Genomic DNA, 42290 nt, shown 5'->3' with positions numbered 1-42290 from the left:
TTAAAGTGAGAGCGTCGGCTGCGGTTAAATTAAGATCGCCGTTAACAGCGCCACCAGATTGAATAGTAATGGCGCCATCATTAGTGTTAACAGCTAAGGTGCCCGTGCCATTGACATTAAGTGTTGTGCTCTCACCAAAGTCCAGGTCACCAGTCCCGGTCACATTTAAGACAAAGTTATCTGCTGCTGTTAAAGAGATGTCGCCATTTACGGCACCGGAGGCTTGTAAAGCAATACTGCCATCTGTTGTGTCCAGGGTAAAGTTAGTGGCAGCATTAACATCGATGTCTTGAGCTGAGGTTAAAGTAAGAGTATGGGCGCCATCGGAGAGCAGGTTAACACCAGCGCCAGATAGGGTAGCAGATGCGTCCGAGTCCATGGTAATGGCACCGGTCGCATCGACATCATAGGTGCCAGTAACTGTCGCTAAGTAATTAGCTGTAGTTGTGATGTTAAATGTGGTGCCATCAATAGTAATAGTATCGTTAGCGTTAATGTCGATGTTCCCAGATGAGGTAAAGTCCAGTTCCCCCGAAGCCAAGGTGCCACCATCTGTTGTTAAAGATATCTTCTGCCCGCCAAGTGAAACATTAGTGTCTGAGTCAACCGTGACAGTACCCGTACTATCTATGCCAGTGGTACCGGTTGTAGTGAGGGTGTAGTTCACACCATCCACAGTGATGTTACCAACGGCGTTGAAATCTAAATTACGGCCCGCGTTTAAGGTAAGGTCAGATGTTGCGCCACCAGCAGTTAAGGTAAAGGCACCATTTGTAGTTTGGGCAATATATGTACCGGTCCCTTAACTGTTAAGCCATAGTTACCCAGCGAAGTAATAGCGGTTGTGCCTTCAGTGTCGATGACTAAATTACCATTAACATCCATGGTAGTCAGGCCCGCAGAAGTGAGAGTCAGGGCATCGGCAGCTGTCAGGTTAAGATCGCCGTTAACTAATCCACCTGCTTGGATGGAAAGAGCACCATTGTTGGTATTTAAACTAAAAGTACCCGTGTTATTCACATCAAAAGTAATATTCTCGCCAAAATCAATATTGCCGGTACCGGTTACATTAAGAACGAAATCGTCGGCAGCAGTTAAATTCATATCACCATTTGTCGCACCACCGGCCTGAACAGTTACTGAACCATCAGCAGCACTCAAAGACATATTGGAAGTTGTATCTACTGTCAAAGTAGCGCTGTCCATATCAATGGCGCCGCCTGTATTTATAACATCCAAATGACTAACACCATCGCCTTGTATTGCTAAGATGCCACCATCAGAAGTCATGCTGATACCAGCACCACCAATTACCACATTGGAATCGGAGTCCATCGTAATGGCGCCAACTGCATCAACGCCATAACTACCACCAATGGTCGCTAAGTAATTAGCCGTAGTTGTGATGTTAAATGTGGTGCCATCAATAGAGATAGTATCGTTAGCGTTAATGTCGATGTTCCCGGATGAGGTAAAGTCCAGTTCCCCATCAGCCAGGGTGCCACCATCTGTTGTTAAAGATATCTTCTGCCCACCAAGATTAACATTAGTATCTGAATCCACAGTAACCGTGCCTGTACTATCTACACCAGTTGTACCAGTTGTAGTTAGCGTGTAGTTAACGCCATCCACAGTGATGTTACCAACTGCGTTCATATCGAGATTTCTGCCGGCGTTTAAGGTAAGGTCGGAAGTTGCGCCACCGGCTGAGATAGTTGTATTGCCAGCTGCTGCGCCAAAACTAGCAGCGCCGGTTGTTGCCAATGCTGTCAGAGAAGTTCCACCAGTTAAATTCAAAGCATTAGCTGAAATAACGTTGAGGTCAGCAGCGCCGGTGGTATTATACGTGGCCACCGTCAAATTAATACTGTCCGTAGTAATCGAGGTTGAACCACTGCCATCACCATCAGTTATTCTAATCGGATAATTAAAAGTAAAACGATCATTAATTTGATCCCAACCCAATATAGCATTGGGTGTCAGCGTTCCTCTTTCAAAAACCAAACTCATGGCTTCGTTATCGGCGGTAGCGTTATCCGTGTTCAAAACAAAATTTTCTGCCGTTGTTCCCAAAATACCACCAGGTGAAACTATGTTCGTTGTATAAACACTGCGCCAAATATGCGTCGCATCGCCCAAATCAAATATATTATTTTCCAATGGAATGATATGACCGGTACGGAAAAAGTCTGGCGCGGTAGTACCACTAACAATATTTTCTGTCGTCGTGGTGGTAATATCACCGGTTGCTTTTAAAGTAGTACCGGCAATGGTGTGATAATGATTACCACTGCCGCTTAACCGGTTAAAATAAGATAGTACTTGACCGCCGGCTTGACTGATATAAATATCATCCGTACTGGCAACGATCGTGCTATTACGCAGAGTGGTCTGTCCACTGGCGCCGGAATGATTCACGCCATAAGCAACGCTGGAAATATTTGTACGCTCAATAGTTGACGAGCCAGTACTGACCGCAATGCCAGTAGATACATTGCTGGTCCCGATGATAACTAGATCTTCTAACACTGTTGAGCTAGTCCCCAAGCTCACAACCGCCTTACCGGTAGTATCACCCTCAAGTTGCAGAGTCATACCTTTTAATGTGCTGTTAGAAGACCCAGTTATTACCGGGTTATCAGTTTGTTTAATAATAATACTATGGACGTCACCAATGGCCACCACATCAACATACTCTTTGAGTGTCACTGCTTCATTGTAAACGCCAGGGAATATTTTAATCACATAGGGGTTGGTAACCGTCGCGCTAGTAATGGCGTTCAGTGCTTCGGTAATGGTGTTGTAGTGAGCGGCTTGTCCTTTGGCTACATAGATAGTGTTAGCTGGTTCGCCTAAACGAGCAAATGTACCACTAGAGCTAACTTTGCTGCTATCAAAAATATCATTACCAGAATTAAGGGTGGCGCCCAGGGCAATATTAAAATTATTACTACCATTCAAAACATTGAAATAAGAATTGATCGTACCACCTTCCGCTAAAATATCATCCGTGGCTGAAGTAATAGCTGAATGTTCTAGAGTGGTTGTGCCATTACCGCTTTGCCAGATACCGCGCGCTAGTGCTGCGCCGCTCGCTAAAACATTACTGATTCGTGGTGAGCCCGTGGTGATATAAAAGCCATAACCGCTAGTACCGCCACTATAAACCAATTTAATCTGGTCAATTGTTGGTGAGGTGGCCGCAATATTAACCAGTGAACGAGCTGCTGTGGCCGCTGTTATTTCTAAAGTGAATCCCGACAGTTTGGCATTGCTCGCGGCGGTTACCACATCAGCATCAACTTGCGTAATTTTAGTAGTGAGTTCACCGCCAACACCAATCACATCAACATAAGGCAACAGGGTAATGGCCTCGTTATAGACTCCGGGTAATACTTCGATGATGTAGGGATTGGCCGCAGCAGCATCAGCTCGACGATTAATTTCCGCCAACGCTTCGGTGATACTATTAAAATCACCATTTTGTCCGGTACTTACTACCAAAGTGTTTTTAGCTTGACCTAAACGATTAAAGCGACCCGTAGAAACAATTTTGGTGCTATCCAAATAATCACTTTGGGAATTAATAACAGCGCCGCTGGCTACTTGCACGTTGTTACCACTGCCCTCCAGTCGGTTATAAAAAGAATTAATCGTACCAGCGTCAGCATACAAATCTGCGGTGGTGGTTGATAATTTATTATTCCAAATATTTACTTGCCCAGCACCCGTTAAAGAAATAGCCCGTGCTAAGCCACTGCTCGACATCTCGCCACCATCAACAGTTAAGGTGCCAGTAGTAATACTAGCGCCATAACCAGCGGTTGTGCCTTCGTAAAGCAGTTTATTGTTAATTAATAAAAAGTTCATACTACCAACGTCAACAAGGGAGCGGGCAGAAGCAGTAGTCCCCACTAGCTGCAAAGTACATCCCGCTACACTACTGACGTCGGCAGCAGTTATCAAATTAGTATCTGAACCATTTTTGATAATAGTATCACGCCAGTCTGAGGAATAGGCCTTAATGTCCACATAGCTTTTCATGACCAATGGCGAAGCTTCCGTATAAGTGCCGGGCATCACAACAATGAGTGTACGGCTAGCTTGGGTAGAAATAGTAGCGACATCACCTGTCAACCAACTGCCCGCAAAATTACTGGCGGGAATACTCAGCTTACCCGAAGTAGAAACAAAGTCGGTTCCCAAGGTACCAGTTCCTTCAACGCCAGAAACAGAACCAACTACTGAGTATTCCGTACCCGAGGTAAAGGTAATAGTATAATCTTCAACTAATCGGCTACTGCTAAAAGTAACATCCGACAGGCGACCATTAGCTGAAGTAATCGCCACTACCGAACTGACATTATCATGAATGCTGTTTAAAGCGTCTTTGATAGTTGTGAAGTCACCACCGCCCTTAGCTACCGTGATGACGTGGCTGTATGGTGTATGCAAATTCGTAGCGTTCAATTCGCCACTGATAACTACGTTGCCATTAAAAGTAGAATTAGCATTAATGGTTAATCGATCATTAGGCTCGCCATCACCAACGGTTAGTTTGTTATTAATCACTAGATCGGCAGCGGAAGATATATTGGAACTGAAAATGTTAGTAACGTTCTGCGTATTGTTCATAACGTGGTTCTCGAAGATATTACTGCCAGTCCAACGGTTATTGCTATCCAATCCGATTTGTTGAGCGTCCTTGCCATCTTTACCGGGCTGTCCATCTTTGCCATTCTTACCAGGTTGTCCGTCTTTGCCATCGCGGCCAGCCAATCCTGGTACGCGATTTAAGGTTAACGATAAATCTTTCAGCCATTGATCAAGTAGTCCTGGCTGAGTAGCTAGCGACTGAGTCAGCTGTTGCGAAGTAGCAGTATTGCCATCGGGGTTAACAAAATTTTCCAAATACGGTTCCAGCACCAAACGGTTGGCTGCTTTCTTGCTACCAAAGATAGTGGTTTTCAAATTACTTGCTAGGTAACGGGTTGTTTCCAGTTGCGAAGCTAACTTACTAAAACTATGCTGTGTCAAAATTTGCAGTCCCCGTTGCAAACGTTGGCCAGCTTGGGATAGATTATCTTGGGTAGTGGTAGAAAGATTACGAAAATCCCAAACCACTTTATTAGAACCGTAAATTAGATTTTGTTTCGCTACGCGAATCGTGGTACCAATAGTTCTTAGATCTTGTCCTACCGCACCAAAAATATTCCGCCAGAAAGAGGCTGCGGATAATTTGTTATTTTCATCAGAGTTTGCTGTCACGCCAGCTACGCGTGGACCGGTAGCGAATTGATTGGTCAGACTGTCTATTCTCGCGACACGAAATTGCATTGACTGCTGATAGCTATCAATCAAATCAGCAAAAGCAAAATTTAAATTATCCAGCGTCTGCGCAGCTAGTGCTAGGTTGTTCTTTTTTATCTTTTGATAAAATACAGCAACGTCATTACTGAGGGTATCGGTAGCTACTAATTGACTAAAGTCGAGACTTGCTTTGGCGACTACTGATCCTTCACCGGTCAGCTGTAGTAATTGCCAATAACTATTAATTTTATTTTTAGCTATTTCCCAAGCTTGCTGATTGACAACAGTACCGGTATTTTTTTGTTCCTGCTTTTTTTCCGCTACTGATCCTTGCCAGTTAGCGATCGTGCTGCGTAAATTATTTTTAGCGCCCGCCAAATCAATCACTGGTTTAAGAATCGGGTACTGAGCTAATTTCTCTTTGCTGGCTTTGCCCCAAGCTGTGACTGTCTGAGCCACAGCTTGAGTTTCTTTTTTGGCGGCTCGAACAAAACTGGAAAGATCTTCGCTGTAACTGGCGGCCGCCGCTGGTGTGATATACAGCGAAGAAGAAAGTAAAGTCAGAAGTGTAAAGCTGGCAATTGCCTTTCGCCAAGCTATTTTGCTAGTCAAAATTTTATAAAGATCAAAAAAACTACTTTGCGTTTTAGCCAAATGAGAAATCTCGTTTGTTTTAGCTAAACTGAAAGTAGTTCTTTGTAAGCTATGATTAAGCTGACTAATTTTATTTACAACCTCGGTATTGATCGCGTCATCAACTAAGCGATCGGCAAATAGCTCGTCTTTCTTATTGCCCTTGTAGCTAATGGCATTCTCAGCCACATAGCTGCTCAGTGAAGATCGGTGAATAAACCAGTTACGACCAATCTTTTTAGCGACTAATTTACCTTGTCGGCAGCGCAAAGACAAATACTCCTGCGAGTAGTTACAATATTTGCTGGCTTGGGCGAGTGATAAATAATTATCATCAATATCTCGCTCTACCGGGTCAACTTGTGACTGCGGGTTGTTTGGCATGGGGACTAGCTTTTACTTCTGCCTTATGAGGCGTATATCAAAGGGTAAGAATTATCCGCTGATATACACCGCATATTTGCGGTGCTATATACAGAGATATCGGATATTCTATCATGCTGCGAGGGCCTTTGAGCAATCAGAATATCCAATATCAATCTAATCATATTATAGCAAAAAACAGCCACCGTAGCAATATCGGTAAGAACCGATATCGATTAATTATTATTGGATAAAATAAAAAAATAGCAGAATCCCGCTATTTTCTTAATATCGGATCTATTTACTCTATCCGATAATTATATTAGAACAAACTTTATTAACATTTTCAACTATCGGCTACAATGAATCATGATACAGTTATCCACACCGATGATTATTTTTCCATTTTGTCTGGCGCCGATATACCCAAAGTTGCTAGCAGGTCAGCGAGTACTATTTGATAGCCTTTAACGATATTCAGTCTGTGACTGGCCACCTCATCGTTTTCCATAACCCGATAAGCTTGGTAGTATTGATGAAAACTTTTTGTCAGCTCTAAGAGGTAAGAGGTTATCAAATTCAACTGCCAAGTTACCCCTATCTCTTTAAGTAATTCTGGCCAGCGCAGTAGTAAATAAAGGCCCTCAGCTTCCGCATCGGACAAACTGGTTTTATTAATTTTCAGCTTCGCGGTTTTATGGATAATACTGCTAATGCGAGCATGGGCATATTGGACATAATAAACTGGGTTCTTCTCCGACTTGTCTTTGGCTAAATCAAGATTAAAATCAAAATGAGTATTGGCCGTATACATAACAAAAAACCAACGCACAACATCCAGTGGTAAAATCTTTAACAAATAATCCATCGTTACGTAAGTACCCTGCCGTTTGGACATCTTAAACTCTTTACCGCCGGATATTAGTCGCACTAATTGCATAATAATTACTTCCAGCTGAACTTGCGGTTGGATAACTTTCACGGCTGACTTCAGACGAGCCACATAGCCAGCGTGATCAGCGCCCCAGATATCAATCATGTTATTAAATCCCCGCTGCGCTTTATCCAGATGATAAGCGATATCAACCAAAAAATATGTTGGCCGCTCATCAGCGGTTAATAGTACTCGATCCTTATCATCACCAAACTTGGTACTGGCAAACCACCAAGCCTGCTCCGACTGATAAACATGACCACTCTTTTTTAACAAAGTTAATACTTTTTTAATCTGATCTTTTTGATGTAATTCTTGATACTCTGAGTAATAACGATCAAAAGCAATCTTCATGCCGGAACTAATTACTGGTTTGATTGATTGAGTAAATATATCTTCAGCCACCTTTTGTCCTAACTCCTCCGGTTTATTGAGATAGTTATCTAGTTTTAACTGCCGCTGCTGCAACCAATCCTTAATATACTCACCGTGATAATAGCTTTCATCATCAGGAATTTTCTTGGCCGCAGCCAATACTGACTTACCGAGAGTAACAATCTGGTTGCCGGCGTCGTTAATATAATACTCTCGACTAACAGTGTAGCCACATCGTTGCAGCACATTGGCCAGTACATCACCGCAAAAACCACCGCGGCCATTGGCTAGCGTCAAAGGACCTGTAGGATTAGCAGAAATAAATTCAATCATTACCTTTTCTTTTTTTGCTAACTTACTTTGGCCATATTTAGCTTTTTGCTTATTAATAGCTAACAATTCCTGCTCTAAATACCTAGTACTTAAGTGAAAGTTAAGAAACCCGGGTCCCGCAACCTCTACTTTACTAAACGTCGTTAGCACTTCCTGGTCTTTTAATAACTCGGTCTTTAGCTCCTGAGCTAATTCTTGCGGTGACTTCTTTAAGGAACGCGCCAAAATCATAGCAATATTACAACTGTAATGACCAAAGTTAATACTGCTGGGATAATTAATTTCTAATGACACATCTGGGGGCCATGATATTTTCTGCACTGCCCGCTGGATAATTATTTGAATTTTTTCTTTGGTAGTCATAAATGTTGATTAATTTTGGCTAAATGTTAGCTTTAGAATATAATAATTGCTCCTTCTGGTCAATTAGTTTCACTATATTGCTTAAACTTATTCATTTCTTATCCATTTCCCTGTTTCCCCCTCAATCAACGCCTGTCATTGCCTGTCCACTACCCTTTTGTCACTTCGATCCAGCCCTCCGTCCAGCCTTTCGCGAAAGGCTGGACAAGCGAAAGGCTGGAGAGAAGTCTCTCAGCTTGTCTGAGCGGTTAACGTTCTTTCTTTAGTAATGTCGTTTCCTACATCCACCGTCGTCTGTCATTGCGAATCCCGCTAAAGGCGGGTGAAGCAATCCAGAGCCCAAGCGTTAGCTTCAGCCACCCGCTGCGCCAAAGCGCTAGCGTGGTGAGAAGGCGGACAGAAAGACAATGCTTTGTTTGTCAGCGCTAGCTCAAATGTCCATTACAATACTCACCCCACTGTCACACCGGACTTGATCCAGTATCCAGAGCCCAGCACTAACTCAAACCCCGTCTGTCATTGCGAGCGAACAACGATCCGCCACCCGCTGCGCCAAAGCGCTAGCGTGGTGAGAAGGCAGACCCGCCTTTGGCGGGCAAACCCCTCCTGTCACCATATCCTTAACCCGATTCCCTGATCACCCGGTCTTATTTCTCTTATCACTCATTTAATTATATAATTACCGTATGCACGACTATCAAATCGCCACTAACAAAAAAGGATTGTTTAACTACAAGATTATTGATCACTGGGAAGCTGGTATTAAACTAACAGGCCCAGAGGTTAAATCCGTAAAAAATGGTCAGATTAATCTTACTGGTAGTTTTATTAGTTTAGAATATCATAATAATAAACCACAGTTAGTATTAAAGAGTTGTAAAATAAACGCTTATCAAAAAAGTGGTTACGCCCAAAGAAACTACAATCCAGAAAGAACCAGATCCTTGTTACTAAAACGTAAAGAACTATCTACTTTGGCGGGAAAATTATCAAGTCCCGGGTTGACAATAATACCTCTTTCTGTATATACTAAGCAAAGATTGATCAAAATTGAAATCGGCTTAGCACAAGGTTTAACCAAGTTTGATAAGCGAGATAAGATCAAAAAACGCGAGCTGGATCGCAATATTCAACGATCTATTGCCCGTTAATCACAAATTTTGTACTTTAAATTATTATTTAGTAACAGATATTAATACGGGGATGTTTTAATTCGCCGGTTAAATATCGAATTTCCGGAGCAATCGGTGTTTGGTCTAACACACCTAAATAAATAGCCAACAAATATAAATGCCAACAATATCTTGGCTAAGGTTAAATCAGCTTTTAACTTGATGCAACCGGCTTTCGTTGCTGCCTAATACTGGCCGCGACCGTTTCCCCTGATCGCTCATTGTTGGGGTTAGGAAGCGTCATGAAGATGAGTTGCTTTCATCCTTCTTTCCTCAAGGAGGCTGAACTAAGACAATTGAGGATCTTACAAAGGTATAAGTTGTTTGTTAATTTCCTTTGCGAGAAACAAACTAACAAACTATGATTGTAGCGCTAGAAATTCTCTATTAATCGCACGTGGGCGCACTACCCACCATCTCCACCAAAAAAAACAATGGCCAATTTTATCTTCTGGCGCCTAGATCAATAAAATTAAAGTTTGATATTTAATTATTAATTACAAAAAACATTAACACGTCAAAAAATCTACGGATTAATCGTGCTATCAAAAGCGATCCGATCTTTTTGATCGATCAACTAAACCAAATTCACAAATCCCTTGCTTTGAGTGAGGCTCAACAAATGGCTATTGCTGCGGGACTGGATTTGGTGGAGGTTAATCCCACTTCCCAGCCACCTGTTTGCAAAATACTTGATTATGGTCAGTATTTATACTCCATTAACAGACAACAACAAACAGCCAGGCAAAAATCCAAAAAAGTAGAGCTCAAAAACATTCGTCTAACCTTCAAAATAGGCAAAGGCGACATTTTAACCAGACAAAAACAAGCCACTAAGTTTATTGAACGCGGTGATATTGTCCGAGTCGAGCTTTTCTTACGGGGCCGTGAAAAAGAACATGGTGATCTAGCCAAAAAAATTGTTGAAGACTTTGTCGCTACTATGCCCATCGCTGTTAAAATCGATCAGCCAACATTACGCAAAGGACCGACTATTTCCACTCAATTCAGTAAAAAATAGCCTTTCCCCGCCAATTTTATAGAAAATATCTTATTTATCGCTAATATAAATTAAACTATATGAAGTTAAAAACAAGAAAAGCTTTAGTTAAAAGGATTAAAGTAACCAAGAATAAAAAAATAAAGGTACGAGCTGGTGCGCAAGACCACTTCAATGCCCGTCAAACAGGCAAAAAAAAGAGAAATAAGCGACGGGATATTAACTTAGCAGGAGTTCATCGTCGAGCAGTTATTGCCGGCATGCCGCATAATTACTAAATTTTATTAATAATCAATAATTAACATCCTATATGCCTAGAGTTAAAAGAGGTGTCACTCATGTTAAAAAAAGAAAAAAACTAAGAAAAGCAGTCAAAGGATATCGTTGGAGTCGTAAAGGCACCATTCGTTTAGCCAAAACTGCCGTTAAAAAAGCTGGTGCCCATGCTCTTCGAGCTCGTCGCCAGAAAAAAGCTGTCAGTCGTGCTCTCTGGAACGTTCGTTTGAATGCTGCAGTTCGTGAGTATGGTTTAACTTATAGTCGCTTCATTGACGCCCTGAAGAAACATAATATTATCTTAGATCGCAAGGTCTTAAGTGAACTAGCTATTAAGTATCCGGCGGTTTTCAAAGCAATCGTTGATTTAGTCAAATAAATCTATTAGCATAAACCCCATACCGTACGGTATGGGGTTTATTTATCTAATATTACTCTTTTTTATTCCACCGCGACAACATCGCTGTTACATCCATTCTGATTTTATCTTCGACAAATGAACCTCCTTTTTCAATACTCTTGAAAGATAATTCCAAAGATTTATTTTCCATGGGCGTTAGTTCACCATTGCCCGTATATTCTTTTTTGATTTCCGAAAATTTATCTCGCCAATCATCCAAAGAGTCAATTTCTTTGCTGAGCACGTCGTGCCGCACTTCGTTATAATATTTACTAATAACCGCACCATTCATTTGTGCCTCAACTGATGAGCGTTCAATAATCGTATTACCTTGCACCTCTTTACTCTCGTGAATAGTCGCTTTTTTGTCAGCATCATTAATGGTGGTAGTTTTTTCCTCTTTTTGACCGCTACCATCTTCTTTGAGTAACGGCAACTCCCCTATTTTCACATCATTGGTTTGGTGCAAATCTGGTAACTCGCCGGTGGGTATAATATCTTTCAGGTTTGGTAATTCTGAAACTGGTTCATTACTTTTTAACTCTGGCAATACGCCTGACGACACCTCACCAACCATCCGACCCAAATAATGCCTAACATCCTCACTGAGCTGTGGCTGATGATGCGTTAAATAATTATTCATATTCTCGTTAATCAACTCTGTTTTTCCCCCTGTTAAATACTTATGAATAATTTGATACTGATCTATTAAATTATCTTCTTGGCCCGTGACTGGCAAACTATTGGCCCGGCCGAATTCATTCATGCCTTGAACAAAATTTTCTTGACTTATTAAAACATCGCCGGCGCTTAATTTATTAAATCCCCGATCATAGCGCGCGTCGAGATCAATAGTCAAAATACTAAAAATACCTTGTTCTTGTCGGGCTAATTCTAATTCACTGGCCATTTTATTCTGAATAATCTCTTTACCTACCAAATTGTGAAAGTGATTAATCATTGTTTGTTCATCCGCTTGCTGCCAAAAATCTTTTGGCACAAATGTACTTGTTTCTGAGTCTAGCCACTTATTACTGCTGGTTTCCAGATGCAGTTGCAATTCACCACCAACTTTTTCCATGATTAATACACCGCCATTCGGCAGTAAATCATGGGCGTTTAGATCGCTAGGTAAATTAATCTTTATCTCATTACTAGCTGGCACCTCAACGGTAATATGGGCTTTTTGTAAATCATAGAGAGCTTGTTGCGATACTTGATCAGCCGACAACTCCAAACTACTGGTAACTTTATTTTCTAGTTGCTGAATTTTGTCTGCTTGATTTAAATTTATTTCCTGATTATGTAACATCAATTGCAATGACTCTGGATTGCTATCGACAATGGAGTTGGTTAATAACTGACCACTGCTTTGCTGATGTAAATTTAATAACAATTGTGCGTGGGTTAAATTTTGATCAACCACACCATCACGAACAGCGCTTGTTAATTCTGCCGAGTGCTCCGAGCCAAACTCTCGCAGCTCCGCCAACGAAAAAGCGGCTACTGTTTTTGGATCCGAGAAATGATTGGTAGTATTATCCACGTATTGCAATACTTTATCACCGTCCGTGACAATAATATCCTTAGCCAAATCTCTAATTTCCGCTTGCTGATAGGGTGCTGTTTGTTCTGATTTGAAAGCCGTTGTTCCCTCAATGTACTGTAATAATTTAGCATCGCCCGGATCAACAAAAGCGTGACCGGGGTTAATAACTCCCAGTTTTTCTGCTACTTGCTGATAGCTTACGATCTTATTCTCAGGTATTTGATGAGTAATCAATAAATTATGATTAACAGCTTGCACCAAATCTTCGGTGCGACTAACGGAGCTGGGTAACTCTTGTCCATTAAAAGCCGTCACCACACCGTGTTCTATTTTAAAATTATAAGCTTCCTGACCATTTACTAATTTAACTTCCGTACTACCCGATCCTGACACAACCTCAATGTTGCCTTGGTGTGGTATTTGATTAAAGTGCTGCTGATAATCTCGGACTACTTCATTTTGCTGATCAACTCGTTGTTCAGCAGCAATAACTCTGGCATCCTGAGAAAAGTCCTCGACCACAATATTCGCACCTTTTTCTGCAAAAGCACTCCGCCAAACCTTTTGACTGGTGTCATCAACATAAGCAAAAACATCGCTGCGGTCGGTAATAACATTCTCCGCACGATGAAATAAATCACCTTGAATAAAAGTTTCAAATTTTTGATAATCACTAATATGTATTTCTTTACCATCAAAAGTCACAAATTCTTGTACCGCCTGCGGGTCAAAGCCAGCTACTGGGTGTCCCTGCGCTAATTCTCTGGTTACCGCCAACATATACTCTAAATATGCAGCGTCTTTAGCATCTACTACGCCATCTTGATATATTTCTTTCGGTGCTGCCTCTACCATCAAATGCCTAAAACCCTGATCGCCGTGTTGATAATTACCGTCTTTTCCAATCGCCAAAGTCATTTCTTGATGCTTTGGTGCTGATTCACCAGTAACCTGATCTTCTGATTTTCCGATCTCCTGACGCTCTGGTTTCCCAATACCCTGATCTCCTGCTTCCCCGCTCTCCTGATTTCCTGGTTCCCCGGCAACCTGATGCTCTGACTTTTCAACATTTCCACTGTGTTGACCGCCAACTATTGATAAATTTAGAAACGCGCCGTTGATAGTTCTGTTCACCACCTGATCAAATCCGGTTTCTGGCATAATACCCACAGCACCACCAAAATAGCTAACCAAACCACCGCCCAAAGCAAAGGCTGCGCCACCCTTCATACCCTCAACTAATGCCTTACCGAGCAATTTGAATTTAGTTTCCGCTGAGAGTTGACCAAATTTCTGACACAACTGAACAATGTTGCCGGCTTTTTTATTTCTCTTTAATAAATCCCGAGCTATTTTGTCTTGCTCTTCTTTGCCACCAACCATACTCTTGGCCATGGCCTCTAAGCTCAGTGTTGTTTCTTGTGTTATTTGCCCTAGTGCTTGCGAGCGCGCAAATTTAGTACGCAATTTATCAATACCATTTTCTAATAAGATACGTTCGTGCTCTTTGATGTCTGGTAGCTTGATACGGGCTTTGGTTTCAGTAATAATATTTTTAACTTCTTCCTGATTATAATTTTCAATATTCCCAATAGCACCATTTATCTTCTGGTATAATTCGCCAGCAGTTTTAATTATTTCCTGCCTGGTCATCTGTGATAGTTCCGAGCGCATGGTACTTCTAAATTTCATCAAGGCACCATAAATACTACCGGCATAAATATTGGAATAAGCCATGCCAGCAACGGCACCACTGGCAAAACCACCAGCAAATTTCTTAACCATACCCAGTGACTGATATTTTTCACCATCTTGCCACAACTTTGCTAAATAACTGTCCCGAAAAATACTTTTCTCACCATCCGTAGAACCTGTTATCTTTTCTTGCGTCATGACATCGCCCAATAAAACATTCATCTGATTTTCTACCATTAATTGCGCGTCACGTACAATTTGTTTTTCCAAATCAACTTGTTGCTCTGGTGGTACAGTACCGATTTTAACTTTCAATTCCTTAATCGTTTTCTCCAGCTGATAAGTAAAATAAACTTCCAATTCACCGGTGGCAATCATTGTTTTTAATAAATCTTGTCTTTCTTGAGCATCTTTTTGTTTTCTCACTTGACTATCTTTGTCTTGTTGATAACCCAAATTTATGCGCCAAGATGATTGTGCTAATTTGGCAATATTAATGGCCGCTAGGCCGTATAATTGCTCGTCGCCTTTTTCACTAATACGAACACCATACTGCTCTGGTTTCAAATTAACCTCACCATTTTTTAACCGCTCATTTAAATACCTCTGATAGTCCTCGTCTATTTCATAAACTTTACTTAAATCTTCTGTCCAACGACAATCATGTAAATATAATTCACCAAGCGTATCCGTGATTTGCTGTTTTAACTCTGGCCATTCTTGATTTTTATTTTTTACTTTTTTGAGTAAAGTAGAAATTTGCTGAGCCTGATCTTTGTGCCAAATCTTTTTTGTGGCATCGTTAATTACAGCGTTAACGCCGCCGGCTAGACCGCCAATAACTAATGAAATTGGGGTAGTCACGGTAGTAAAGACACTAACTGCACCGGCAATAGCTAAACGACAACTGGCATAAACAGCGCCACCAGTCACACCTAAACCAAACTTTTTACCTTCCCGACTAAAAAATTTGGATAAACTGGATGATTGATTTTTTTGTTCCGCCACTTTTTGTTGTAAATAGAGAGTGGTTCGACTATATATATTTTCTAAATACTTATCAATAAAGCCAGCAGAGAATTTTTCCGCATTGGTTGTTTCCGCATATAATTTGACATTACTAAAAACAGTTTCCAGCTCTTTTCTTAATTTTACTGGATCACTTAAATCTGACCATTGCAACTTTTCCAAAAAGGCTTGCACTTCCGGATAATCTAAAAACTTTTGATATTCCACTGCTGCAACCGGCGGTATTTCTGCAGTATTTTGTTGTTCTGGTTTCACAACTTCTAAGGCCGAGTTATTTTTATCTGGCACTTCACTACTCTGATTGCCAGACTCCCTGGTCTCCTGCTTTCCTGATACCCCAATTTCCTGATTCTCTGGCGTACTATTTTCCCGCTTTCCCGATTCCCCAACATTTTGATCCTCTAATTTCCCGATTTCCTGATTTCCCGTTTCCCCAATTTCCTGGCTCCCTGATTCTCTAACGGGTTTAACTAACTCCTGACCAGTTAACCGCCAACGATAAAATTTTTGCTCTGGCTTATTGCCTACTACCTCTTGCACATCCAGTATGCTTTGCCTCTTTAACTGATTAAGAGCCCACTCTGCCTGCTTTCTGGACATACTCATAGCTTCTAACTTAGCTAGCAAATCTTTCTTGTTAAAATAATCACTACTGCTATATTTTTTTTGATTCTCGGCAATCAATATTTTTGCTTGCTCAATTACTAAACTTAATACTTGATAATTTTTGTCTTCTCGATCAATTACCTGCTCCATATTTTGCGTCTTGTCTGCTGTATCACCAGCTGCCTCGATTTCCTGATTCACTAGCGTACTACTTTCCTGATTACCCGTTTCCCTGATTTCCTGATCCTCTGACTTCCCGATATCCTGATGACCTGATTCCCTGATTTCCTGATTCCCCGCTTCCCCGATAACCAGCTCTTCCCCTTCTTTAATTTCACCAGAACCAATTTTCTTTTTTAATAGATCCAAAACCTGCTCACGAATACCAAAGTCATTAGGAATACCTCGCAGTAACTTCTCCTCACCCACTTGTGCGAGCTCTTCAGCGATCATACGTTCGGGAGCAAATAAAAATTTAATTTTTTGAATAATTTTCTCTTTGTTCTTTAAAGCTTCGTCATTAATAAACTCCAAACAAGAAATCATTGAGTCTACTGTTTTACTACTCTGAACTTGTTCAGAAAAGGCTTGAGCTAATTTTCCTTGTTCAATATTTTTCGTAGCACTATCAACTGCCTTGCTTTGTATTTCGAGAAATTCTGCAAAATCGGCAAATAATAACTGGACATCCGTTACTAACTTCTGCTGACGCTCTTGCAACTGGGTTGAGTTAAGAATTTCTTTGGCTTCTTGTTGCCAAGATTTGTTTATTTTTTTAACCTTCTCTTCTTTCTTCCTGATAACCATTTGATACTCTTCAACTAAGGCGTCATCAAATTCCCGCAAATATTCTGGGTCCAGCACTTTATCATGCACATACTCCTTAGTTTCCTGATATTTTTGCTCTAAACGTAGCCAGTCTTGATCAATTGTTTTTAAACTTTCGTTGTTTCGCTCAGGAGCATTAAGTATTTCTTGACGCTCTGCTAATTGCTTTAAACTATCCAGCCAGCCATTAACTGCTTGCAGGATGGCTAATTTTTCTGTTGCTTTTGTTACTTGTCCATTACTAATACCCCGCTCTAATTCTCGTTGTTTACTCACTAGCACATTGCTAACTCCCTGGCGCAATAGATCGTCGGGTAAACTCCAACCGTCCCAATTTTGGGTAGTAAAATTAAACTTATCAGATTGTAAAAATTTTTTCGGATCTTTCTGCAATTCTTGTGAATAATAATGATAATAACTTTGGTATTGGGGATCTCTTTCTAAATGCGTCAATGCACCTCTTTCTTGATAAGCTACTTCCTGTTTTTGTAAATTATGCACAGTACTAGCTAGCTCCTCAACCTTGAGCTGAAAAGCGCCAACTATCTGTGGGACTGATGAATTAATAATATTCTTAGCTTCCTCACTACTATACTCACTGTATCCATAGCCACCAGCTTCTTGTTGGGACAATAAATCAATATCCTGATCTATTGTCGCCAGTTGCTCTAAATATTTTTTCTGCTCGCCGGCCACTTCTTGCTCGAGCCAAGCTTTCTGCTCAATCGATAATTTACTATTTCCAGTGGCTAATAAAAAATCAGCAGCTATTTTCTTTATCTGCTCTTTCTCTGCGTCGGTCTGTTTTTTAACCTCAACTGAACTACTTGAATATGGAGAAACTTCTTCTTTGCCTAATAGCATATTAGTAAATGCTTAAAGCGCTTGCTTACTCCGCGCTGTTCTTTCTAAAAAATTATAACTAAAATCTGTTAACCATTTTTCTCTCTGACTATCAAAGTCAACAATTTTTGTTTGCAAAAATGAATGCAATTCTGCAGCTGGAGCATTGGCTGATACTTTTTTTACATACTCGTCCAGATCAATACTGGATAACTCTTGAGCGACACGCAACGACATGTGCTTAGCAAGTTCTTGCGCTAAACGGTTAGCAAACTCCTCATCATCTTTTTGATCGTTAGTTAAAAGCTCGGCTTTGCTGAGCAATTCCCAAGCAAATTGAGAATAAAAATCATTGTTCATAGAAAAAAATTACGATTTATTATAGTGATATTTTAACACAATTTTGTCATTAATAAAACTAAAAAAATCTAATACCAATAATGACTAAACTATACATCGTTACAAAAAATAATAACTAAGTAATCAGTGCTAACTCAAATTTCGCACGATATTAATAATACTTAATTTAATAACAAGGTAAACCACCGTTTTTAACTGGGTAAATCACCGCCTCTGGCGGGGCAAGCCACATCCCATTTGTCACTTCGACGATCCAAGCCCTTCACGAAGGGCTGGAGAGGAGAAGTCTCTCAGCTTGTCTGAGCGCCTATCGTTCTTTCTTTAGTAATAGTGCCTCCTACATCCACCGACGTTTGTCATTGCGAACTCGCTAAAGGCGAGTGAAGCAATCCAGAAGCAATCCAGCGCCCAGCGCTAACTCAAACCCTGCCTGTCATTGCCTACCTGCCTGGCAGGTAGGCGAGGATCCGCCCCGCCAAGGGCGGATTATCGTCTCCTGGTATATATTTTTATTGTTCGACGATAAAAAAACACCCTGTCATTTCATTATGAAACAACAGGGTTTAATTCAAAATATTTTGTACATGATTTGTTGACCACGAGGTACGGTCAGAAAAATCTCGCGGGAGGCAGCGAATGTCACATCCGTCGGATGAACATAAGACCATCCTTCAGGGGTACCACCGGGATACCGCAATGTGTATTCCACATTGTAATTCTCGATAATAAACCTGTGGTTCGCTGGCACCACACCAATTGATATCTCTTTTCCGGTACCAACAACCGGCGTCATGTAATCAACAACGAATGCCGATTCAGGAATCTTGATGGTTTTGGCAACAGTTCTTTCGCCGTAGGTATAACCCCATCTTAATGGATTATCCTCTTTATTGAAAAGGTAGACAATTGAATTGCCAAGAATGAAAAATCCTAGCAGGGTGGTTAGAAATTGCAAATACATCACCTCTGGTCTTTTACTCCATTCTTTTTTTGCCAAAGGCAAACCCAGAACAACGGACACTGCTATTACCGCTAAAATACCTAACAATAATAATGGTACATGCTCAAGTGTCCACAGGTACCAATACTCTGCTATCTCAATAAATGCGTTAATAAACAAATAATACCCAAAAGCTAACACTATATGCTCTTTGTATTTTGTCCACCAACTACTTAAGACACCAGTTACTGATCCTGGTTTTTTGCTCACAAAATAGTAAACAAAATAACCTATCAGAGCAAGGATTGGTAACCATCTTAAAAAAAATACTGATAATAAAACTTGTATCATCTCTCTTACTCCTAATTTTCTTTCTTTTTCATTTTTTGTGATAGACCCGTCATATGCAAGACGCCGTCACCAATATAAAGTGGATTTCCTTTATCAGCAGATGTTTGTAAAGCAATTACTAGTCCCGCTGCTTCATTACCCTTTAAGGCGTCAGCTTCAGCTTTCTTAGCAACGGCGTTTATTTCTGCTTCCGCAGCTCTCGATAATGCTTTGGAATATTCATCTGGCAAGTCAGGTCTTGCCCAAACAACACTAGCCAAAACCAATCCTAACCGCTGAATTAAATCACTATTACGAATAGCCTGAAGAATATCTACACCGATTTTGTCAATATTAGCTGGATCAATCAAATCTTCAAAACCAGAACCGGCAGAAACTTGACGCACGCATTTATCAACTACTGAGAAAATTATTTTTTTCAGCTTAATCAAGTCCGTGGCGGTGGGATAAACTGTACCGACGTCAGGAATCAATCCTTGCAAAAACATACGGCGTAATTTTTTGGTAACTTCGGCATTATAAATAGCATCGCTTTCATTAACAACAAATACCAATGATACCTTAGCGCCAGTTAAAGTCATGTTCCTTTTAAGAGTCGTTGACTTGGCCGTATATATTTCTGGTAAATCAATAGTTTCGAATATTATTTCATGCGCACCAACAATATCGTATCGATGCATTTTATAAACCGGATAGAGATGAAACTTCATTCTATCATCTTCAGAATAAAATTCCACAGTCTCATAACTATCATTTTTACTAATAACTAAGGCCTGACCCTCAGTCATAGTAACAGTGGATTTGTCTAGCCAAATAGAAACCAGAATAACCACAACAAGAATCATTATTGCCAATAACATAGATCGCTCCTTTAATTTATATTTAATTTTCAAAAAACTTATTAATATTGTATTGTACACTATTTAACGAAATTTGTCAATAGCACCAACCCCAGGGGTTGGCTAAAAAACCGTTTTCTATAACTAATATTAGCCAATTTTAATGAAAAAAAATTGACCCCTGGGGTCAATTTTCTTGCTTAATTCTTCGATAAAGCCAATAAAATAGTAAAATACCAACTATTAATCGCAAAATGTGAAATATTAACACCCAACTACCGGTAATATTAATAACCAAACCAGTATCCCCAAGATCAAACCAACGATTCATATCATAGAGTGCTTGACTACGAGTTAATTTAAAATAAATCAAATCCCAAAATAAACTACCAAGACAACCGGCGGAAAAAAAGGCTAGTACTGTATTCCAGCTTGGCTTTAAAACTAAAACCAAAAGAAACGGCATCAAAAACTGACTACCGACGAGCCAAAAAAATTGCAAATTTCTGATGAACCACGCTGGTGTATGATAAGAGCTGTGTCCCCAAATAGTAGTATCAACAATAGATCCGCAGATCCAAAAAAATAATAGCACTACCATCATTAGTAAATAAGTTTTTAATTCTTTATTCATAGATTGTTAATTACTTTTTTTCAAAAACCATAGTATTGTTTCTTACCCACCAACTGACATCTTGCTGTTTAAATAAACGGCGCAGGTGATGAGAGAGTTGAGGGTGATAACAAAAGTTGTGGTCCGCGAATTTTTTCTGCCAATACTCATGAGGCTGCTCGTTGATATGACCAATACTTCTAGGCCCTTGGCCTGGTACTGCGGCCGTGAAAAAAATTCGCGGCGCCAATCGACAAAGTGAATCCACTAACGTATCAGCGCTCTCTTCCGGTAAGTGTTCGGCCACCTCAATGCAAGTTACCAAATCAAAAGTTTGTTTTAATTTCAATGGTTGGGTCGGGTCATGAATGATAATTTGTTGATGAACGTCCTTGATTTTATTGATAACTTCGGCGCCATCAACACCCATTACTGATACTTTCAATCGCTACCACTCTTTTAAATATAAACCATTACCACAACCAATATCAATAACTGATCTTGGTGACCATAATTGTTGTAGAATATTAACTACCTGAGCTGGAGAATCACCCTCTACTTGCTGAGAGTTAACAAAGAACCTTTCGTCATAAATATCATTAGCTACTACCATAATCATATTATAAAACAAGATGCTCCTGATTACTATTGAATTTAAATAAAATAAGCTCAAGTATATTAATACTCAAGATTATTAGACGTTTTCTATTTCTCACCACACAACTTGTTATGTCATTGGCATCACGAATCGTCCGGTATTTTGCAATAATTCCAACAGGAAGTCATAAAACCTTCCCACGGAGTCGATGTCAACTTCTTCATCTGGTGAATGTACCTTACGCATTGTCGGATCAAAAGAAATGATCTCAGCTTCCGGAAACATTCTTGACCAGACTGCACATTCCAGCCCGGCATGAACTGTTTTTACTTCCGCTCTGGTGTCATAAAGGTTCTGATAAACACTTTGGGCTAAAGCAAGTAACTGCGTGCCAAAATTTGGTTCCCAAGCCGGATAACGATTCAGAGCTTCGTATTTACCATCGGCTAACTGGAACACTGATCCAATTACTGACTCCAGATAATCCATTTGGGATTCGATTGAGCTACGATACATAGCGGTAATAAGTAGTTGATATCTACCAGCAACAATGTCAGTTTTGAGAATACCAATATTATTGGAAGTTTCCACCAAGGTTGGCTTATTAGGATCAAATCGTACGACGCCGTTCGGTAAAGCAGCGATCATTTGCAGTATTTTCTCTTGATCGTTCGGAAGTATTACTCCACCATCATCGGAATCCATCTTTTCTAAAGTGATCTGCAAATTTGGTTCTAGCGGACCATATTCCCGGCGCATTGCCGTAACTAAACCATTAAATATCAACATCGCTTGATCAACCTGATCTATTGGTAAGAATACTAAGGCTTCAGCCTCACTAGGTATGGCGTTCATTTGGTCACCACCGTTGAGAGCACTGACCTTTAAACCAAAACATTGCAGCCCTTGCAAGATTCGCCCCATTAGCTTAATGGCATTGGCGTAACCTAAATCAATTTCCATCCCCGAGTGACCACCTACTAGCTTAGTAATTTCCAAACGATATTCCTGATGGTTTTTCGGTTGGTTCACATAACCCAAATCCCAACTTCCATTCACGCGGCCACCACCGGCACAACCAATAAAAAATTCACCCTCGTCTTCCGAATCCAAATTAATAATCTTTCTACTCTTAATCCAGCTCGGATCAAGTGCCTTCGCACCATCAAAACCAACTTCTTCACTGGTGGTAAAAAGCAATTCCAGTGGTCCGTGCTTGATTATTTGGTGTTCCGCGATGATAGCGAGCATTGCTGCTGCACCAATACCATTATCCGCTCCCAACGTAGTACCATTAGCTCGCAGTAGACGATCGTGTAAAACAAATTCAATTGGATCATTAATAAAGTTATGATCACTACCTTTTCACTTCACACAAACCATATCCAAATGACCCTGCAGGCAAATTGATGGCCATTCTTCGCAACCTGGTGTTGCTGGTAGATAAACAACCACGTTATTCATCTGATCATATTTTACCAAAAAACAATTTTGGGCATAGTTGACTATAAAATTAGCCAACGTCGCTTCATTGCCCGATCCATGCGGAATGGCGCTGATATAAGCAAACATCTGCCACAATACCTGGTGTTTACCCAAATCTCCTACCAACTCATAGTTATTCTTTCTAATATCCTTCAAGGTATTACTCCTATATATTGTAATGAAATATGATTAATTGTAAATGAACAAAACTATTCTACTTTGAGAAGACATTATAATAATGCGAGTGATTTGTCAATACAACAAACCAGCCGTTATAAATAATCAAACAAAAATACACTTGGGCCGAATCCAGCCAAAGGCTGAATGAGGTTAAGTGTATTTTTAAAAGGAATCCCGCTGTTATAAATGATTAAATAAAAACATTCACTTGGTCTGAATCAAAGGTACTTTGATGAATAAAAGTGAATGTTTTAAAAGGAATACCGCTTCTCGCGAGAGGCGGGATGACGTGGTGGCGGGATGGAAGGGACTCGAACCCTCGACCTCCTGCGTGACAGGCAGGCGTTCTAACCAGCTGAACTACCACCCCACGTTATGAAATAAACGATTGATAAAAAACATTATGTCACAAACAATAAATTACTTTTAACAACTCCAGACTAAAAAATATTGTTTAAATTAACTCCCGCTATTATACATTTTTTTTAAACTTTGGCAAGAGTAATTGAACTAACCAATAAATTAGCACGCCCAACATCAATATTAAACTCAACCATTGAGGCCAACGTAAACCGCCATAAATAGCTACCTGATCCAGTCGCCAAAACTCCATCACAAACCTGATTACACCATAGCCAAATAAATAAATTGACAAGGACACGCCAACCCGCAAAAACTTTTTGCCACTAAAATAAAGCACAATGAATAAAGCTAAATCAGCTAATGATTCATAGAGAAATAAAGGATGAAAATAACTACTATAGAGATATTCAGCCGGTCTGTTTACCGGCTCAATAAAAATCTTCCAAGGCCAGCTAGTGGGGGCACCAAATAACTCTTGATTAAAATAGTTACCCCAACGGCCAATGGCTTGAGCCAAAGGTAAGACCATAACCAATTGATCGGCTAATTGCCCAAAGCTTTTGCGATTAACTAAACACCAAGCCAGTAATGTCACTGCGCCGCCCAAGATTGCTCCATGAATGGCTAATCCTCGTTGCCACAGGGAAAAAAATTCTAACCAGTTGAAAGAGCTAACTGGCCAATATACCACAGCGTCATAAATACGAGCACCGAATAAACCACCCAGCACTAACCAGAGAACTAAATCATCAATGTCACGTTGCTGTGCTAATGTTTTACCTCGGCGGATCAGATAGTAAGCTACTAAAATAGCGATCGCCAATATTAGACCATACCAATATATTTTAAACCAACCCAGCTCAAAAAGAACTGGATTGGGTATAAAATTAGACCAAAAGAATGTCATTAGTTAGCGTTTAAAGCCTGATCAATTATTTGTTTAAATGATTCAAACGGTACTGCACCTTTAATCAACTGACCGGCAATAAAAGTACCGGGTGTACCACTAACGCCATTGGCGATACCTTCCTGATAATCAGCATCAACTTTGCTTTGGTACTTAGCACTACTTAAACAATCATTAAATTTACTTTCATTTAACTTTAGTTGTTTAGCGACTTGCTGTAAAAAACTAATACCGCCAGATAGCTTATCCTGATCCTTATAAATAGCGTCGGAGTATTCCCAGAACTTATCCTGTTCATTCGCGCATTCGGCAGCGAGAGCTGCAGGTCTGGCTTGTGGGTGAATGGAATCTAGCGGAAAATGTCGAAAAACCCAAGCCACTTGATCCTTATATTGATTCATGATTTGTAACATGGTCTCGTGATGTCGGGCACAGAAAGGGCATTCATAATCAGAAAATTCCACCATCACCACCTTAGCGTTTTTACCGCCTCGGACTACTTCATTTTTTTGCACTGGCCGCAAATTTACGGGACCAGTTGGTTCCTCGCCATTATTAGGTTGTCCTGGCTGAGCTTGAACTTGATTGTTATTAGCAATACCGGAGGTGTCTTGATTCTTTAAGACATAACCTAATAAAACAAAAAAGCCCACAACAAACATCACTAAAACGCCAGCAATCAAACCCAAGATAAAACTAGTTTTGGGTGCCAGCTGGCTAAAAATACTACTTTTTTTATCGTCGTTTAAACTAAACATATGTTACGATTAATAATTAACTTCATAATTGTATAATATATTACCCGCGCGGTCAAAATATTATTGCTTGGTGCTTAGTAGTAAACCCTGAATGATTAACTGCCACTGTTCCAAAGTAATGACACCACTGGCAATTTGGCCATTCACAAAAAAAGTCGGTGTTCCCTTAACCCCAAGCTCTAATCCGTCGGAAAGGTCCTTTTTGATCTGATAAGAATTTTTTTTACTACTGACGCAATCATTAAATTTAGTGAGATCTAAATTCAAATTAGTAGCAATTTGTTGATAGGTACTATCGCTCAATCGGTCTTGATTGTTAAATAACGCATCATGAAAAGTCCAAAATTTATTTTGCTCAGCAGCGCAGGTAGCCGCCAAAGCCGCGCCATAACCCTCCGGATGTGTGTCTTGTAATGGGAAATTACGGAAAGTAAAACGAACTTGATCGCCATATTGTTCTAATAAGCTACTGATGATCGGATAACTTTGGCGACAAAAATGACACTGAAAATCAATAAAACCAACTATTTGAATGGGCGCTTCTTTATTACCTAGTGTTGGACTATAAGCATTATCCGCCAGGGCTGGATTATTAATCATCAAAATTCCTTCTTGCCGTCGATCATTAATCTCGGCTGCCCTTTTGAATATCGTAACGGCAAAAACCAGTAATAGCAAAACTAACAGAACAAAAAGGATCATCAGTAGAAGACCCCACCACTCGCGGTACCAAGGTCGTTCTTTGTTTCCCATGTCATACATAAAGAAAATATTTTAATTTTTAGTTTTGTCTAATGAAGACATATCGCTATTTGCCGTCTGATCCAATTTTTTGTCTGTACGTTCATCTTTATCGCGCCACCAAACCTGAGCACCAATGATACTAACAAAAACAACTAGAAGCAAAATGACGGCGATTTCTTTCAATAACTGCTTAGCGTAACCATAACCCTCACCTAAATAATAACCCAAAAACAGATAAATTGTATAGGATAATATCGCGCCAATAACATTGTATTTCCAAATATCACGATAACTTTTTTTGGTTAAACCATAAACCAGAAGCGTATTATGACCAATACCATAGATAAATTGGGTAAAAAAAATCATTTTACCCTTATGATTCAAAAAATGTTTCTTAATATAATCAACCCGTCGTTCAGTAAGAAAAATAAATTTACCATACTTCAATAAAAAGTCACTGCCATAGCGCTGACCTAGCCAATAAAAAAAATAATCACCAAGCCAAATAAATAATGGACCCAATAACAATGGCCAGAGTTTAAACACCCCGAGCGACAGCAGAAAACCACCAGCCCAATAAATCGGTTGTCCTTCCAAAACAAGTAATAAATAGAACAATAAATATCCGTATGTTGCTAAAGCACTATCCACAAAATATATGATTAATAATAATTAAATATTTTTCGGTTGCCAATTCAAAGCTAATTTTTGCTCCAGATGCCAAGCTAGAGAAAACATTTTACTCTCACTAAATGGCTCAGTTGTTAGCTGCAGCCCAATCGGTAAATCATTAGCGCCCCAAGCAATCGGCAAGGAAATAGCTGGCACGCCGATAATATTAGCACCCACCGTATAAATATCCGATAAATACATGGTTAAGGGATCGTCTGTTTTTTCACCCAAACGAAAAGCACTAGTTGGTGTCGTTGGTCCGATTAAACCATCGTAACGCTGCCAAACTTGGTCCATCATAATTTTTAACTGACGCTGAGCTCGCAAGGCTTTCTTATAATAAGCATCATAATAACCAGCTGATAAAACATAGGTGCCAACTAAATTTCTTCTTTTCACCTCACTGCCAAAACCCTCAGCACGTGTATTCTTATATCCCTCCCACAAACTTTGAGCACTTGCCGTCTGACCAAAACGAATACCATCAAAACGAGCTAGATTAGCCGACACCTCAGCTGGCATAATAATATAGTAAATGGCTAATACCTTATCGAGTAACGGTAAATCAATCTCCGTCACCGATACGCCCATACTTTCATATAATTTTATGGCTAATTCTAAACTCTGACGAACTTCTGGATGCAAGCCAGCGGACAAAAACTGTTTGGGTAGAACCAGTCGCAAACCACTGATCTCGTTACTGAGCTTAGTGCTGTACAAATCAACGGCCTTAGCGGTGGTTGTGGAATCGCGTTCATCGTGTCCGGCAATGCTTTCCAAAACATAAGCAGCATCAGCAACACTCCGACAAATAGGTCCTGCTTGATCAAAAGAAGATGTCATAGCAATCAAACCATAGCGAGAAACGCGACCATAAGTAGGCTTGACACCCACGACACCGCAAAAGCTGGCTGGTTGGCGAACCGAACCACCGGTATCAGTACCAATGGAATAAACACACAAATCAGCAGCCACCGCTGCAGCACTGCCACCCGAGGAGCCACCAGGAACATAGTCCGTGTTGTGCGGATTGCGTACTGGTCCATAAGCACTATTTTCATTAGAGGATCCCATGGCAAACTCATCACAATTGACTTTACCCAAAATTAATCCATCGCGCTGTTTTATTTTAGTGACCAAAGTTGCATCGTATGGTGGGATATAATTTTGTAACATCAAAGAGCCAGCTGTGGTCTTTAAATCCGCAGTGACAATAATATCCTTAATGGCCACCGGCACTCCAGTCAATGGTTTAATAATCTCGCCATGAGCTATTTTTTGATCTAGGGCTGTTGCCTGCTCCTGCACCTGCTGATTAATCGTTAAATAAGCATTCAAATCTTGCTGCTGATTGATTTTAGCTAAATAATAATCAACTAGCTCCCGACAAGAAAAATCTCGGCGTTGCAACCCATTCTGTACATCTTTAATCGATAAATATTCTAAACTCATAAATGTCTAAAAAACTGGTTTAGTTCTGATTAAATTATTTTCTACCTCACCGGCACAAGCTAAAAGTTTTTGCCTGGTGATTTCACTGATCGGTGCCACCTGATCAGCACGCCAAATATTGACATTTTTTACGGGATCGGCAAAGTGATCTATTTCCTCCGGACAAGATATGTCCTGCAATGATTGCACGTAAGCCAAAATACTGGACAGCTGCTTCAGTAGTCGATCCTCTTCCGCTGGGGTAATATTTATTTTAGCTAATTCTGCTAAATATTTTAGTTGTTTTTTATCCAAACTCATATATTTATAACTTTTCTATTTTAGCATTAAATAGGCTTTGCTCCAAATTATTAAGCTGATAACAATTTTTGTAAATCAGCTTCGGAAATTATTTTTAATGCCGCACCTTTTTTAATTAATTTCTCAGCTTGCTGTAACTTAGAACCGGATTCATGGCCAGCAACCAGATATGTTGTTTTCGCACTAACGCTGGAGCTGACTTTGCCACCAGCCACCCGTACGAGATCTTTGGCTTGATCGCGATCAAGTGTCGGCAAGGTACCGGTAAAGACAAATGTCTGACCAGCTAATTTATTTTCTTTAATCATGGCTTTATTAATTTGTACACCAGCGGTAAAAAGACACTCAACGAATTTCTGATTATGTCGATTGGCCAGCCAACTAACTAGCGAACTGGCAATCTTGCTACCCACCTCATAAACCGACTCTAGTTGTACGCTAGTGACACTTTGTAGAGCTGACCAACTATGCCAATGATTAGCCAAAAGAATCGCTGTTTCCATACCAACGTGCCTGATGCCCAGAGCGTAAATAAAATTAGCCAGATTAATTTTCTTAGCTTGTTCAATACTCTGCACTAAATTACTCGACGATTTTTCTGCAAATCGCTCCAATGGTTCCAAATCACCAGTTTTTAATAAAAACAAATCGGCAGCACTGCTGATTAAACCTTTATTAATTAGTTGCCCAATGATCTTTGGCCCCAACCCCTCAATATTAAAAGCTGGGCGACTGACAAAATGAATAATTTTTTCATTCTCCACAGCAAAACATTTTTTATTGGTGCAGTAATAATTCACTTCTCCCGTTGGTTGCACTAAAGCACTAGAGCATATTGGACAGCACCTCGGTATAAAAATTTTTTTCTCTTGGCCGGTTCGTAATTTAATTAATGTTTCCACAATATCCGGTATGACATCGCCAGCTTTTTGTACGACAACAGTATCACCAATACGCAAATTTAGTCTCTTAATTTCATCCAGATTATGTAAAGTGGCGCGTGAAACAGTGCTGCCAGCTACTACCACGGGTTCTAATACCGCAACTGGCGTTATCGTACCCACTCGACCTACCTGCCAGATCACATCCAAAACGCGAGTAGTAACTTTTTCTGCTGGAAACTTATAGGCTAAAGCCCAACGAGGAGCTTTACCGGTAAAACCTAATATTTTTTGTAGCTTTAAACTATTTACCTTGATCACTAAGCCATCAATACCATAAGGTTCTTGCTTTTTATGCTGTTGCCAATATTGATAAGCATCTTGAACTTCTGCTAAACTGGCGCAATGACGATGATGCTTATTTACGGGAAAGCCTAAGCCGGCCAATAATGCCAATTCAGCCACCTGTGTCGCAGGTCGAGTAACGCTTAAATCCTCTAGATCATAAAAAAAAGAATCCAAACCGCGAGTCGCAGTAACCTGGGGATTTAATTGACGAATAGATCCAGCTGCGGCGTTACGGGTATTGGCAAAAAGAGACTCACCACGCTGTCTTCGTTGTTCATTAATTTTATTGAGCTTATTATTATCCAGCCAAGCCTCGCCAACTACTATGGCATTAATTTTTTGGGATAAAATCAATGGCAAGCTATGAATAGTCTTCAACTGCTCACTAACATCTTCACCAATGACACCATCACCGCGTGTCGCGCCTTTTTGAAAAACGCCGTTTTGATAAGTCACGATTATTTTTAAACCATCAATCTTTAGCTCCACACAATAATCAAGTTTTTCATTTATTCCTTCTTGCCGCAAAATATTCTCTATTCTTTTTGACCACTCAACAACGGCGCTAAACTGAAAAGCGTCTTGCAAAGAGTATTGACGTATTTGATGTTTGACTTTAACAAATCTTTTCAGTGGCTGCCCACCGACACGAATCAAGGGCGAATTCAAACTTTTAAATGCTGGGTACTGCTCTTCTAGTTTTTTTAGTTCCTGCGTTAGCGAATCATACACTTGATCATCTACTTGCGGCGCATCTAAAACATGATATTGATAACGGTAGTCATTAATTTGCTGGGCTAGCTTAACCATTCTTTTTTTTATATCTGCTGTTGTCATAAACTAAAAAAATAACTGTAAATACTGCTGCCAAATCTGCTCACCCCACAAGAGTACCAGCCAAGTACCAATCACTAGAAATGGACCAAAAGCTAATTTGGATTGCAACTTGACTTGCTTAGTAATTAATAAATAAACAGCTACAATGGTACCAAGAATATATGACAAAATAAGAGCGAGAATAATCCAAGGCCAACCCAATAATAAACCCATGGCAACACCCAAAAAAATATCACCGGCGCCCACCCATTGTCCGCGCGATAGTAAATATTGCCCATAAAACCAAGCGCCTCCAATCAAACCAGCCATCAACGATAGTTGCCATTGATCACTAAAAATAATAACGTTCAACACGCCCAAACCAATCAAGGGATAAGAAAATTGATCTAATATATATTGATATTTGGCATCATATAAAAAAATCATCACCAAAAAAACAACTACCGCCAAATAATATAATAAGTATAACCAGTCCTGATAACTGGCTAAATAAAATGGTTGGGCTATCTGCCACAGGCCAATAATAAAAAGCAAACCAACTACTGTTTCTACCACTAAGTGTTCAGAGCTAATCCGGTGCCGACAAGAGCGACATTTTCCTCTTTGCCATAGATAACTGAAAATCGGAATTAACTCCCATGGTTTTAATAATACACCACAACAATCACTGTGTGATTTGGTACTCACAATTTTTTCTTCCTTAGCTGTCCGACTAACTATAACATTAATAAAACTACCCAGTGATGCTCCGAGGATAAACAGAAAAAAATAAAGAAAAATGTTGAGTAACATAAAGCTATTATAACATTTATCACCGTCTTTTTTAAGTAGTTATCTCTTGCTGTTCTCAAACTACAAATCACGGCATTATTACTCTTTTTTCCTGACACCATTATCAATCCGCTTCCCTGGTAGCTACGCCACTACCCATTTGTCACTTCGACGATCCAAGCTCCCCGTCCAGCCTTTCGCGAAAAGCTGGACAAGCGAAGGGCTGGAGAAGAGGAGTCTCTCAGCTTGTCTGAGCGGTCAACGTTCTTTCTTTAGTAATATCGTTTCCTACATCTACCGACGACTCGCTACGCTAGCGCTTGCGCAGCGAGCGGCGGAGTGGATCGCTTTCTTTGAAGGAGTAAATCGCCGATCATTTTTTGTAGTAGTGTACATCGTATAGGGCGGGTATTAACTTTTATTACTCGCATCCTGCCTGCTCGCCTCGCTGGAACTTCAGCGGAAGCGGGGTAGCAGTCGCGAGGGATTTCTCCCCAGCCTTTCGCGAAAGGCTGGATCGAAATGACTGAGGCTTTGGGTGGCTAGAGCACAGAGCACCAGGCTCAACATTCGCTTGTTATCGTCTCACTTTTATCACTGTCACTCTGGTGAAAACCAGAGTATTGTTCGACGATAAAAAACAGCTCAAGTTTATCCAACGCTGAGCTGTTTCCCAAAAATTTATACTAACCCTTACCAACTGGGTTGCTGACCACTAATCTCCAATTCACTGGCATAACAATAATTGTCTTTTTGACATTGCCATTCGTCATTATTATTTTCCAAAACAAACTTAATAAAATAACGCGAACCATCACCACTGGAACGATAAATATAGGAACGGGTATTTTTCGGATCAGATGGTAGTGGTGACATCAGTGTCATACCAACTGCTTCGTTGCCAAATCCTGCTTCGTTGCCCGTGGACAAAAATTTAACACTACTTAGATTAAAATTGTCCGCCAACTGTAAAGGATATTGCCCGACATCAAGGAAATACATATTTAAAGCTGCTTGCATCTGGCGAATATCGGAAACGCGTTTAACGTCACGACTCTTACTGTAAGCCGAGAAAAGAGTTAGAGTAAAAATAACAGCCACACCAAGAATCAAGGTAATAAATATTAGTAGTTGCAGCAGAGTAAAATATCTTTTTTCTTCCATATTTTTTTATAAATAATTATTGATAATTTTGATAATATCACTGGGATTAAGCTGTGATTTAATCATATACTCTTTTACCTGATACCGCCAGACATCCCGAATTGCTTCTGGCTGACTGACATTGGTTAAAACCAAAACCGGAATTTTTTGCAGCTCGGGTTGCTGACAAATTTTCATCAGAATCTCTTGACCAGACATAACCGGCAAGACTAAATCCAACAGTATTAAATCTGGTCGCTGGCGGACAATCTTTTGATAGCCACTCTTACCATCTAAAGCTACTATAACCTGATAGCCGCTCTTGGTTAATTTGGTTTGATACATCTTCGCCAAAAAAGCGTCATCTTCAATCAAAAGAATTTTTTTCTTAGCATTTTTTACCATCTTAATGACCGTCTTTCAATGCTAAGCCGACAGCTACCGCCATCGTCGGACCCATTTTTTCCAGTATCGCCTTCAGATCTGACCGGTAAATCATCTTTTCCCAGGGATTGGCTACATATACCGGCAAGGGAACTATCTCCATTAAATAGGCAGTGAGATTGGCTAAATAAGCGGAGCCACCGGTTAATAAAATATGTTCAATTTTTTTATCTGACTGACCTTGATAAAGATCTAAAACGTATTTTATCTCAGTAATCAAAGGATTTAATGTCTCCATTACTGCTGGTGGTAAGGATTGTTGATTGGTACTGTTTAAACCAAAATCAATTTTAAATTGCTCTGCCTGATCCCAACTAACTCCCAGGTTATCAGCGATGGATTTGGTAATAGTGGTGCCACCAACATTAATACTACGACTAAGAACGGGTAAATTACCATCTAATAAATATAGATCCGAGCTTAAAGCGCCAAGGTCAATAACCATAGTCAATTTGTTAGCTGCTAACGTCAAGCTACGAGACAAAGCAAAAGCCTCAGTTTCAATCTCTACCAATTTCAAACCAGCTGCTTGAAAAGTTGCGGCATAACGATTAATCAAATTCTTTGGTATCGCCGTTGCTAGTATGCGATAAAAATCCGTTTGTTTACTTTCGATTTTACTATACTTACCCCGACTATCAATATTCACATCTTTAATTTTGCTGACCCCTACCGAATGCTCCTGCGCTATTTGCCAACTCAGGGCGACTTGATCAAGCTGCCAGGGAATATATTTTTGTACCTCCCGACCAACAGCGGCGGGAATATCCTCTGCTGCGACTTTGGGAATATTGATCACAGAAATAAAAGCAGCATAAGTTGGTAAGGAAGCGATGACCGTGGAACAATTAGCTCGGCTTTGGGTTACTAAACTCTTTAATGCTTGCACAACTTTTTGTTGCTGTTCCGCACTTTCATCGTGAATAAAATCATTAACTAAATCAATATAACCAAAAGATTCCAGGTTAACACTCTTGCCGGTAAAGCCCAACTGAATTAATTTAATCCGCGCTGGTCCAATATCAATACCCAAATAAGATATCTTTTTGTTAAACAAATTACTAAATAAACCCATAATATTATAATGTCAGAAAATAGTCTTTCTTGTTCTTAGGACTGCTTTATTATACAATTTAATGGAGTTTCTCGCAATAATATGGGACTTTCAACACCGGGAGTTGCCAACACCGGGAGTTGAGTCATTGCCAAAAGATAATTATCGTGCTAAACTCAGCCTACTTATTAAATAATCTTATCCATGCTATTGAACCATCTGGCTTGCCTACGGGCAATCTTTGGCACAATAGCCCTTGTGGGAAAATTGGTCGCTGCAAGGTGAGATTAAATCAAATGGACAAAAAACATTACGAACTAACCTATATTATTTCTACGGCAGTACCAGAAAATGAGCATGAGCAAACAAAAAAAGAGATTATTGATCTCTTGGAAAAAAACTCCGCTCTGATCACTGACCGCCAATCGTTAGGCAAAAAAAAGTTAGCTTACTTAATTAATAAAGTTCGCCACGGCTATTATGAAGTGGTGGAATTTAATGTCGAGCCTTCCTTCGTTAGTAAAATCGATGAACAATTAAAACTCAACAATAATGTGTTGCGCTTTTTGTTAACGATTAAAAAAGAGTTAACCAACGAGGAAAAAGAACACCAAGACCGAGCCCGAGCTTCCATTGATAAAGAAATTGAGGAAGAGAGCAAACCGGAGAAGGTAACACAAAAAGTAAGTTTAGAAGACCTCGATGAGAAATTAGATCGCATTTTGGAATCTGATGATCTTATCAAATAACTAATAAACTTCATCTAACAAATTAATTTCATCCTTATGGACCTCAACAAAGTAATGATTATCGGCCGTCTCACTCGGGATCCAGAAATTAGAACAACAACGAGTGGTGAACAAAATGCCAATCTTTCTATTGCTACCAATTTTTCTTGGAGTGACAAAAGTGGCCAACGCCAAGAGCGCAGTGAATTTCACAATGTTATTGCCTGGCGTAAATTAGCGGAAATTTGTCAAAAGTATTTACATAAAGGCAGTCGTCTTTATGTGGAAGGACGCTTACAAACAAGAAGTTGGGAAGATCAAAGTGGTGTTAAAAAATACCGCACAGAAGTTGTCTTAGAAAATTTAATCATGCTCGACTCCAAAGGCAGTGGCGCTGGTAGCGCTACTACTGAGGAAGAACCAGCAGCGCCCGCCGATAACAACCTTGACGAAGAAATCAATGTTGAGGACATACCTTTTTAAACTATCATCACCATCATGAAAACAATGAACAAAGCCAACAATGCTAAACCAATTAAAAAATACTGCTATTTTTGTACTAATGCTATCAAAGAGGTTGACTATAAAAATATTCAAATCATTCAAAAATTTTTATCTTCCTATGGCAAAATCGCCCCACGTCAACGTAGTGGCGTCTGCTCTCCTCATCAAAGACAATTAGCGCAAGCCGTGAAAAGAGCTCGCTATCTGTCTTTACTCCCCTATACCTCAAAATAGCAACTTACTACTTATTAGTTAGTTACTAATTTTATTAACTCCTGATAAAATACTATTATGTTGTCAATGAGCGAAATAAAACTGGGCGTGATGGTTGATATTAATAATCAGCCATACCAAGTGGTCCTAACGCAACACATCAAAGTGGGACGCGGTGGAGCTAACTTACGCACCAAACTAAAAAATCTAATGACCGGTCAGGTACTAGAAAAAACTTTCAGTGGTAGCGATCGCGTCAACGAAGCTGACTTGCAAAGACAAAAAGCTAACTTTCTCTATCGCGATCAAGATACTTATTTTTTTATGAACAATGAAAGTTTTGAACAGTTTGAATTGACCAGCGAGGAAATCGGTTTTGCGGCCAACTTCTTAAAAGACGGTTTGACTGTTGATACTATGATTTTTAATAATCGACCGGTATCAATCAAACTACCAAACAAAGTGGAGCTCAGAGTTACTGAAGCACCACCAGGCATTCGTGGTGATACGGCTGGCTCAGCATCTAAAATGATTACCCTAGAATCTGGCGCCCAGATCAAAGCGCCGCTATTTATTAACGAGGGCGATGTCATCCGAGTAAATACCGAAACTGGCGAATACGGCGAAAGAGTCTAAATTATTATTCAAAAAAAGCAGGGTTATTTATACTAACTCTGTTTTTTTATCGTCGAACAATATAAAACTATATACCGAGAGACGATAATCCGCCCCGTTTGACAAAGCGGATGAACCACGTCCCATTTGTCACTTCGACGATTCAGTGTCAATTGTTATTTAATAATATTTTTCTCCTTTTCCTTTTGCCTGTTCCGTCTAATCATTTCGATCCAGCCTTTCGCGAAAGGCTGGGGAGAAATCTCTCGCGACTGCCACTAGGCAGGATGCGAGTGGTGAGCGTTAGTTATTCAGTACAATGCAGACAACTACAAACAATCGCTGGTGACCTACCTCGCTCCGTAAAACGGGGCGGGGAAAGCACACAACATTTTCTCGCATGCGCGAGAGACTTCTCCTCTCCAGCCCTTCGCTTGTCCAGCTTTTCGCGAAAGGCTGGACGGGGGGCTTGGATCGTCGAAGTGACAAAGGCTTTGTGTAGCCAGAGCCCGAGCGCTAAGCCCAACAAACGTCTGTCATTACCTAACTAACACTGCTGAATTATATAAAAAAAACGAGTCTACTAAACTTGTTAAATATGACAAATAAATAACTTGGCTTATCTAAGTTTGGATAGTTACACCACCATCTTGATTAATAATAAACTGAGTCCATTGCCACTCTCCAGCAGTTTCATCCCAATAAACCATTGGTACATATTGTCTCTTAATACTAATTGGCAAACTATTAGTAATCGACAGCGCCAACATTGCCCCTTCGTGCTTATTAAGTTCTAACTTATCTACCAAAACCATTCTGAGTGCTTGCGCTAAAATTGGACAGTTAATTTTTTCCTGCATCAGCTTTCTGACCACACCAGCACTATAAGAAAAGGAAAGCTGTTTTTGCAAAATACCATGAAAACGATGATCGTCCTGCCAAAGTGCAGATAATTTATCCTTACTTGCTAAGTAGTACAAAATAATAATAACTTCCGGCGTTTTATTTAGTCCCAAATTGCTCCATAAATAATCATAAATGGCCGGCCAATTTTGACCAGCTGCTCGTTCTAAATCAGCTATGTTTTTAGAGAATTCACTACTCTGGATAAAATTCAACCATTTTTCTTTGTTCAATTTTCGTTCCTCAGCGACAATCATTTTTTCTATCTGTTCATCAGACGCCACTGCTTCATTAGTATAATTATTTAAAAATTCGTCCTGATCTTCAAGAAACAATAAGAAGTTAGCTTGGAAATTTTCTCTCATCTTTTCTTGCAATTCTTGCGCTTCAACTGGCGCAACGCCATATTCTGTTTGCAAAAAGTCAGCAACTTCCATCCAATCCAATGTGTCACTGAGGATTAACTGCAACAATTCAGTTACGGACAAATGATAGCGTAATGTTAAAAGCACCAGCGCTGATTTAACCGTTGGCTGCTTAAAAAAATTTTTAATTGCTTCTTGGTCTTGCATAAACTTAGTTCTCTGAATTACTTTTTATCTTTCGTTTTATCAGTCTGACTATTCTTATTGATTTGATCCATCTTCTTATTTAATTTCTTATCGCGCATAAAATCCACAAAGTTTCTCGTATTCTGACTTCTAGCCGTTGTCTCACTGCCACGTCTAATACTGTCAGCTATGTCCTTGCCCATGCCCGTAGTGTCTTTACCTAAATCCTTAGTGGCATTTTTAATATCCTCAAGTCCTTTTTCCGTGCCACTCAAATCAATATTAATCTCTGGGGTACTACCCTTAGTGTCGGATTTGGTGCTGGCCCTAGTTTCTTTCTTTTCTTCGGCAGCTGTCGATTCGGTTTGCTGTTGAGACTGAAAAGTTTTGTTCATTTGCGCCTGACTATCCAATTTTGTTTTATCCTTAGCTGCCTTAGCTGAAAGACTACTAATCTCTTTATCATAATCCTGGTTTGACAGTTGATTAACTTTAACCTCATCTGCGGCAAATTTTGCATAATCACTACTTTGCTTTAACAGATCTTTAAAAGCATCTTGCCCAGTCAGCTGACCGCCGGCACTCTCGGATTTGGCTTTAATGCTTTCTTGTAACTCTTGAGCGACAGATTCTAAATTCAAATCATTACTAACAGCACCGCTATTTTTCAATATTCCTTTAATCTTTTCTAATCCTTGAATGCCCAGCAAATCGTTAGGATTGATACTCTTGTCAGTTCGCAGGGCCGAGGCAATGGCCGAGGCACCACGACTATTGTCATTATAATCAGTCACTTTCTTAGCACTTGTCACATTGGTTTGCTGTTGTTCCGACCGTACTTTATTTATTTGCTCAACCTTATCATAATATTTAGCTTTCTCTTTTTCATGTTGCTCGGCGTCATAATTACTAGCCTTCTTTTGTTCTTGCTTATAGTCATTTTTTTCAGCTCGTCGCTCCAAGAAACTCTTGGCCTTTTCAGCCATTGGCACAGTACTAGTACCTACTTCAATTCTCTTCCTCATACTTTCGGGTAATCGCGGTTGATCAGTGGCCGGGCCACCGGGTTTGGTTTCATTCACCAAAGCATCATTAAAGTACTCCTTAGCAATGTCTTGCTCGTTCATCTTAGCAAAGTTAGCTTTACCGCGTGTTTGCTCAATGTGCTGCTTAGCCTTTGCTTGATCATCATGCGTTAAGCTATTCCAAAAATCTTTTTGCACCTGCCCTGTCGGATCATTCTTTTCTATTAAGGCATGACCAAATTCATGATAGGTAGTATCCTTGCCTGTTACTGCGCCGCTAGCAACCTTATTCTTTAGGGAGATACCGTTATTGGCCACATATTCTTCATCGGAAAGTGTTTTGACGGCATTATCGGCGCCGATTAACTGCTGATAAATCACATTTTTACGCGGATCATTATCTAGCACCTTCTTTTCCTCAGGCGTTAAGGAACCACTCTTCAAAATTTCTTGCTCCTCAGCCGATAGCGTAGTTGCTTCATAACGAGCTTGCCCTTCAGCGCCCAGATCCATACCCTGATTGATCATGTATTCATACTGCTGATGCTCGTCATGTTTAGCTTGGACTTTATCATAAGCAACTTGTTTCTTTTCTAAATCCGTTACCTTCTTCATCTTTTCCTCGCCCGAGCCTGGAGTATTATATAATTCTTGAGCTTGTTCACGCATCTGCAAGAGATCAACTTCTTTACCGTCCTTACCATGCGGTACGGTAATACCAAAATTCCTTAAGGCTATCCCCAGGTCTTTATTGGTAGATGCTGTTTGTAAATCTTCTTTTTGTTCACTAATCATCCCTTTCATACCTCTGGCTGCTACTAATGCTTCTTCACCACGCAAATGAGCACCAACTCCTTGCAAATTCATTCCTGTTCTTTCATTGAGCTTATCCATACTAACAGCAGCAATAATATTTTCTGGTCTTTGATCATTCTTCAAAGAACCCATAGTTACACCATCATAAGAAAGTGGTTGCTGCTTAGCAAATTTATCATATTCTGCTGGTGATAAAATATCTTGTTTTTCCACCTCGGATAATTTATTGTATTCTTTACCATAAAAATTATCGGCCATAGCTGGGGCGTTCTCCCGAACAAAATCTTCTTTTTTCATTGTCTCAGTTACGCCCTGGCCGTTACTGATAATAACATTGTCTGCCTCCAACTTCTCAATCTTCCAGCCGCCAATACCCGCGCTATTTTTCACTTCCGTACCAACTATACCCTCAATGTTTTCCCCACTAGCTAGCTGCTCTGCAGTATTATTGGCCCGTTCAATATCTTTATCTTTCAGATAATCAGATTTGGATGTCTTTATCTTACTAACATCAACACTGGTATTGCTACTTAATTTACCATTTCCGAATTCGTCTTTAATATCATCGGCGTCATCAATATCTCTTAATTTTTCATCGGCAACATACCTACTATCTTTGGAAATGGTATTATCCCACGCTTCCTTTAAGGCGGTTGACTTAGTTGGATTTGTTTTCATTTGCCACGCTGCACCCTCAATAAACCTATTTAACGTCATTTGCTTATCTTTAGCTTGCGATAAATTCTTTGCTCCTTTGACATCATCAACTCGTGCAGTATATTCTCTTTGCCAATCTTTCTCCTGTGTTGGCATATCTCGTTTGGTAAAATCTTCATCGCCATACATGACACCAGCTGCTCCTGGTTTAATAGCATTGTCTTTATCAAAAACCAATCCACTATTTTTCAATACTCCATTACCAACTTCTTTACGTTTATCTTCAGCGTTTTTCCTGGCAGCGTTTTTCTTATTGACTGCCGCACGGAAAGCACTGTTTTTACCAAAAATAGCGTTAGTTGCTACATAACCAGCAGCTACTGGGGCAGCAAAAGCACCAGCTATTGATAATGCACCGCCGCCTAATGCCGCTGTGCCGGCCATAGCAGCTACACCGCTTGTTCCACCACGCAAAGCAGTTGTTTTAATTCTTTGACCCTTATCATCCCACTTCTGAGCCATATCCCCCAAAGCTTGATAACTTTTGTCTTTGAAGCCCATCTTATCCAAACGATCCGTCCACTTGGCAGCGGACTTATCTTTTCTCATTTGTTTACGATCATTAAGAACTGTTTTGGCTAATTGCATAGTTCCGCCAGCAGCAAATCCACCACCGACTTTGTTGGCTAAATTCAATCCGCCACGAGTCGTGGCCTCACCCAATCGACTAGCGCCTGATCCTAGCATCTTCGCACCCTTTTGCGACAAGCCCTTCATCCCAGCAAAAGCTTTTCCGCCCATCTGACCAGCAGCACCGCCCATCTCCTTGGCAGTATTCATGCCAATAATCAACATCGCCAAACCGATCATGTACTGCAAGATATAATTGGTGTTAGATAAAATTCCATTACCTGCTGTTTGTGACACATAGTCCTTAGCATCAGAAAAATTATTTCCGCTCTGCGCCACAACTGATAAAGTTAACCACAGAAAAAATGCTAAAGCTGGTCCAAAGACTAGCTGTTCGCTAAATTTTTTCCACCAAGTGCTGCTATACGCGCTAAATTTACCGGGAATGGCGGAAAATAAATAAGCCAATGGCGACAAGACGATCAAGATCCATAAAGTCACAATTCTGACAACTAACATGACCGTCATGGCAATCAATACTAACAAAAGGATGAAGGCAATCACTACTGAAAAAATAATACCTAAAGAAATGGTTAAATTGTCGCTGGCTGTTTCTTCACCAGAGTTAGGATCAATCGTTGTTGTCTGCGACAACATATTATTAATTTTGAAAGCTTCAATAAAACCGACAGCTAACATATCCTGAAAAGCCGCCACAAAAGTCAACATCACCACTTGTGATACATCAATCAAAAAACCGCTGATCGTTTTGGAAAAATTAATCAGCACGGCCATATAAATCAATTTCTTCAAAGTATTTTTATAGCTATAACTATCAATTCCCAGCACCGTGGCAATGGAAATAATCAACAACATCACGATAAAAAACATGTTACAAACATCGCGAACTAGCACCCAGCCAGTGACTACAGCTGGTGCGTAAATAAAATCATTGAATGATGCCACGTTGGTTAAAACAGCCAAAACCAATGTTATGATCATGCCAATAAACTGCAATAATAAACTACCTAACCAGCCAACAATACTATTTACAAAGGCGCCAATGCCCGCATAAGCCAGATTCGGCACGATTAAAAAGACCAGTAATAACAAACTGGCCAAGATAACTTGGTTTCTTTTTTGAGAAAACATGCGTCTCACTAGACGCGTAAATTTGGCTGAAGCCAAAATAGACAGATGTTTAAAATTAATTGTTCTGAACAATAATATTATACTAAAAAAGTCATCATTTGCCAACAATCCGCATCCCGTTTTTGTCACGCCCTCTCTTTAACCCGTTTTCCTGATCCCCTGATTATCTTATGCCCTGATTCCAGCGCTAGCTTCAAACCCGCATGTCTTATCGTGCCATTACCCATTTGTCACTTCGATCCCGCCTCTCGCGAGAGGCGGGAGAGAAGTCTCTCAGCTTGTCTGAGCGTGTATTGTTCTTTTATTCGTAATATTGTTTCCTACATCCACCGCCGTCTGTCATTGCGAATCCCGCCAAAGGCGGGTGAAGCAATCCAGAGCACAGAGCGTTAGCTTCCGCCGCCCGCTGCGCCAAAGCGCTAGCGTGGCGAGGAGGCGGACCCGCCTTTGGCGGGCAAACGACTAATACACGCACTCAACTTTCACCCTCTTAACCTGATCCCCCGATTCCCAATGCCCTATCTGACAGCAGATTCAACACCAGGAGTTGCCAACTCCCGGTGTTGAACTCCAAGACTTGACAAAAATCTTTGATCGGTGTAATATCTTGTGCTATTCTGGAAATAAGAAAACATAGCCTCTGGGCTAGACAATAACTTGCAAATTAACAAATAAATAAACATAAACTATAGGAGATCCTCATGAAACGCATGATTTTCTTTTTTATCTTCACGATGCTGACTTGCT

Annotated in this window: 32 protein-coding genes, 1 tRNA gene and 1 other RNA gene; 9 read left to right on the top strand and 25 right to left on the bottom strand. The window is 40.1% G+C overall.

What is annotated here, in order from left to right; translation table 11 throughout:
- From COX77_02505 to COX77_02495, 3 genes are all read right to left on the bottom strand, one after another.
- Positions 1-676: hypothetical protein (locus COX77_02505; protein PIZ99146.1), on the bottom strand; the 676-nt coding region annotated here is incomplete at its 3' end.
- A gap of 77 nt (positions 677-753) precedes the next feature.
- A complete protein-coding gene (locus COX77_02500) occupies positions 754-6327 on the bottom strand; it encodes a hypothetical protein (GenBank protein PIZ99145.1) in 5574 nt (1857 codons plus the stop codon).
- 373 nt (positions 6328-6700) lie between these two features.
- Entirely contained in the window at positions 6701-8311 is a 1611-nt protein-coding gene (locus COX77_02495; protein ID PIZ99144.1) for an arginine--tRNA ligase, read from the bottom strand.
- A gap of 686 nt (positions 8312-8997) precedes the next feature.
- Between COX77_02495 and COX77_02490 the strand changes: the two genes are divergently transcribed.
- The 5 genes from COX77_02490 to COX77_02470 all read left to right on the top strand — a co-directional run bounded on the left by COX77_02490 (position 8998) and on the right by COX77_02470 (position 11138).
- Positions 8998-9462 carry an SsrA-binding protein gene (locus COX77_02490; GenBank protein PIZ99143.1) on the top strand — a complete coding sequence of 155 codons (465 nt, stop codon included), beginning with the start codon at positions 8998-9000 and terminating at the stop codon, positions 9460-9462.
- Positions 9463-9510: 48 nt separating this feature from the next.
- Positions 9511-9908: a transfer-messenger RNA gene (gene ssrA / locus COX77_02485) on the top strand.
- 71 nt (positions 9909-9979) lie between these two features.
- Positions 9980-10504 (top strand): translation initiation factor IF-3, encoded by a 525-nt coding sequence (infC, locus tag COX77_02480; protein PIZ99142.1) that lies wholly within the window; start codon positions 9980-9982, stop codon positions 10502-10504.
- 59 nt (positions 10505-10563) lie between these two features.
- Positions 10564-10761, top strand: a complete 198-nt coding sequence (locus COX77_02475) for a 50S ribosomal protein L35 (protein PIZ99141.1) — start codon at positions 10564-10566, stop codon at positions 10759-10761.
- A gap of 32 nt (positions 10762-10793) precedes the next feature.
- Positions 10794-11138 carry a 50S ribosomal protein L20 gene (locus COX77_02470; GenBank protein PIZ99140.1) on the top strand — a complete coding sequence of 115 codons (345 nt, stop codon included), beginning with the start codon at positions 10794-10796 and terminating at the stop codon, positions 11136-11138.
- Positions 11139-11190: 52 nt separating this feature from the next.
- Here the strand turns inward: COX77_02470 and COX77_02465 are convergent, their stop codons facing one another.
- The 20 genes from COX77_02465 to COX77_02370 form a co-directional block, all read right to left on the bottom strand.
- On the bottom strand, positions 11191-17730 hold the full coding sequence (locus COX77_02465) for a hypothetical protein (protein ID PIZ99139.1): 6540 nt from the start codon (positions 17728-17730) through the stop codon (positions 11191-11193).
- A 12-nt stretch (positions 17731-17742) separates the two neighbouring features.
- Positions 17743-18069 carry a hypothetical protein gene (locus COX77_02460; protein ID PIZ99138.1) on the bottom strand — a complete coding sequence of 109 codons (327 nt, stop codon included), beginning with the start codon at positions 18067-18069 and terminating at the stop codon, positions 17743-17745.
- 568 nt (positions 18070-18637) lie between these two features.
- A complete protein-coding gene (locus tag COX77_02455) occupies positions 18638-19360 on the bottom strand; it encodes a hypothetical protein (protein PIZ99137.1) in 723 nt (240 codons plus the stop codon).
- Positions 19361-19371: 11 nt separating this feature from the next.
- Positions 19372-20220: a hypothetical protein gene (locus tag COX77_02450; protein ID PIZ99136.1), complete on the bottom strand. Its 849-nt coding sequence runs from the start codon at positions 20218-20220 to the stop codon at positions 19372-19374.
- Positions 20221-20386: 166 nt separating this feature from the next.
- Positions 20387-20833: a hypothetical protein gene (locus COX77_02445; protein PIZ99135.1), complete on the bottom strand. Its 447-nt coding sequence runs from the start codon at positions 20831-20833 to the stop codon at positions 20387-20389.
- Positions 20834-20843: 10 nt separating this feature from the next.
- Positions 20844-21242 carry a hypothetical protein gene (locus COX77_02440; protein ID PIZ99134.1) on the bottom strand — a complete coding sequence of 133 codons (399 nt, stop codon included), beginning with the start codon at positions 21240-21242 and terminating at the stop codon, positions 20844-20846.
- 297 nt (positions 21243-21539) lie between these two features.
- On the bottom strand, positions 21540-22754 hold the full coding sequence (locus COX77_02435) for an aminoacyl-histidine dipeptidase (protein PIZ99133.1): 1215 nt from the start codon (positions 22752-22754) through the stop codon (positions 21540-21542).
- 21 nt (positions 22755-22775) lie between these two features.
- Positions 22776-23051: a hypothetical protein gene (locus COX77_02430; GenBank protein ID PIZ99132.1), complete on the bottom strand. Its 276-nt coding sequence runs from the start codon at positions 23049-23051 to the stop codon at positions 22776-22778.
- A gap of 317 nt (positions 23052-23368) precedes the next feature.
- A tRNA-Asp gene (locus COX77_02425) sits at positions 23369-23445 on the bottom strand.
- Positions 23446-23547: 102 nt separating this feature from the next.
- Positions 23548-24345, bottom strand: coding sequence for a prolipoprotein diacylglyceryl transferase (gene lgt / locus COX77_02420; GenBank protein ID PIZ99131.1), 798 nt, complete (start codon positions 24343-24345; stop codon positions 23548-23550).
- Entirely contained in the window at positions 24345-25103 is a 759-nt protein-coding gene (locus COX77_02415) for a hypothetical protein (protein PIZ99130.1), read from the bottom strand. The genes lgt and COX77_02415 overlap by 1 nt, the downstream gene beginning before the upstream one ends.
- 60 nt (positions 25104-25163) lie before the next feature.
- Positions 25164-25865 (bottom strand): hypothetical protein, encoded by a 702-nt coding sequence (locus COX77_02410; protein ID PIZ99129.1) that lies wholly within the window; start codon positions 25863-25865, stop codon positions 25164-25166.
- Positions 25866-25877: 12 nt separating this feature from the next.
- Complete coding sequence (locus tag COX77_02405; protein ID PIZ99128.1) at positions 25878-26510, bottom strand: hypothetical protein; 633 nt, start codon at positions 26508-26510, stop codon at positions 25878-25880.
- Positions 26511-26519: 9 nt separating this feature from the next.
- Complete coding sequence (gene gatA, locus COX77_02400) at positions 26520-27971, bottom strand: Asp-tRNA(Asn)/Glu-tRNA(Gln) amidotransferase GatCAB subunit A (GenBank protein ID PIZ99127.1); 1452 nt, start codon at positions 27969-27971, stop codon at positions 26520-26522.
- Positions 27972-27977: 6 nt separating this feature from the next.
- Positions 27978-28271 carry an Asp-tRNA(Asn)/Glu-tRNA(Gln) amidotransferase GatCAB subunit C gene (gene gatC, locus COX77_02395; protein ID PIZ99126.1) on the bottom strand — a complete coding sequence of 98 codons (294 nt, stop codon included), beginning with the start codon at positions 28269-28271 and terminating at the stop codon, positions 27978-27980.
- Between the two features lie 50 nt (positions 28272-28321).
- Positions 28322-30337, bottom strand: coding sequence for a DNA ligase (NAD(+)) LigA (locus COX77_02390; protein ID PIZ99125.1), 2016 nt, complete (start codon positions 30335-30337; stop codon positions 28322-28324).
- 3 nt (positions 30338-30340) lie between these two features.
- Positions 30341-31129 carry a hypothetical protein gene (locus COX77_02385; GenBank protein PIZ99124.1) on the bottom strand — a complete coding sequence of 263 codons (789 nt, stop codon included), beginning with the start codon at positions 31127-31129 and terminating at the stop codon, positions 30341-30343.
- Between the two features lie 672 nt (positions 31130-31801).
- The gene (locus COX77_02380; protein PIZ99123.1) at positions 31802-32272 is read right to left on the bottom strand and encodes a hypothetical protein; all 471 of its coding nucleotides are present in this window, start codon (positions 32270-32272) and stop codon (positions 31802-31804) included.
- Positions 32273-32278: 6 nt separating this feature from the next.
- Positions 32279-32656, bottom strand: a complete 378-nt coding sequence (locus tag COX77_02375) for a response regulator (GenBank protein ID PIZ99122.1) — start codon at positions 32654-32656, stop codon at positions 32279-32281.
- A 1-nt stretch (position 32657) separates the two neighbouring features.
- The gene (locus COX77_02370; protein ID PIZ99121.1) at positions 32658-33770 is read right to left on the bottom strand and encodes a hypothetical protein; all 1113 of its coding nucleotides are present in this window, start codon (positions 33768-33770) and stop codon (positions 32658-32660) included.
- A gap of 146 nt (positions 33771-33916) precedes the next feature.
- Here COX77_02370 and rpsF point away from each other — a divergent pair, with 146 nt between their 5' ends.
- The 4 genes from rpsF to efp are packed head-to-tail and all read left to right on the top strand — an operon-like array spanning position 33917 to position 35830.
- Positions 33917-34498, top strand: coding sequence for a 30S ribosomal protein S6 (gene rpsF / locus COX77_02365; protein PIZ99120.1), 582 nt, complete (start codon positions 33917-33919; stop codon positions 34496-34498).
- A gap of 36 nt (positions 34499-34534) precedes the next feature.
- Positions 34535-34960 carry a single-stranded DNA-binding protein gene (locus COX77_02360; GenBank protein PIZ99119.1) on the top strand — a complete coding sequence of 142 codons (426 nt, stop codon included), beginning with the start codon at positions 34535-34537 and terminating at the stop codon, positions 34958-34960.
- A gap of 15 nt (positions 34961-34975) precedes the next feature.
- A complete protein-coding gene (gene rpsR / locus COX77_02355; protein ID PIZ99118.1) occupies positions 34976-35215 on the top strand; it encodes a 30S ribosomal protein S18 in 240 nt (79 codons plus the stop codon).
- Between the two features lie 57 nt (positions 35216-35272).
- Positions 35273-35830, top strand: coding sequence for an elongation factor P (gene efp / locus COX77_02350; protein PIZ99117.1), 558 nt, complete (start codon positions 35273-35275; stop codon positions 35828-35830).
- 602 nt (positions 35831-36432) lie between these two features.
- Here the strand turns inward: efp and COX77_02345 are convergent.
- Entirely contained in the window at positions 36433-37284 is an 852-nt protein-coding gene (locus COX77_02345) for a hypothetical protein (protein PIZ99116.1), read from the bottom strand.
- Between the two features lie 17 nt (positions 37285-37301).
- The gene (locus COX77_02340) at positions 37302-41543 is read right to left on the bottom strand and encodes a hypothetical protein (protein PIZ99115.1); all 4242 of its coding nucleotides are present in this window, start codon (positions 41541-41543) and stop codon (positions 37302-37304) included.
- Positions 41544-42290 lie beyond the last annotated feature (747 nt).

Source organism: Candidatus Komeilibacteria bacterium CG_4_10_14_0_2_um_filter_37_10 (assembly GCA_002793075.1).
Lineage (GTDB): Bacteria > Patescibacteriota > Patescibacteriia > UBA1558 > UBA1558 > UM-FILTER-37-10.
The sequence above is the reverse complement of the archived record's forward strand: the minus strand, read 5'-3'. Positions and strand labels throughout refer to the sequence as shown.

Excerpts from the sequence above, each read along its gene's own strand:
- COX77_02500 (PIZ99145.1), bottom strand. The coding sequence starts at position 6,327 with ATGCCAAACAACCCGCAGTCACAAGTTGACCCGGTAGAGCGAGATATT.
- COX77_02455 (PIZ99137.1), bottom strand. The coding sequence starts at position 19,360 with ATGATACAAGTTTTATTATCAGTATTTTTTTTAAGATGGTTACCAATC.
- COX77_02390 (PIZ99125.1), bottom strand. The coding sequence starts at position 30,337 with ATGACAACAGCAGATATAAAAAAAAGAATGGTTAAGCTAGCCCAGCAA.
- COX77_02385 (PIZ99124.1), bottom strand. The coding sequence starts at position 31,129 with ATGTTACTCAACATTTTTCTTTATTTTTTTCTGTTTATCCTCGGAGCA.
- lgt (PIZ99131.1), bottom strand. The coding sequence starts at position 24,345 with ATGACATTCTTTTGGTCTAATTTTATACCCAATCCAGTTCTTTTTGAG.
- COX77_02380 (PIZ99123.1), bottom strand. The coding sequence starts at position 32,272 with ATGGAAGAAAAAAGATATTTTACTCTGCTGCAACTACTAATATTTATT.
- COX77_02470 (PIZ99140.1), top strand. The coding sequence starts at position 10,794 with ATGCCTAGAGTTAAAAGAGGTGTCACTCATGTTAAAAAAAGAAAAAAA.
- COX77_02450 (PIZ99136.1), bottom strand. The coding sequence starts at position 20,220 with ATGTTATTGGCAATAATGATTCTTGTTGTGGTTATTCTGGTTTCTATT.
- COX77_02375 (PIZ99122.1), bottom strand. The coding sequence starts at position 32,656 with ATGGTAAAAAATGCTAAGAAAAAAATTCTTTTGATTGAAGATGACGCT.
- COX77_02410 (PIZ99129.1), bottom strand. The coding sequence starts at position 25,865 with ATGTATGACATGGGAAACAAAGAACGACCTTGGTACCGCGAGTGGTGG.
- COX77_02360 (PIZ99119.1), top strand. The coding sequence starts at position 34,535 with ATGGACCTCAACAAAGTAATGATTATCGGCCGTCTCACTCGGGATCCA.
- efp (PIZ99117.1), top strand. The coding sequence starts at position 35,273 with ATGTTGTCAATGAGCGAAATAAAACTGGGCGTGATGGTTGATATTAAT.
- COX77_02495 (PIZ99144.1), bottom strand. The coding sequence starts at position 8,311 with ATGACTACCAAAGAAAAAATTCAAATAATTATCCAGCGGGCAGTGCAG.
- rpsR (PIZ99118.1), top strand. The coding sequence starts at position 34,976 with ATGAAAACAATGAACAAAGCCAACAATGCTAAACCAATTAAAAAATAC.
- COX77_02475 (PIZ99141.1), top strand. The coding sequence starts at position 10,564 with ATGAAGTTAAAAACAAGAAAAGCTTTAGTTAAAAGGATTAAAGTAACC.
- COX77_02415 (PIZ99130.1), bottom strand. The coding sequence starts at position 25,103 with ATGTTTAGTTTAAACGACGATAAAAAAAGTAGTATTTTTAGCCAGCTG.
- COX77_02445 (PIZ99135.1), bottom strand. The coding sequence starts at position 20,833 with ATGAATAAAGAATTAAAAACTTATTTACTAATGATGGTAGTGCTATTA.
- gatA (PIZ99127.1), bottom strand. The coding sequence starts at position 27,971 with ATGAGTTTAGAATATTTATCGATTAAAGATGTACAGAATGGGTTGCAA.
- COX77_02340 (PIZ99115.1), bottom strand. The coding sequence starts at position 41,543 with ATGTTTTCTCAAAAAAGAAACCAAGTTATCTTGGCCAGTTTGTTATTA.
- COX77_02490 (PIZ99143.1), top strand. The coding sequence starts at position 8,998 with ATGCACGACTATCAAATCGCCACTAACAAAAAAGGATTGTTTAACTAC.
- COX77_02440 (PIZ99134.1), bottom strand. The coding sequence starts at position 21,242 with ATGGGTGTTGATGGCGCCGAAGTTATCAATAAAATCAAGGACGTTCAT.
- COX77_02345 (PIZ99116.1), bottom strand. The coding sequence starts at position 37,284 with ATGCAAGACCAAGAAGCAATTAAAAATTTTTTTAAGCAGCCAACGGTT.
- gatC (PIZ99126.1), bottom strand. The coding sequence starts at position 28,271 with ATGAGTTTGGATAAAAAACAACTAAAATATTTAGCAGAATTAGCTAAA.
- COX77_02465 (PIZ99139.1), bottom strand. The coding sequence starts at position 17,730 with ATGCTATTAGGCAAAGAAGAAGTTTCTCCATATTCAAGTAGTTCAGTT.
- COX77_02460 (PIZ99138.1), bottom strand. The coding sequence starts at position 18,069 with ATGAACAATGATTTTTATTCTCAATTTGCTTGGGAATTGCTCAGCAAA.
- COX77_02370 (PIZ99121.1), bottom strand. The coding sequence starts at position 33,770 with ATGGGTTTATTTAGTAATTTGTTTAACAAAAAGATATCTTATTTGGGT.